Origin of the sequence: uncultured Desulfosarcina sp., from assembly GCF_963664155.2 — a bacterium.
In the GTDB taxonomy this organism is placed as follows: Bacteria; Desulfobacterota; Desulfobacteria; order Desulfobacterales; family Desulfosarcinaceae; genus Desulfosarcina.
Window position 1 is genome coordinate 2,825,238 of the sequence record NZ_CAXXXH010000001.1, and the last position, 57,671, is coordinate 2,882,908.

The 57,671-nt window shown below is 53.5% G+C and carries 50 protein-coding genes and 1 riboswitch (1 of these 51 only partly in view); of the genes, 21 read left to right on the forward strand and 29 right to left on the reverse strand.

The window, feature by feature from the left end; translation table 11 throughout:
- On the forward strand, nt 1-632 hold the end of the coding sequence (locus ACHZBS_RS12920; RefSeq protein WP_319406929.1) for an ATP-binding protein. It extends 793 nt beyond the left edge of the window; 632 of the gene's 1,425 nt are visible here — the last part of the coding sequence; its start codon lies beyond the left edge, outside the window; the stop codon is at nt 630-632.
- Nucleotides 632-2,014, forward strand: a complete 1,383-nt coding sequence (locus ACHZBS_RS12925; protein WP_319406930.1) for a sigma-54 dependent transcriptional regulator — start codon at nt 632-634, stop codon at nt 2,012-2,014. Before ACHZBS_RS12920 ends, ACHZBS_RS12925 begins: the two co-directional genes overlap by 1 nt.
- 140 nt (nt 2,015-2,154) lie before the next feature.
- Here ACHZBS_RS12925 and ACHZBS_RS12930 read toward each other — a convergent pair whose 3' ends face one another.
- From ACHZBS_RS12930 to fadR, 9 genes are all read right to left on the reverse strand, one after another.
- A complete protein-coding gene (locus ACHZBS_RS12930) occupies nt 2,155-2,802 on the reverse strand; it encodes a tetratricopeptide repeat protein (RefSeq protein WP_319406931.1) in 648 nt (215 codons plus the stop codon).
- 32 nt (nt 2,803-2,834) lie between these two features.
- Nucleotides 2,835-3,824: an adenosine kinase gene (locus ACHZBS_RS12935; RefSeq protein ID WP_319406932.1), complete on the reverse strand. Its 990-nt coding sequence runs from the start codon at nt 3,822-3,824 to the stop codon at nt 2,835-2,837.
- Nucleotides 3,825-3,849: 25 nt separating this feature from the next.
- On the reverse strand, nt 3,850-4,287 hold the full coding sequence (locus ACHZBS_RS12940) for an SH3 domain-containing protein (RefSeq protein WP_319406933.1): 438 nt from the start codon (nt 4,285-4,287) through the stop codon (nt 3,850-3,852).
- 82 nt (nt 4,288-4,369) lie between these two features.
- The gene (locus tag ACHZBS_RS12945; RefSeq protein ID WP_319406934.1) at nt 4,370-5,065 is read right to left on the reverse strand and encodes a transcriptional repressor; all 696 of its coding nucleotides are present in this window, start codon (nt 5,063-5,065) and stop codon (nt 4,370-4,372) included.
- Between the two features lie 59 nt (nt 5,066-5,124).
- Nucleotides 5,125-5,370, reverse strand: coding sequence for a zinc ribbon domain-containing protein (locus tag ACHZBS_RS12950; protein ID WP_319406935.1), 246 nt, complete (start codon nt 5,368-5,370; stop codon nt 5,125-5,127).
- Between the two features lie 74 nt (nt 5,371-5,444).
- Nucleotides 5,445-7,142, reverse strand: a complete 1,698-nt coding sequence (recN, locus tag ACHZBS_RS12955) for a DNA repair protein RecN (RefSeq protein ID WP_319406936.1) — start codon at nt 7,140-7,142, stop codon at nt 5,445-5,447.
- A 133-nt stretch (nt 7,143-7,275) separates the two neighbouring features.
- Complete coding sequence (locus ACHZBS_RS12960) at nt 7,276-8,835, reverse strand: FGGY-family carbohydrate kinase (RefSeq protein ID WP_319406937.1); 1,560 nt, start codon at nt 8,833-8,835, stop codon at nt 7,276-7,278.
- An 11-nt stretch (nt 8,836-8,846) separates the two neighbouring features.
- On the reverse strand, nt 8,847-10,469 hold the full coding sequence (locus ACHZBS_RS12965) for a glycerol-3-phosphate dehydrogenase/oxidase (RefSeq protein WP_319406938.1): 1,623 nt from the start codon (nt 10,467-10,469) through the stop codon (nt 8,847-8,849).
- A gap of 2 nt (nt 10,470-10,471) precedes the next feature.
- Nucleotides 10,472-11,173, reverse strand: a complete 702-nt coding sequence (fadR, locus tag ACHZBS_RS12970) for a fatty acid metabolism transcriptional regulator FadR (protein WP_319406939.1) — start codon at nt 11,171-11,173, stop codon at nt 10,472-10,474.
- 500 nt (nt 11,174-11,673) lie between these two features.
- On the opposite strand from fadR, the gene ACHZBS_RS12975 reads away from it, so the two are divergent.
- The 7 genes from ACHZBS_RS12975 (at nt 11,674) to ACHZBS_RS13005 (ending at nt 22,743) form a co-directional block, all read left to right on the forward strand.
- On the forward strand, nt 11,674-13,734 hold the full coding sequence (locus ACHZBS_RS12975) for a serine protein kinase PrkA (protein WP_319406940.1): 2,061 nt from the start codon (nt 11,674-11,676) through the stop codon (nt 13,732-13,734).
- A gap of 197 nt (nt 13,735-13,931) precedes the next feature.
- Nucleotides 13,932-14,096, forward strand: coding sequence for a hypothetical protein (locus ACHZBS_RS12980; protein ID WP_319406941.1), 165 nt, complete (start codon nt 13,932-13,934; stop codon nt 14,094-14,096).
- A 24-nt stretch (nt 14,097-14,120) separates the two neighbouring features.
- Complete coding sequence (locus ACHZBS_RS12985) at nt 14,121-15,515, forward strand: DUF444 family protein (protein ID WP_319406942.1); 1,395 nt, start codon at nt 14,121-14,123, stop codon at nt 15,513-15,515.
- Nucleotides 15,516-15,540: 25 nt separating this feature from the next.
- Nucleotides 15,541-17,193, forward strand: coding sequence for a SpoVR family protein (locus tag ACHZBS_RS12990; RefSeq protein WP_319406943.1), 1,653 nt, complete (start codon nt 15,541-15,543; stop codon nt 17,191-17,193).
- Nucleotides 17,194-17,240: 47 nt separating this feature from the next.
- Nucleotides 17,241-19,529, forward strand: coding sequence for a serine protein kinase PrkA (locus tag ACHZBS_RS12995; protein ID WP_319406944.1), 2,289 nt, complete (start codon nt 17,241-17,243; stop codon nt 19,527-19,529).
- A 212-nt stretch (nt 19,530-19,741) separates the two neighbouring features.
- A complete protein-coding gene (locus tag ACHZBS_RS13000) occupies nt 19,742-20,368 on the forward strand; it encodes an alpha/beta hydrolase (protein WP_319406945.1) in 627 nt (208 codons plus the stop codon).
- A 325-nt stretch (nt 20,369-20,693) separates the two neighbouring features.
- Nucleotides 20,694-20,783: riboswitch (cyclic di-GMP riboswitch) on the forward strand.
- Between the two features lie 64 nt (nt 20,784-20,847).
- Nucleotides 20,848-22,743, forward strand: a complete 1,896-nt coding sequence (locus tag ACHZBS_RS13005) for a choice-of-anchor U domain-containing protein (RefSeq protein ID WP_319406946.1) — start codon at nt 20,848-20,850, stop codon at nt 22,741-22,743.
- A gap of 238 nt (nt 22,744-22,981) precedes the next feature.
- On the opposite strand, the gene sat is transcribed toward ACHZBS_RS13005, so the two are convergent.
- Both sat and ACHZBS_RS13015 read right to left on the reverse strand, forming a co-directional pair.
- Nucleotides 22,982-24,253, reverse strand: a complete 1,272-nt coding sequence (gene sat, locus ACHZBS_RS13010) for a sulfate adenylyltransferase (RefSeq protein ID WP_319406947.1) — start codon at nt 24,251-24,253, stop codon at nt 22,982-22,984.
- A 194-nt stretch (nt 24,254-24,447) separates the two neighbouring features.
- The gene (locus ACHZBS_RS13015) at nt 24,448-25,245 is read right to left on the reverse strand and encodes a sulfite exporter TauE/SafE family protein (RefSeq protein WP_319406948.1); all 798 of its coding nucleotides are present in this window, start codon (nt 25,243-25,245) and stop codon (nt 24,448-24,450) included.
- A gap of 364 nt (nt 25,246-25,609) precedes the next feature.
- On the opposite strand from ACHZBS_RS13015, the gene ACHZBS_RS13020 reads away from it, so the two are divergent.
- The gene (locus tag ACHZBS_RS13020; RefSeq protein ID WP_319406949.1) at nt 25,610-27,202 is read left to right on the forward strand and encodes a PilT/PilU family type 4a pilus ATPase; all 1,593 of its coding nucleotides are present in this window, start codon (nt 25,610-25,612) and stop codon (nt 27,200-27,202) included.
- Nucleotides 27,203-27,204: 2 nt separating this feature from the next.
- On the opposite strand, the gene ACHZBS_RS13025 is transcribed toward ACHZBS_RS13020, so the two are convergent.
- The 3 genes from ACHZBS_RS13025 to ACHZBS_RS13035 are packed head-to-tail and all read right to left on the reverse strand — an operon-like array spanning nt 27,205 to nt 29,191.
- Entirely contained in the window at nt 27,205-28,038 is an 834-nt protein-coding gene (locus ACHZBS_RS13025; RefSeq protein ID WP_319406950.1) for a M48 family metallopeptidase, read from the reverse strand.
- The gene (locus ACHZBS_RS13030) at nt 28,039-28,488 is read right to left on the reverse strand and encodes a heavy metal-binding domain-containing protein (RefSeq protein WP_319406951.1); all 450 of its coding nucleotides are present in this window, start codon (nt 28,486-28,488) and stop codon (nt 28,039-28,041) included.
- A 10-nt stretch (nt 28,489-28,498) separates the two neighbouring features.
- Entirely contained in the window at nt 28,499-29,191 is a 693-nt protein-coding gene (locus tag ACHZBS_RS13035; RefSeq protein ID WP_319406952.1) for a YbjQ family protein, read from the reverse strand.
- A 119-nt stretch (nt 29,192-29,310) separates the two neighbouring features.
- On the opposite strand from ACHZBS_RS13035, the gene ACHZBS_RS13040 reads away from it, so the two are divergent.
- The gene (locus ACHZBS_RS13040; protein ID WP_319406953.1) at nt 29,311-30,081 is read left to right on the forward strand and encodes a hypothetical protein; all 771 of its coding nucleotides are present in this window, start codon (nt 29,311-29,313) and stop codon (nt 30,079-30,081) included.
- Between the two features lie 75 nt (nt 30,082-30,156).
- Here the strand turns inward: ACHZBS_RS13040 and cmoB are convergent, their stop codons facing one another.
- The 3 genes from cmoB to ACHZBS_RS13055 form a co-directional block, all read right to left on the reverse strand.
- Nucleotides 30,157-31,134: a tRNA 5-methoxyuridine(34)/uridine 5-oxyacetic acid(34) synthase CmoB gene (gene cmoB, locus ACHZBS_RS13045; protein ID WP_319406954.1), complete on the reverse strand. Its 978-nt coding sequence runs from the start codon at nt 31,132-31,134 to the stop codon at nt 30,157-30,159.
- Nucleotides 31,131-31,856, reverse strand: coding sequence for a carboxy-S-adenosyl-L-methionine synthase CmoA (cmoA, locus tag ACHZBS_RS13050; RefSeq protein ID WP_319406955.1), 726 nt, complete (start codon nt 31,854-31,856; stop codon nt 31,131-31,133). Before cmoA ends, cmoB begins: the two co-directional genes overlap by 4 nt.
- Nucleotides 31,857-31,984: 128 nt before the next feature.
- On the reverse strand, nt 31,985-33,304 hold the full coding sequence (locus tag ACHZBS_RS13055) for a uracil-xanthine permease family protein (protein WP_319406956.1): 1,320 nt from the start codon (nt 33,302-33,304) through the stop codon (nt 31,985-31,987).
- A gap of 226 nt (nt 33,305-33,530) precedes the next feature.
- Here ACHZBS_RS13055 and ACHZBS_RS13060 point away from each other — a divergent pair, with 226 nt between their 5' ends.
- The gene (locus ACHZBS_RS13060) at nt 33,531-34,130 is read left to right on the forward strand and encodes a lytic transglycosylase domain-containing protein (RefSeq protein ID WP_319406957.1); all 600 of its coding nucleotides are present in this window, start codon (nt 33,531-33,533) and stop codon (nt 34,128-34,130) included.
- A gap of 11 nt (nt 34,131-34,141) precedes the next feature.
- Here ACHZBS_RS13060 and ACHZBS_RS13065 read toward each other — a convergent pair whose 3' ends face one another.
- From ACHZBS_RS13065 to ACHZBS_RS13075, 3 genes are all read right to left on the reverse strand, one after another.
- On the reverse strand, nt 34,142-34,327 hold the full coding sequence (locus ACHZBS_RS13065; protein ID WP_319406958.1) for a DUF2065 domain-containing protein: 186 nt from the start codon (nt 34,325-34,327) through the stop codon (nt 34,142-34,144).
- A 76-nt stretch (nt 34,328-34,403) separates the two neighbouring features.
- Nucleotides 34,404-35,084, reverse strand: a complete 681-nt coding sequence (locus ACHZBS_RS13070; protein ID WP_319406959.1) for a response regulator transcription factor — start codon at nt 35,082-35,084, stop codon at nt 34,404-34,406.
- Nucleotides 35,081-37,294 (reverse strand): cache domain-containing protein, encoded by a 2,214-nt coding sequence (locus ACHZBS_RS13075; RefSeq protein ID WP_319406960.1) that lies wholly within the window; start codon nt 37,292-37,294, stop codon nt 35,081-35,083. Before ACHZBS_RS13075 ends, ACHZBS_RS13070 begins: the two co-directional genes overlap by 4 nt.
- 380 nt (nt 37,295-37,674) lie before the next feature.
- Between ACHZBS_RS13075 and ACHZBS_RS13080 the strand changes: the two genes are divergently transcribed.
- Both ACHZBS_RS13080 and recQ read left to right on the forward strand, forming a co-directional pair.
- A complete protein-coding gene (locus ACHZBS_RS13080) occupies nt 37,675-38,859 on the forward strand; it encodes a phospholipase A (protein ID WP_319406961.1) in 1,185 nt (394 codons plus the stop codon).
- Nucleotides 38,860-38,960: 101 nt separating this feature from the next.
- Nucleotides 38,961-41,027 carry a DNA helicase RecQ gene (gene recQ / locus ACHZBS_RS13085; RefSeq protein WP_319406962.1) on the forward strand — a complete coding sequence of 689 codons (2,067 nt, stop codon included), beginning with the start codon at nt 38,961-38,963 and terminating at the stop codon, nt 41,025-41,027.
- Nucleotides 41,028-41,041: 14 nt separating this feature from the next.
- Here the strand turns inward: recQ and ACHZBS_RS13090 are convergent, their stop codons facing one another.
- From ACHZBS_RS13090 to ACHZBS_RS13110, 5 genes are all read right to left on the reverse strand, one after another.
- On the reverse strand, nt 41,042-41,662 hold the full coding sequence (locus tag ACHZBS_RS13090) for a hypothetical protein (RefSeq protein ID WP_319406963.1): 621 nt from the start codon (nt 41,660-41,662) through the stop codon (nt 41,042-41,044).
- Nucleotides 41,663-41,676: 14 nt separating this feature from the next.
- The gene (locus tag ACHZBS_RS13095; RefSeq protein WP_319406964.1) at nt 41,677-42,783 is read right to left on the reverse strand and encodes a GGDEF domain-containing protein; all 1,107 of its coding nucleotides are present in this window, start codon (nt 42,781-42,783) and stop codon (nt 41,677-41,679) included.
- A 234-nt stretch (nt 42,784-43,017) separates the two neighbouring features.
- Entirely contained in the window at nt 43,018-43,824 is an 807-nt protein-coding gene (locus ACHZBS_RS13100; RefSeq protein ID WP_319406965.1) for a transporter substrate-binding domain-containing protein, read from the reverse strand.
- Nucleotides 43,825-43,925: 101 nt separating this feature from the next.
- Nucleotides 43,926-44,108 carry a twin-arginine translocase TatA/TatE family subunit gene (gene tatA / locus ACHZBS_RS13105; protein ID WP_319406966.1) on the reverse strand — a complete coding sequence of 61 codons (183 nt, stop codon included), beginning with the start codon at nt 44,106-44,108 and terminating at the stop codon, nt 43,926-43,928.
- Between the two features lie 78 nt (nt 44,109-44,186).
- The gene (locus ACHZBS_RS13110) at nt 44,187-44,585 is read right to left on the reverse strand and encodes a hypothetical protein (RefSeq protein ID WP_319406967.1); all 399 of its coding nucleotides are present in this window, start codon (nt 44,583-44,585) and stop codon (nt 44,187-44,189) included.
- A 298-nt stretch (nt 44,586-44,883) separates the two neighbouring features.
- Between ACHZBS_RS13110 and ACHZBS_RS13115 the strand changes: the two genes are divergently transcribed.
- The 3 genes from ACHZBS_RS13115 to ACHZBS_RS13125 are packed head-to-tail and all read left to right on the forward strand — an operon-like array spanning nt 44,884 to nt 48,034.
- Nucleotides 44,884-45,954, forward strand: a complete 1,071-nt coding sequence (locus ACHZBS_RS13115) for a hypothetical protein (protein WP_319406968.1) — start codon at nt 44,884-44,886, stop codon at nt 45,952-45,954.
- Nucleotides 45,955-45,986: 32 nt separating this feature from the next.
- Nucleotides 45,987-46,841, forward strand: coding sequence for a MoxR family ATPase (locus tag ACHZBS_RS13120; protein ID WP_319406969.1), 855 nt, complete (start codon nt 45,987-45,989; stop codon nt 46,839-46,841).
- 2 nt (nt 46,842-46,843) lie between these two features.
- Nucleotides 46,844-48,034 (forward strand): hypothetical protein, encoded by a 1,191-nt coding sequence (locus ACHZBS_RS13125; protein WP_319406970.1) that lies wholly within the window; start codon nt 46,844-46,846, stop codon nt 48,032-48,034.
- Nucleotides 48,035-48,127: 93 nt separating this feature from the next.
- On the opposite strand, the gene ACHZBS_RS13130 is transcribed toward ACHZBS_RS13125, so the two are convergent.
- The 3 genes from ACHZBS_RS13130 to ACHZBS_RS13140 form a co-directional block, all read right to left on the reverse strand.
- Nucleotides 48,128-48,913 carry a TatD family hydrolase gene (locus ACHZBS_RS13130; RefSeq protein ID WP_319406971.1) on the reverse strand — a complete coding sequence of 262 codons (786 nt, stop codon included), beginning with the start codon at nt 48,911-48,913 and terminating at the stop codon, nt 48,128-48,130.
- A gap of 238 nt (nt 48,914-49,151) precedes the next feature.
- Nucleotides 49,152-50,462, reverse strand: a complete 1,311-nt coding sequence (locus ACHZBS_RS13135; protein ID WP_319406972.1) for an FAD-dependent oxidoreductase — start codon at nt 50,460-50,462, stop codon at nt 49,152-49,154.
- A 42-nt stretch (nt 50,463-50,504) separates the two neighbouring features.
- Complete coding sequence (locus ACHZBS_RS13140; protein WP_319406973.1) at nt 50,505-51,521, reverse strand: proline racemase family protein; 1,017 nt, start codon at nt 51,519-51,521, stop codon at nt 50,505-50,507.
- Nucleotides 51,522-51,814: 293 nt separating this feature from the next.
- Between ACHZBS_RS13140 and ACHZBS_RS13145 the strand changes: the two genes are divergently transcribed.
- The gene (locus tag ACHZBS_RS13145) at nt 51,815-53,062 is read left to right on the forward strand and encodes a radical SAM protein (protein WP_319406974.1); all 1,248 of its coding nucleotides are present in this window, start codon (nt 51,815-51,817) and stop codon (nt 53,060-53,062) included.
- 319 nt (nt 53,063-53,381) lie between these two features.
- On the opposite strand, the gene ACHZBS_RS13150 is transcribed toward ACHZBS_RS13145, so the two are convergent.
- A protein-coding gene (locus ACHZBS_RS13150) for an IS3 family transposase (RefSeq protein WP_319405970.1) occupies nt 53,382-54,517 on the reverse strand; the annotation gives its coding sequence in 2 pieces (ribosomal slippage) (nt 53,382-54,238 and nt 54,238-54,517; 1,137 coding nt in all).
- 55 nt (nt 54,518-54,572) lie between these two features.
- Here ACHZBS_RS13150 and ACHZBS_RS13155 point away from each other — a divergent pair.
- The 3 genes from ACHZBS_RS13155 (at nt 54,573) to tnpC (ending at nt 57,050) form a co-directional block, all read left to right on the forward strand.
- Entirely contained in the window at nt 54,573-54,920 is a 348-nt protein-coding gene (locus tag ACHZBS_RS13155) for an SRPBCC family protein (protein WP_319406975.1), read from the forward strand.
- A gap of 20 nt (nt 54,921-54,940) precedes the next feature.
- The gene (locus ACHZBS_RS13160) at nt 54,941-55,393 is read left to right on the forward strand and encodes a thioesterase family protein (protein WP_319406976.1); all 453 of its coding nucleotides are present in this window, start codon (nt 54,941-54,943) and stop codon (nt 55,391-55,393) included.
- 265 nt (nt 55,394-55,658) lie between these two features.
- Complete coding sequence (gene tnpC / locus ACHZBS_RS13165; protein ID WP_319406977.1) at nt 55,659-57,050, forward strand: IS66 family transposase; 1,392 nt, start codon at nt 55,659-55,661, stop codon at nt 57,048-57,050.
- Nucleotides 57,051-57,671 lie beyond the last annotated feature (621 nt).

Sequence of the window (57,671 nt, forward strand, 5' to 3'; positions counted from 1 at the left end):
TTTCCCACGAGATCAGAAACCCATTGGGGATTATCAGCAGTTCCGCTGAATTGCTGAAAAAGAAAATGGCTCCCCAGGACAACCTCAATGCCATCGCTGATATCATCGTGGCGGAAGCGCGGCGCTTGAACGATATCATAACTGATTTTTTAAACTACGCACGTCCCAAAAAACCCAACCGAAGTCTATGCCGAATTGATGAAGTGGTTACAAAAAATATTCATTTTCTCGAACATCAGATTAAAGAAAACGGATATGTCATCAGGACATTTTTCGATGACGAGATCCCCGTTATCATGGCCGATGGAGACATGCTATACCAGGCGTTTCTCAACCTGCTTATCAATGGGATGCAGGCCATGCCCCATGGTGGTGAGATTGACGTGACCATTGAAACGGGTGATGGTTCCCTGTGGGTATACATCGAAGACGAAGGCGAGGGTGTCTCCGCATCGGTCATGGAAAAGATTTGGGATCCGTTTTTTACTACCAAAGAGAAGGGTACGGGTTTGGGGTTGGGGATCGTAAGAAACATTATTGAAGCCAATGATGGAATGATTCGGATTGATAACCGCAGTGAAAAAGGGGCCCGGGTTTCCGTCAAGTTTCCGTTAAGCCAGGAGTCGAAATAATGGAAACCATCCTCATTGTTGACGATGAGAAAAATTACACTCTCATCCTATCGGCGATCCTGGAAGATGAGGGATTTGAGACGCTTACAGCCAACAGCGGACCAGAGGCGCTGGAGACGCTTTCCCAATCCGACGTCGATCTGGTAGTTACGGATATGAAAATGCCGATTATGGACGGCATCGATCTTCTTGAGAATATAAAGGAAAAAGATGCGGATCTTCCGGTTATCATGATGACCGCCCACGGCACCGTTGAAAAGGCTGTGGAGGCCATGCAGAAAGGGGCCTATAACTATATCCTCAAGCCTTTCGATAATGAACGGCTTGTTCTTTATGTCAACAAGGCGATTTCCATGTATCGTGTGGTCAAGGAGAACCGCCAGCTCAGGCGTGCTGTAGAAGGCCGCTATAGCTTTCACAATATTATCGGCAAGAGCAAGGCCATGCAGGATGTCTTTCACCTCATCCGAAAAGTCGCACCGGCTATGGCAACGGTCCTTATCGAAGGGGCAAGCGGGACGGGAAAGGAACTGGTGGCGAATGCCCTGCACTTTAACAGCCCCAGAAAAAACAAACCTTTTGTGGCGGTCAATTGTTCCGCCTTGGCCGAGACACTTTTAGAGAGTGAGTTGTTCGGCCATGAAAAAGGGGCATTCACCGGTGCAGTCTCCATGAAAAAAGGGCGTTTCGAAATCGCAGACGGAGGGACCCTTTTTCTGGATGAAATCGGAGAACTTTCGTTGGCCCTGCAGGTGAAACTGCTTCGTGTCCTGCAAGAGCGGGTGATCGAACGGGTGGGAGGGGTAAAACCGATTCCCGTCAATATCCGTTTAATTGCTGCAACCAACAAATCCCTGAAAGAAGAGGTGGCCAAGGGTAATTTTCGGGAAGACCTGTTTTATCGGCTCAATGTGGTTTCTGTCACCCTGCCGTCGCTGCGTGAACGGCTTGAGGACGTCCGGCCCCTGGTGGGACATTTTATTGCCAAATACAGCGGTGAGCGTAACATGGGCTTGCCCGTGACCGGAATTGACCGGGACGTGGAGCGCCTGTTTTACGAATACGACTGGCCGGGAAATGTACGGGAGTTGGAAAATGTCATCGAACGGGCGGTGGTGATGAGTCCGGGGGAGATCATTCAGGTCTCTGACCTTCCTAAAGATTTCATTGATAATGCCCATAGCACCTTGCATATTGACGGCATTCCGATAGATGCTAATTTGTATGACACCCTGGTGCTTGTGGAAAAGAACATGATTCTCCGGGCATTGAAAAAAGCCAATTATGTACAGGCCCACGCGGCAGACTTGTTGGGCATCGGCAAAAGTGGGTTGAATCAAAAAATAAAAAAATACAAGCTGTTTGCAAAAGATAAATCCTAAAAACGACCTCTCATTAATTAATAGAAAAAGGGCAAACAAATCGTCGCCCTTTTCAATTTACTGATAATATTTGAATTCTCGGGAATCCGTCACCATCGACTCCTGTATCCAGAAATAGGGTGTTTGCTTCCCTTCAACCGCTAAACCTTCTCCCTCACCAAGTCGGCATACATGCTCTCCGGGAAATCGGTTAAAAGTTGTTTATACAGAGCGGTACTTTTCTCTTTCTTGCCGGTTGCCTCATAAAGCCATGCCAGATTGAAAAGTGCGCCGCTTTTCATGGTTTTTTCCCGGTCTGCCGAAATCGTTTCAAAATAGTGAATGGACTGAGGGTAATCTTTTTTCAGAACAAATGCATGCCCCAGTCCGCTCAGGATGAGGTTTTTCAATGCCGGAGACTGGTTAAAATCATCCAGCGCTTGGGTATACATGGCAATGGCGGTATCGGCGTCCCCGGCATTGTAACTGATATCTCCGTAAATGATTCGGGCGATTTTCACAGCGTTTTTTGAACTATATTTATCAAAAAGATCGGCAAAATCGGCCTTCACCCGATCATAAGCCGTTTTGGGATTCGTGTCCTGAAGGGCGGCTGAATACTTGGCCACGGCTTTTTCAACCAGCCCAGAGGCCCGGTTTTCATTCCGGTGGGAAATCTGTCGTACCGTTACAACAGCCAACAGCAGCGCAACAAGGATCCCCGCGCTGATCAGAATCGTTTTTAAATTGGACCGTCCGAAGGCGATCAGTTTCCCTGAAAAGGTAATGAACTGATCGGGTTCTTTCAAAAGTTGTTTTCTTGTTACTGCCCCTTTGGCCATTATTCCTCCAGTTTCTTTTTGATTCGTGTCCATCCATCGGCGGGGATATCGGCGCCGACCACCTGACATACTTCATATCCGCATGCCGAAGCAAGCGTGCCGCTTTTTTCGAGGGCAAAACCGCAAACCAGTCCATATAAAAACCCGGACGCCCAGAGATCTCCGGCGCCGGTTGTGTCAACGGCCGCTCCCGAGCCCTGTGCCGGAATCCGCCAAACACGATCTTCATGTTGGATGAAGCTTCCCCGTGCGCCGACTTTCAGGGCGGCAATACTGACATGACGGGCCAATCGGTCCAGTGCCTGCGCTTCGTCCTTCAAGCCGGTATAGGCCAAGGCTTCATCTTCATTGGCGATAAGAATGTCAACAGATTGTTCGATTATATCATCGAGCAGGGCTTTGGACTGCTCGACCACAGTAAAGCTGGATAGATCCAGAGAAACCAAGGCCCCTGCATTTTTGGCGGCTTTCAACGAGGCCGTCATTAAATCGGGATTGAACAGCAGGTAGCCCTCCATGTGGACCACCGCACTGTCCGTGAAGCATTCCGGCGTGATTTCTTCCGGCTGGGTGTCGGCCGATGCGCCTAAATAGGTGATCATAGTGCGTTGTGCATCGGGGGTAATGATGGAAAGTACCCGGCCGGTGGGCAGTGCCGATATCGTCAAAAAAGGGTCCACCCCCCGGTCAACAAGGGCATTTTGAAAAAATTGCCCGGTTTCGTCGTTTCCCCGTTTACCGACGAAGCGGGCTCGCCCGCCTAACCGTCCGATGCCCACGGCTGTGTTGCAGGCCGATCCGCCCGGTACAACGATGGGCCGGGTAGACGCCTGATTCAGAATTTTTTCCAACTCCGGCATATCCACCAGGGTCATGCCGCCTTTTTTAACACCGATGCGCCGGACAAAGTCATCGGTTTCGTTGACCAGGATGTCTACAAGGGCTGAACCGAGTCCAACGATCCGCGTTTTTCCATCCTGTCGTTTCAAACCGACTCCTTCGTTAGCGAGGTCCCTACCATACCAGAGATCGATGTATCCACCCTTGATCGCCATCCGCATGGACCACATGTAGCCAGTCCCCTTTTTCTTCCAGCACTTTAAAGGGCACGCCTTTGTCTACGGTAAACTGGATATCGTTAGTGGTTCCGGGTCCCGAACGAACGTTGCAATTATCGTTTTTAACAATCACGGTGCTAACGTTGGCGAGAAGGGAGTTGTGGATCCACCCGCGATCGCCTTCGAAATCCTCGAAGAGGTACCAGCTGCCTTGCTTCTGGACCACCTCCAGGGGATGATATTTCTCCACCTGCCAGATGACCACATCGCTGGTATCCGGTCCGGAGCGAATATTGGCGATATCAGCTTTCACGCTCAAGCGTTCCGCAATAGCGAGATCCGTGCCGGCAAAAATCAGTAGGAATGCCAGAATGATGGGAATGGATTTCTTCATTGTTGATAACTGTCTTCGGTGTAGCGTGCCCGTGGCCTCTATCTTAGGAGAAACATATTACAGGCAGGTTTGCAATGACGAACTACTCCGTGTTGGGCTTGACCTGAACCATCAGCTTTCGGGCCATGCCTCGTCCGAGTACGATTCGTTTGTAATCGACGCCAATCACCAACTGCCCCTGCCCTGAATTGGTGATCACGTCCACTTCATCGCCAATTCGAAGGCCCATGGCCATCAATCGTGCCCGCGCCATGGGGCCGCCGTCCAGCCGGACGATCACCAATCGCTCCCCCCGGGGTGCTTCGGAAAGCGGGAGCAGTTCCCGGCGTTGGGACATGCATTGTTCGCAGATGCCGTACATTTCCATTTTGTGCTGGAGCAGGTGGAAACCATAGCGTTCTGCTGCCTTGACCTGAATCGTCTCCAGCTGTGGGTCTTCAAATTCCACTATTTTTCGGCATTTGGTGCAGACCATGTGATCATGGTGCTGCCCCAGATGCAGATGTTCATACAGAATTTCTCCATTGTCGAACTGCTGTTTACTGGCGAACCCATACTGACACATCAGTTTTAGCGTGTCACGGACAAATTCAGGTTCCAGCCGGTATCCCAGTTCGATGAGCCGTTCGATCATCTGAGCAGAAGAAACATGACCATCGGTCTGCATAAAGGCTTCCATGACCGCAAACCGATCCTCGAAGTCTGTGAGCTGATCCTGTTTGAACAGCTTGCAGAACTGTTCTTTTTCCTGCTTATGCAGTGTATGTGTATGTGGCATGGGTTGACCTTAAATGAAACAATAGATCGAATATCAACGCCGGAATAAAAATATCGGTCTCATGCCGGCCCGGGGATGGTATAGGTGGTGCACGAGCCAGAGCTGCAGGTCCGTGTCTGGGAACCGGAATCGGCAGGCTGGCCGGAACCGCCGCCGGTGATCGTGTGGTTCGTGGTTGAGAGGATTCTTTCCAGGTTGCCGGAACCGCAATGGGTACAGGCCATTTCCACCTCCTCCTGTTTATTCATCACCAAAAGTTCCATGTATTGGTCACAGTCCAAGCATTTAAATTCAAAAATGGGCATTTCAATCTCCTTAACGCAAAAGTTTTTAAACACTGGTTATTATTTATAGATTGTCAAGCTCCGGGTATTCTCCGTCATGAGGTCATCAGGGTTCGTGCATGTTCCAAAGCGGTCCGCGTAATTTTTTCTCCGCCCAGCATGCGGGCGATCTCTTTGATCCGCTCTTCCTGGTCCATTGGCTTGATCGCAGTGGTCGTCCGGCCGTTTTTGACCTGTTTTTCTATATAATAATGATAGCCGCCGAAGCGGGCAATCTGAGGTAAATGGGTGATGCAGATGAGCTGATGTTTTTTGGAGAGGGTTTTTAATTTTCTGCCCACCACGTCGGCCACGGCACCACCGATACCGGCATCCACCTCGTCGAAGATCACCGTCCCCACTGCTTCGGTTTCCGCCAGTATCGCTTTTAGCGCCAGTACCACCCGGGAGAGCTCACCTCCTGAGGCAATGGATGCAAGGGGTTTTAACGATTCCCCTACATTGGGGGCGATCATGAACGCCGCCTGATCGATGCCGGTGGCGGTCAATAAATTGCCATCCACGCAAAGCCACGGTGATGTATTCGTGTTGCAGGGGGCACAGAAAAAGTGGACACCGAACCGGGTGCCGGCCATCTTCAGACTGTCAAGTTCCTTTTCAACGGATTCGGCAAAATTGGCGGCCACCCGTTTTCGTTCTTCGGACAAACGTCGGCCCAAGTCTGCCAGTTGATTGTAATCGTTCTGCAACTGCGCTTCGGCGCGCTTAATGTCATCATCGATAGTGGCGATGCCGGAAAGCTCGGCATCAATTGCATCACGCCTCATGAAAAGCGCTTCCAAGGAGCCGCCGTATTTGCGCTTCAATTTGTTGATCAGGTCCAAGCGGGCTTCCACCGAATCAAGCCGTTCGGTTTCGGTGTCCAGGGTCCCCAGGTAAGACCGCAAGGTTTCCGTTAAATCTTCCAGACCGAAAATGTGGTCGGAAAGCCCCTGCGCGCCGGTCATCAACCCATCGTCCAGATTGGCGGCTTTCTCCAGATTCTTGCGGACTTCACCCAGCTGTTCCAGAATGGCGCCATCGGCCCCGTGAAGGGCTTCGAGGGCGGAAAATACGGATTCGTGGAGGAATGCGGCGTGCTTGAGCCGCAGTCGTTCTTTTTCCAGAGAATCGTCTTCGCCAGGAAGAATATCGGCATGGGCAATCTCGGCAGTCTGGTACCGAAGCAGGTCCATTTCCTTTTCCTGATTGGCTTTTTTCTCTTTTAGGGCTTGAAGTTTTTGGGACAGCGGAGCCACTTTCCCATATAGCTCCGTCACTTGTCCAACCTGTGGTAAAAGACCGCCAAAACGGTCCAGGATGGCCAGATGGGTCTCTTCCCTGAGCAACCCCTGGTGGGCATGCTGGCCGGAAATACTGGCCAGATCCGCAGTGATGGTGGCCAGCATCTGCATGGTGGCCATGCGGTCGTTGATGTAGATGCGATGGCGGTCATTGCCGGCGATGATCCTGCGCACCAGCAGGCCGTCTTCTGGATCATAGCCGTTTTCTGCCATGATTGCAGCTGCAGCGGACGCTTTGGGGACATCGAAAAAAGCTGACAGTTCGGCGGTATCGTAGCCGTCCCTGATCATTTTAGCGCTGGCGCGGGATCCCAGCAGCAGATTCACTGCGTTGATGATAATGGATTTGCCTGCGCCGGTTTCGCCGCTTAAAATGGTCAGCCCATCCTCGAAGTGGATATTCAGGTCGTCGATAATGGCGAAATTCTTGATTAACAGCTCTTTTAACATAGTGAACGCCTCCACAGCGTCACCGTCGGCGATTGCACGACGAATCGCGGTTATCATAAAAAAGGCAACGGCGGGAATCAAGCATTATCGTAACCGATGATGTTTCAGAACGGGAGGACGGTGCGTCGGAAGTTTATTCAGGATAACCTGTAATTTCGCGTATTTTTTCGTAAAGTGGTCTGAGCTGCCGATACATCCGTTTGTACACCTTATGATAGAGTTCATTGTAAAGCTGGTGGTTTGAGGGGTCCGGTTCGAAACGATCACCGGGGCGGGTCATGGCACCCACGGCAGTTTCAAAGTCAGGATGAAACCCCAGTCCGACGGCCGTGTCAATGGCAGCCCCCAGACCCGATGTTTCGTAGAGGTGGGGCCGGGCCGTTGGCAGCCCGAATACGTCGGCCGTTAACTGCAGGGCTAGGTTGCTCTGGCTTCCTCCACCGGAGACCCGCAGGCTGGTTATGGGTTTGCGGCTGCGACTTTCGATGCGCTCCTTTCCTTCCCGCAGGGCATAGGCCAGTCCCTCCAGAATAGAGCGATACAGGTGGGCCCGGGTGTGGACATCCCCGAAACCGATGATGGCGCCTTTGGCCTCGGGGCCCGGCGTCCGGATACCCGGTGTCCAGAATGGTTGAAGCATGAGCCCCATGGATCCGGGGGGAATGTCCTTTATCAATGCTTCGAATAAAGCCTCGGCGGCCACACCGGTTTTTTCGGCTGCCTGCTGTTCCGGGAACCCGAACTCTTCCTTGAACCAATTGACCATCCAGAACCCCCGGTACACCTGGACTTCTACGTTATGGAAATCAGGAATGGCGCTGGGATATGCCGGCAGGAGCCGGATGGGTTCGATATACCGGCGATGCGTCACGTTGATGGTGGCCGTAGTGCCGTAACTCAGGCATCCCACCGATGGGTCGAGACTGCCGGAGCCGATGACCTCGCAGGCCTTGTCCGCAGCTGCGGCAAATACAGGCATGCCGGCAGGAATTCCGGTTTCCCTTGAGGCTTGTCGGCTCACGATCCCGAGAATCTGACCCGGGGCCACCAGTTGCGGAAGCTGATCCGGACTCACCGGCACACAACGCCACTTCCAGTCCCAGGAGCAAGCCCACCGCAACCGTTTGTAGTCAAAGGGCAGATACCCCACCTGACTACCGACGGAATCCTTATACTCGCCGGTGAGACGGAAATTCAGGTATCCGGACAGCAAAAGATATTTGTGGGTTTGCGCCCAAACCGCCGGTTGGTTTCTTAAGATCCAGTTCGCTTCGGTTTCTGACTGGAAGTAAGCCAGGGTGCCGGCAAGCCCGGTGACCCTGAACAACAGCCCCCATAGTCCTCCCAGTGGTGGCAGACCGTGGCATTTGCGCTGGTCCAGCCATAGGATGGCCGGTCGCAACGGGCTGCCATCCTTATCCACATTGATCACCGTGCCCCGTTGGGTGGTCAGGGAAACGCCGGCGATACGTGACTTGTCGATGTCAGGCCTTGCAAAAATTGCCTGGCATGCTTGGCAAAGGGCATCCCAGAAGACCTGGGGGTCCTGTTCGGCCCAACCGGGATGGTCTGCAAAATAAGCGGTGAACAGCACCTGTTCCCGGGCAACCAGATTGCCGCCGGTGTCAAAGACCAGCGCCTTGAGGCTTTGGGTACCGTTGTCGATGGAGAGCAGCAGATCCTGATCAGTCATTTTTCACAATTTCAGGCGAAGTGTTGGCGCAGGCGTTTACCCACATTGGAAAAAAAGGATTTTAGCGTTCCCCGAGACCTTGCATAATGACCCGGCATGCCGTGGGAGAAACGCCACATTTCCAAGTAGTTGCGGATCTCTCTTTTCCACCGATTCGAGTCCCAGCCCAATGCCGGTGCACACAGGTGTCGGATTCGACCCAAATGCCCTCGCCCTCCTTCTGCGGTCAATAATCCTATCCGGACGCGGCGGAGGAGAAGGTCGGACAGATGATGAATCCTTTCATGGGCGGCGGCGTGTAAGATTTCCGCCCACATCGTTTGTGTGCCCGGAATGATGGTAAACTCCGATAGAGAAGCGCCCATGACAATAGTTACAGCAGAGTGGCCGTATCGACCATAAAGCCTTTCCCAATGCAAATCGGCAAGGAGAGATGGCGCTACCGGTTGGCTTTTGAAGGGTTGAAACACCGGCGATTCTTCATCTGCTGTGGCGTCAGTCGGCAAAAACGGTTTGGCCGCCTTCAACGCATCGAATGCCAGTTTGCGAAAGGTGGTCAGCTTGCCCCCGGTGACGGTTACTAAACCGTTGTCAACCCACACCACATGCTCCCGCGATTCTTCCGACGGTTCGCATTTTCCCTCGCTGAGCACTGGTCTAACTCCGGCAATCGTGGCGATGCAGTCCCTTGCCGACACATCCAATGCAGGAAACAAGGCGTGCAGGCCATCCAGCAGATAGGCCACTTCGTCTTCCGTGATCCGGGGTTCGATCGACAGGCTGTTCTGATGATCCAGGTCAGTTGTGCCCGCAACCACGGCGCCCTCCCAGGGTGCGATAAAGAAGGCTCGTCCGTCGGCCGGATGAATGGTGCTGATGGCCTGATCCACCGGAAGCACATGGGCCGGGAAAATCAGGTGGCTTCCCCGCAGGGGTCGCAGATGCCGGTTTTTCTGCGGAGATGGGTGAAGGCGTTCCGCCCAGCAGCCGGTGGCGTTGATCACCGCTTTCGTTTTTAAAGAAAGGGTCTGGTGGGCGTGAACATCTTCGACGGTTACGCCATTTATCCGGCCTTCTTTATTCCGACCAACGGCAGCCGCCCGGACGTAATTCAAGGCGGTGCCGCCATTGGCCATTCCCTCAAAGATCAAACGAAGCACCAGCCGGGCATCGTCCACCTGAGCGTCGAAGAATTGAAATCCACCGACCAGCCCCTTCCGGTCGATGTTGGGTGCCTGTTTTACGAACGTCTCTGCATCCAGATAGTCGTGCTGGCGCCGTTTGGCGATCAGGTCGTAAATGGACAGGCCGGCTTCCAGAGTCCACCTTCCCGGTCCCCGATCTTTATAGACGGGCACCAAAAAACCGATGGGCGTTACCAACCCTCTGGCCTCGACGAGCAATCGTTCCCGTTCACGGACTGAATCCCGGGTCAGGAAGAACCGTCCTTCTTTGAGATAGCGCAGTCCGCCGTGAACCAGCTTGGATGACCGGCTGGAGGTTCCCCATGCAAAATCCTGCTGCTCCAGCAACAGCGATTTCAAGCCCATGCGGACCGCTTCCCGGAAAATGCCGGCACCGCTGATACCGCCACCGATGACAATCAGATCCCAGTTGTTGTCCAGATTCATCATGATCAGATCCCTTTGAGACTTTCCCACAGGGCGATGCTTTGATCCATGGCGTCCATCACCACCGATTCCACCCGGTGGCCGCCGGCTCGGATGGCCGCAAGAAGATCCCGGTAAAAGCGTCGGGATGCCGCCCGTCCCTCGGGAAGGGAAAAATAGGCGGTCGCAAGGGTTTCGAACATGAGGGAAAAATCGTTGAGGATCAGTTTATATATAGGATTGCGAGATTGGGTGGCCAAGAAAAGCTGAAGCCGCCAGTCAAAATCAACAAATGCATTGACGTCGTCATCGAGCTTTCCTGCATTTTCTAAAAATGCGTGCACTTGATCGGGTGCCTGATCGACAGCCAGCCCGGCAATAATGGGCAGGAGGCGGCTTCTGACCTCCATCAGATGGGTGACGAATTGTGGTGGAAGGGCATCGATATACTTGGCCAGGGTGCTGAGCAGCCCCATGCCGCCTTTTTCCCAATAGTCGTTTACCTGCGTGGGTTTTCCATGGGCAATGGTCAGCCATCCTTCGGTAGCCAGCCGGTGGAGGGTTTCACGAAGGGGGGGCCTGGCCACGCCAATGGTTTCTGCCAACTGCCGTTCGTTGGGAAGTGGTGTACCTGGGGGATAGGTGCCATCCAGGATGCCGGTGATGATGCGGTGCTCAACTATCTGGGCCGGTCGGACGGGAGGAGATGCCGATAATATCACCTTCATGGAAGGCCTCCTTGGGTTAACTGGTAAGAGGTCATACCAGTTGTGCCCGAGTTTTGTCAAGCCTGTCCCCCGGCCATTTGAATCTGTGTGTTTTTCTGTTTAAAAACTTGCCGATGGTCCTGCTAACCGTCTGTTGTCAGCCGTTTGTCTGGTTTTTTCGGGTTGAAGTTTGGCAATGAAGTGCTATACTTCGAATTAAGGCAATGGAATTCTCATCCTGATGAACCCACGGCGACAGCCGGCGATTCCTTCGTACTTACCTTTGATTGTGATCCTTTCCATTGCATCCGAGCCAGTTGCCGGCAGCGCACCCGGTTCCGGGTCATGCCGATTGCCGTCAGAAGCGCTTCTTGCATCCTATTCTTCCCTGACGGTGGACCTGGAGGTTGACGTATAGGTCTTATTGTCATTTTCCTGTTTCGGCTGAAACAACTGGGGCCGCACCATTAACCAGTTTCAACATCTCCTGCACCGGTCATTAAAAAATTTAGGGGGACACCATGGTAAAGAAGAACGCATCGGCGCTGCACCATCATCTTGTCGAGGTCAAGGAGGGAAAACGCTGTTTCGAAAACGCCTTTCAGGGTGTGGCCAGGATGATTCTGGACAGCGACATCGAAAAGGTGGTGGTCAACGGCAAGACCACTTACGATTTCAGTATTTTCAGGACCGGTAAAAAGCACATCATCGGCATGTATGATGAAATCAACAGTTTTGTCTCCTACGTCAAGGATGCCGCGGAAAATGGGTCATCCAAGGAAATGGCTTTTGTCCTGGTAGGCGAACCGGGAAACGGAAAAACCTTTCTGGTGGATTATGTCTGCAATAAATACAGGGATTTTTTATCCCAGCAGGCCAATCGCAAATATTCCTTCCGATTTACCGGCCTGGACAAAATCGGGGGGTACGGGAAAATCACGACCATCGAATCCCAGACCTATGAGGATCCCATGATTCTGGGGATGAACATCACCGACGACCCGGACAAGAACCATGAGTTTTTGGCCCAGGAGATTGGATTCTCGGACAACGAGATAGAAACCCTGTGGAGGGATTATCGCCCGCTGGGTGCCTGCAGTGCCTTCATATGGGACAGCATCAGAAACCACACCAACGGCGATCTGGCCCAGATGCTGGAATTCATCCAGATCATTCCTGTCCCAATGACCGAGAGCCTGGGCACCGTCACCGGTAAGTACGCGGCAAAAGACAAGATAACCTCATCGGCGGTCGATCTTTTAGGTGAAGAATCCATTCAGCGGCTGCTGCACATTACGGAAACCAACAACCCGTACCGCTTCGATCTGCGGCGAGGGGCCTTGGCGCGGGTTGCCGGGGGGGGCGTCCATTTTTCCGATGAAATTTTCAAGAACAAAAAGGACCTGGTTCAGGTTTATCTGGGCGTCATTCAGAACCGAAACATCGAAATCGACGGTTATAAGTGGCCCATCGATACTCTGATCATCGCCACCAGCAACAATTCCGAGTTCAACCGATTCCTCGCGGAAAAGGAGGAAGCGCCCATCGTCGACCGCTGCCGCATCTGCTATGTCTCTCACAACACCAACTACAAGCTGCAAAAAGACCTGACCATTTACGCCATCGGAAACGAGATCCGTACTACCCTCGACCGGGAATATCTGCATCAGGATCCCAATCTGAACCATGCCGCCTCGGTGACGGTGGTGCTCACCCGGCTGGCTCGTTCGGAAAAGCTTACTCCCATCGAGACCATGAAGCTCGCCGCCGGCGAGGTGGCCGGAGAAAAGAGCATCAAGACCCTGGCCGAGGTCATCGACACCCTCAACCAGGACCCGGACATCACCAAGCGGTTCGGCCAGAAAGGGTTGGGGCAGCGGAACCTGGGGCGGGCCATCCAACTGCTCAACGAAAGCTCGGAGACCAACGAGGGCCGGTGCATGTTCGCCTACGACATCTTCAAGGCCCTGGAACGAATTATCCTCGATTACGTGACCGACGCCAACGACCGTGCCAAATACCTGGAGGACCTGAAGACGGCCAAGGGGCTCTATCGGGAGCGGATCATGACGGAGATGTTCAACGCCTACATGGACGAACCCTTGGCCATCCGCAAGGATGTCATGAGCTACGTGAACATGATTATCGGCATCGACGCCGAAAATCTGGGGCCGGACAAGATGTGGAAGTACAAAGACCCCCAGAGCGGCGAACTGAGAGCCCTGAAGATAGACGAACGCTACATCAACAGTGTGGAAGATCGCCTGGGATTGAAGACGACCGAGCAGCGGGAGACCTTCCGGACCTCCATCCGCAAGATATACGGCCAGAAGATCTCCGTGGATCCGGACTACGATTTCATGGACAACCTGGAACTGGTCAAGGCGGTCACCGACGTGCGGCTGAAATCGGACATCGCCGGTGCCGGCAGCCTCATCGGCGCCCTGGCCAACCGGACCAACGAGGAGAACCAGAAGCTCTACGACCGCATGGTCGACACCATGCTCAACAAGCTGGGGTACTGCAAGACATGCGCGCAGAAGACGATCGAGTATTTTTGCACGCAGGAAGACGAAAATTAAAATGTACGTCCACAAACGGCATCTTTCGGCCCAGGCCGGCGTTCTCGCTCGGCTGAAATCCTCGACGTAGCGCTGCTACGCCTGCGGTTTCAACCTCGCTGCGGCCTTGGCCTGAACCAAAATCTACCATTTGTGGACGAACATTTGCAGTGCAACCCTGATATTGTTAGCAACCCCTATCAAGGATGAAAACAAAATTGAAAAAAGAAAGACTTATCATCGTTGGGAGTATTTGTTTGTTGGAAATCATTGCTTTCAGTTGGGGTACGGTGACAGGAGATTGGCATGCTCTGGAAAAAGTTCACACAGGATTTTTAGTATTGACATCGCTTTATGTCGGCAAATTCATCCAACTGGGTTAAAACAAACGATGAGCCGGTTATAACATGCTAATTAAATTGAAAAAGATTTATGCTAATCTCAAACATCAAGGTCTGACACCCGAGCAGGAAGAGAAGATCCTTCTGGAGCTCAACGACGACCGGAACCACAACATGCCGATCATTGGCGGGGGCATGGCGGTGGTCACCACCGATAAAGGTGAGATCCGTCTGCTCAACCTGTACGATTACCATGACCTGATGACCCTGCAGGCCATGGCCCAGCCCAAGGGTTCCTATGTCAGCCACATCCGCTCCATCGACGAGTTGCTTGAAAAGGACCGCCAGCGGGAAAAGGACGGCTTTCCCCGTAAAATCCGCGTGGGCAAGATGATCAAGCCCGGCAAGGCCGGCAAGGGCAAGGTGGTGGTGGTGCCCACCACCGTGGAAGAGAAGTTCATCCACGACCCCAACTTTGCCGAACAGGAAGAGGGGCAGGGTCAGGGCGGCAGCGGCGATGGTGAAGAGGGCGAAGTCATCGGCGAACAGCCGGTCCGGGATCCGGATCAGGCGGGTGCGGGGGGGCCGGGCCAGGGAGAAGGCGGCCAGCACGAGATGGAGTCGTCGGCCTACGACCTGGGGAAAATCCTCACCGAGCAGTTCGAACTGCCCAATCTGCAGGACAAGGGAAAAAAGCGCTCACTGACCCGTTACACCTACGATATGACCGACCGGAACCGCGGTTCCGGTCAGGTGCTGGACAAAAAGGCCACCCTGAGGGAAATCGTCGAAACCAACATTCATCTGGGCAACATCCCCGACCTTGACGACATCGACCCGTCCGGGTTCATCATTTCTCCCAGAGACAGGATCTACCGGATCCTGTCCAAAGAAAAGGACTTCGAATCCCAGGCGGTCGTTTTCTTTCTTAGGGACTATTCCGGCTCCATGGCCGGAAAAGCCACCGAACTGGTGGTTACCCAGCATGTGCTTATATACAGCTGGCTGATCTATCAATACGCCAACCAGGTGGAGTCGCGATTTATCCTCCATGACACCGAAGCCAAGGAGGTCGAGGATTTTTATACCTACTACAACTCCAGGGTGGCCGGCGGAACTCAGGTATTTTCTGCCTACGAGTTAGTAAACCGGATCGTTAAAGCGGAGAATCTGGCTGCGGACTACAATATTTACGTGTTTCACGGTACCGATGGCGACGACTGGGACACGGAGGGCAAAAAGGCCATACCGGCATTGGAGGAGATGATGGGCTATGCCAGCCGTGTAGGCGTGACCATCGCGGAGCATGCCGGTAGTTCCCAGAATAACTCGGAGGTGGAGCGGTACCTGAAAAAATCAGGACTGCTTGAAAAATTTCCCAAGCTCGTCCGACTGGACGTGATTAATGAAAGCACGGACGAACCCCGGCTGATAGAGGGGATCAAGCGGCTGATATCCTAGCTAAAAGACGGAAACGGCAAAACCCATGGAACTGATCAACCAGCATACGAAAACGATCATGGAGGGCTGCAAACTGCGGGCCCGCGACGCCGGTCTGCGTTTTGAAGACGAAAGCCTGGAATACATCGTCACCAATCGTGATCTTATCGAGCTTTCCCCCAAGGTGATGATTCCAACCCTTTACGATTACTGGGTACACGATGTGGAGGTGCTCAAAGAAAAGGGTAAATACGAATTATACCCGGGCAACCCATACGAAACGGTTATCAACACCCGCCCGGCGATATCCTTTTATAACGACAACAATCCGGACTGGCTCAATGTGATGATTTTTTATCACGTCATCGGCCATATCGACTTTTTCCAGAACAACCTCTATTTCAGGCATACGTGGGATTACGACTTTAACGGCGAAGCGCTGTCTGACAAGCGAGCCCTTGCCAAGCTTCGTTCCGAACGGGGCCGCTGGGTGGACTATGTGATCGAGTTTGCCCGGGGCATTGATAACCTGGTGGGATATTACGGACTCTTGTCAAAAATTTTTTCAGCGCCGGATTCAGGGCTTTCCGGAAAAATGGATTTTTATTTCGACATCTACCTGCAGGACATCGCCAAAGCCAATATCAATAAATACATCAAGGAGCTGGAACGGTACAATGCAAGCATGAAGGACGATCCGGTAATGGGTGAACAAGGTTTTTTCTCGTTGGTCGACCAGCGTCATCCGGAGTTTGGAAGCCTGTTCAAAAAGCATCAGGAAGCCAAAAAACAAAAGTCCAGGGATCTGCTGGAATTCATCATGGAAAATTCCAAAATGCTTCGCCGGGAAGAGAATCAATGGATGCTGATGGTGATCCAGATTATTCGAAAAACAGCGCTATTTTTTCAGCCCCAGATTCGCACCAAGATCATGAACGAAGGCTGGGCCTCCTACTGGCATGAGACTTTGTATATGAATGATGACCGCATCAAAGGGCATGAGGTGGACTTTGCCCGGGTCAATGCCGGCGTGACGGCCATGCCCCGGGTGGGGCTGAATCCATACGCCCTGGGGATGCGGCTGTTCTACTTCCTGGAGGAAATGGCCGAGAAGGGCAAGGTGTCCTGGGAATTTCAGCATATGACGGATACCGGGCGGCGAAAAGATTACGACGCTAAAACCGGGAAAGGGAAGGATTTCATTTTCAACGTGCGAGAAAATTTTTCAGATTTTACCTTTATTCATAGCTTCGTGGACCAGGACTTTGTCACCGGCAACAAGCTTTTTGTCGCCGGCAAGCGGTTGAACCAACAAAAAATGGTCTGGGAGTATTTCGTGAAAAGCCGGAGCGCGGATGATTACCGGGAAATGCTCATGGCCTCTCTGTACCACCCGCCGTGCATCGAGGTTGATCAGGAGAAAACCAAGGATAATGCCTTATACCTGCACCACCGGTTTGAGGGCAAACCGCTGGTGGCCGAATACATTCCCAATACCATGCTGGGCATTGAATACCTGTGGGGCAATCCGGTTCAGTTGGAAACCATGGAGGTGGCAGCGACGCCACCGGCGCCAAGAATGCCCACCCTACCCGGGATCCCCATGCCTCAGACCGATGCACCCCAGCCGCGGGAACTGAAATGGCAGCGGGTGCTGTATACCATGAAAGATCGAAAACTGAGCAGAAATGTCCTTTAACTAACACGACCGGTGCCGTACCATCCGCCGGTCGGATAAGGCAGTATATGGACAACATCAAAAAAGCCATGCAGCATATCGATAGGGTCGGTGGTGGGTCAAACCATCGCAACCCCATCCCCTTTGAGGAGTTTCTCCAAGTGGTCCTGGCTAACCCCATCGGCACCATCCGCAACGTGTTCCAGGTCTTTCACGATCTGTTTAAAGCATATGTGGGCGAAGGCTTCGATGAATATCCAAATGACCCGGAATCGATCCAATACGTGAGCTATGATTGCAGCCGATTGTTCGTCGAAGGCGCGGACCACCCTTTTTTTGCGGACCGTCTTTTTGCCAACCGGCTGGTCAACCATGTTGAGGCCCTGCGAAGCGGCGCTCAGCAAAACAAGATATATATTTTTGATGGTCCCCACGGCTGCGGCAAGAGCACCTTTTTAAACAATTTGCTGAAGCGTTTCGAAGAGTACGCCAATACGGAAGCGGGAACCCGTTACGAGACGGTGTGGCGCCTGGATCGCAGGCAACTGACCCAGGAAGGCACCAACGAGACCGCTTCCATTATCGAGAGCCTTTTCCGAATGCAGAAAAATCCGAACAAGGAACAGTTTGAAACTGTTCGGAACATGGCCCTGCCCGACACGGATAACTATATGGTGGAGGTTCCCTGTCCCTGCCACGACAATCCGCTGCTCATGATCCCCAAATCGCGGCGGCGCCAATTTCTCGATGATCTCTTCGAAAACAACGAATTTAAATACACCTTGTTTACCGACAAGGCCTTCGAATGGATTTTTCACGAGGTTCCCTGCACGATTTGCGGGTCGCTTTACGAAGCGCTCCTCACCCGGCTGAAGAGTCCGGCAAAGGTATTCGATATGGTCCATGCTGTTCCATACAGCTTCAATCGCCGGCTGGGCAGGGGGATCAGCGTTTTTTCCCCCGGTGATCGCCCGGTCAAGGAGATCATTCAAACCAACGAATATCTTCAGCGGTTAATCAACCGGCTTTTTTCCGACAGCAATCAGGTCCGTTACATATATTCGCGTTTCGCCAAAACCAACAACGGCATTTATGCCCTGATGGACATTAAATCCCACAATATTGAGCGCCTTATCGAACTCCATAACATCATCAGCGAAGGGCTGCACAAGGTGGAGGATATCGAGGAAAACGTCAATTCCCTGTTCCTGGCATTGATGAACCCGGAAGACAAGAAGAACATCAAGGATTTTCAGTCTTTTTCCGACCGTATTGTATACATCAATATCCCGTATGTCCTGGACCTGAACACGGAGGTCGAGATCTACCGCAACATCTTCGGGTCTCACATCGATGACAGTTTTCTACCCCGGGTGTTGCACAATTTTGCCCGGGTCATCATCTCTTCCCGGTTGAGCCTTCGCTCCGAAGCCATGCTCGAGTGGATTTCCGAACCTGAGAAATACCGCCGGTACTGTGACAAAAATCTTCAGTTGCTCAAGATGGAAATCTACACCGGGCATATCCCCGAGTGGTTGTCCGAAGAAGACCGCAAAGCGCTTACTGCCAAACGCCGGCGTCGGATTATCGGTGAATCCGATAAAGAAGGTCGACAGGGAATCTCCGGACGCGATTCCATTAAAATATTCAATGAATTTTACACCACTTACGCCAAATCGGGCGAATTGATCGACATGTCCATGCTGTGCAAATTTTTCCACGGGCAGAAAGACCTGAAAGCCTCCATTCCGGAGGGTTTTTTAGATTCACTGCTCTTGCTGTACGATTTCACTATTTTGCAGGAGGTCAAAGAGTCCCTGTACTATTTTAACGAGGAGCAGATCCACCGGGAAATCCTTCACTATATGTTTGCCGTCAATTTCGAACCGGGAACCATTGAAACCTGCCAGTTTACCGGAGAGAAAGTCCGCATCACCGAAGAGCTGCTGGACGGGTTTGAACGGCGTATGCTGGGCCAAAAGGTGGAAAAGATCAAGCTCTTGCATTTCAGGAAGGAAACCCAGAAAGAGTACACCTCCAGAACCCTCACCCAGGAGATCATGGTGACCGGCACTCCTCCAACGGCAACCCACCTGTTTCAATCGTTGAAAGAACGCTATGTTTTTAACCTGAAGGAAAAGGTGCTGGATCCCTTTCTGGAAAATGAAAATTTCCGGCGGGCGATCAAGGATTATGGCGAGGAGGATTTCAAGACCTACGACAAAAAAATCCGTGGTGATGTCACCTTTCTTCTGGACAACATCATGAAGCGTTACCGGTACACCGAATACGGAGCCAGGGCGGTTTGCATTTACGTTATCGACAATGATCTCGCCAGGAAATTCACCAAACCGTGACAACAATCCCTTCTATTGACCATGTTGGCTACCGGGCTTGCTTGAACCGGGCCGAAATGGGAAGGCCGTCTATATTCTCCATCGGCGGCAAGGGGCCAACAGGTCTAGTGGCAGGTCTATCATGATGTCGCGGGAGCTGATGGGAGAACTGGTGTCGGATGGACTGCGTCGGGTCAACCCGAACCAGCATCTTTGCGAAAAGGGTTTGCCTTATGGAAAAGAAGGTCTATTTCCCGTCGCGGTGTAGTGATTTGGAAGGCCTTTACCACTCCGGAATTTCAGATAAGGGTGTTGTCATCACCCAGCCCCATCCGCAATACGGCGGGGATATGTACAATCCGGTCGTGGAGGCCATCGTTGCAGCGTATCGCCAAATAGGCTTCACTACCTTGAGATTCAATTTCCGGGGTGCCGGCAATAGTGCCGGCCAATTCGATCAGGGGGTCGGGGAGCAGGATGATTTAAGATCTGCCGTCTCATTTCTGTGCGACCGGGGATTGAAAGCGATTCACCTTTCCGGATATTCTTTCGGTGCCTGGGTCAACGCCATGGCCCTTAATAATGGTTTGGCGGTGCAGGGGATGACCATGGTCGCCCCACCGGTGGCCTTCATCGATTTCGAGGAGGGGATTCATCTGCCTATGCTCTCGGCGGTGGTTGCGGGCAGCCGGGATGAAATCGCCCCACCGGTCCTGATCCGTCCGTTGGTGGGGCAATGGAATCCCGATGCGCGCATCGACATCATCGACGGCGCCGACCACTTTTTCTCCGGATTTCTCGACAACGTGACCCGGAGCTTGATTCGGTGTTTCTCGTGTCGCCTGACCGGCCCGGCATAACGGTTGTTGATCCACCGAATCGACAGGATACTTGACCTCAAGTCCGCAGTTGAAACAGCGGAATAATGAAGCCCGCGCCCATGAGTGTGCCCACATGGCTTCCGGGGTGGGGCTGGTTCAGGGAAGTGCCCGTTACTTCAGAGTGCAATAATCGAAACATCCTTCAATGGGATGTTGCTATTTTTTGCACATCTCCATGAAGCTTCCTCAATTCAATATGACATCCCCCGTTGTTGATTTGTTAAAAAAACCATTAATATTGGTGCGATAAACACAATTTTGGGCGCTATTTGGTTTTTTGGCACTACAGTTGCTTTGACTATCTGCTCGACAAAGGCAAACCAGCCGAAAGGCTGGGACGCAAAGCCGCTTGCCTAAACCCATTACATCCGGGAATGGCAGAAGGGTTGCCGAGCGAAGACAGCATCTCTCAAGTTCGCTGCTGATCGCAAGGCGAATGCAAACTTGGGAGATGAACCTTGAACCTTTTTACTCGATCTTTTCTGAAAACGCTCTTCGCGTCAATCATAATCACTGCAATCAGCGCAACGGTTGCTTTCAGTGCAAATGTAACCCTGATGTGGGATGCCAACGATCCGGCACCGGAAGGATACCGGGTTTTCGCCCGTGAAGGCAGCCAGAGCTACAACTACGATTATCCTCTCTGGGAAGACAACCTTACCACCTGCACCCTGACCGGTCTTACTGAAGGGGTCACCTATCATTTCGTCGTTCGTGCATTCGATGGCGATCTGGAAAGCGCCGACTCTGAAGAAGTTTCCTACACCCCCGCCGCTGTTGTACTCAACCAGGCCCCCATGGCCGTTGCCGGACAGAATCAATCCGTCGATGAAGGCACATCGGTAACCCTGGATGGCTCCGGTTCCAACGACACGGATGGTACGATTGTCGGTTATCAATGGGTGCAGACCGGTGGAGCGGGAATATCCATTAATAATGCCGCCAGTGCGCAGGCATCGTTTACCGCACCGGTTGTCGGCATCGATGGCGACACGTTGACTTTCAGCCTGACGGTTACCGATGACGACGGAAGCAGCTCGGTTTCAACCACGACTGTCAGCGTGCTCAAGTCCTCGAGTACCGATGTCGATGGAGACAATGTGCCTGATGTTCTGGACCGGTTCCCCAACGACCCCAATGAATGGGCGGACAACGATAGCGACGGAACGGGCGACAATCAGGATCCGGACGATGATAATGACGGGATGACCGATGTCTGGGAAATCACCTATGGGCTGGATCCGCTCATCAATGATTCCGCACTGGATGCGGATGGCGATGGCGTGACCAATCTGGCTGAGTTTCAGGCGGATAGCAATCCGACGACCGCTCCGGCCAACACGGCTCCGGATGCACCGGTTATTGATGGGGTTGCCCAGATCGAGCGTGTTGGGCTTACGCCCGTGCTTGTTTCCGGGGCTTACTTTGACGTGGACAATGATGACCACTATCAATCGCAGTGGCAGATCAGTACGGATTCAGATTTTTCGACGCTCATTTTGGATGAAACCAGCGAGACGCAGCTGACGGCTTATACCGTCGGTGAAATGGTGCTGGATGCCGATACCGTTTACTCTTGGCGGGTAAAATTCATCGACGCCCGCAATGGTGTATCGGATTGGTCCCAAACCTCAACTTTTACGACTATCGCTGCCGACACTGCGGGTGATGCGAATATCGATGGTATCCCGGACGCTCAGGAGGTCGATGGGTCGACGGATGTTAACGAAAACGGAACTCCCGATTCCCTTGAAGACAACATCATGAGTGTTAATACGATAGAGGGTCAAACCATCGTCGGTGTCGAAACCGTTTCCGATAATGTCACTCTGGTTTCGATTAAATCGCTGTCTACTGAAGCGATTCCCGACAAATCGGTGAAGATGGGATTCGGCCTGATTGGTTTCAAACTATATCTGCAAAATGGGGCAAAGACCGCGACGGTGAAAATTCATTTTTCAACCAGGGTCCCCAAAGATGCGCAGTTGTACAAATACGTCACCGACAGCGGATGGCAGGTATATGAGAATGCGGCTTTTGCCAAAAACGGAAAAAGTGTAACCGTATTGCTCGAAGATGGCGGCATGGGCGATGAGGATGGAATCGAAAATGGGGTGATTGTGGACCCTGCCGGCATTGCTTACACTGATTCCGAAACTTCCGACAGCGCCTCTTTAACAACAGGGGGGACGACTTCCGCTGGCGGAGGCGGTGGCGGGTGTTTCATCGGAACAGGTCTGGACGATAATTTAGAGAAAGGGATCGGTTCCAATCCAGCGCTGTGGACCGCCATGATCCTTATGCTGACGGGTGCCGTCTTTGCCATTGCATCGCTTCGCATCGATAACAGGTAGAGCCGGATAGTAAATGCAGTCGTCCCAATTTTAAAGTGGACATCCTAAACGTCAACGATCCCCCCTGAGCCAGCAAGCACAGGGGGGATCGTTTTTTGGGGATCTCTATTTGTATCTGCCCGGTGATTGGCACAGTATGACGGCGAATGAATTTATCCACCGCATATCCTCGCGGCGGGAAAAAACGGGACGCACCAGAATGCGTCCCGTTTTTGAGTTGTCAGCAGAGATCGGCGGATTAGTTGCCAGTGGCTGCCTTATGGGTTTTGATTTCCACTTTTTCGGTCAGGCCTTCATAGTACGTCCGCAGGATGGCGACAACTTCGTCGCGGCCAAAATGGTCGGGCAAATCGCCGCCTTCGGAGAGCATCTTGCGCAGCATGGTACCGGAGAGCAGCACGCGGTCTTCCTTGCCGTGGGGGCAGGTTCTCAGGGAAGCCATGCCGTCGCACTTGTAGCAGTAGAAGGTCCAGTCGATCTTCAGGGGCTGGCAGAGCAAACCTTTACCGTCTCCCGGAGTCGGGATCTTGTTGAAGATGGTCTGGGCTTCGAACATGCCATAGAAGTCGCCCACGCCGGCGTGGTCGCGGCCGATAATCATCTTGGAGCAGCCATAGTTCTGGCGGAACACGGCGTGCAGGAGGCCTTCCCGGGGACCGGCGTAGCGCATATCCAGCGGGTAGCCGCCCTGAACCACGTTCTTGTCTACAAAGTAGTTTTTCACCAGAGCATCGATGCATTTGACGCGCACGGATGCGGGGATGTCACCCGGTTTCAGGTTGCCCACCAGCGAATGGATGTAAACGCCGTCGCACACTTCCACAGCGATCTTGCACAGGTATTCGTGGGAACGGTGCATGGGGTTGCGCAGCTGCAAGGCGGCCACGTCGCTCCAACCCTTTTCCTCGAAAATCTTACGGGATTCGGCAGGGCGATGGTAAACGCCTTTGTAGCGGGTGGGATACTCGCCTTCGCTGAGGACCTTGACCGGGCCGGCCAGGTTGAAGGCCTTCTGGTTCATGACCATCTGGACGCCGGGGTGATCCTCTTTGGCGATCTTCCAGAACTCTTCAGCCGTCGGGGTGCCTTCACCCATGAAGACTTTTTCGCACTCCCATTCCTTGTTGGCTTCGGTCAGTTCGTACTTTTCGGTGACCTTCATGGTGGCCATGATCTCTTTTCCCTCGGGATCGAACAGGGCGATCTCTTCGCCGACCTTAATGGCGTCGGCATCGGTGCTGCTGACATCTAGGGTGACTGGAACCGGCCAAAAGGTGCCGTCGGCGGTTAGAAACTTTTCGCAAACGCCTTTCCAGTCCGCCTTGGTCATAAAACCGGTGAGGGGGCTGAAGCCGCCGATACCGAGCATGATCAAGTCACCTTTGACACGGGGGGAAATTTCGACCTGCTTGAGGCCGGCGGCCTTCTTCAACTCGGCGGCTCTCTCAGCGCCTTCGAGCAGACAGATGGTAAGACCTTTGCCGCCATGGGGGGGAATAAGATTGGACATGTGTTCTTTCTCCTTTCGATAATGTGATTTTCGCAATCTGTATACACAGATGAATAGCCGGGAAGGATTTAAAATACCAAGTTGAAATAACTATGCGGGAACAGCTTTTTTGTCAAGAATATTTCGGAGTATGTCGTCTGATCCATGCAGAAATATGGTCCGGAGTCACGGTTATACGCGAATGTTCGAAACCCTTACAGGATCCCGATGAGCATACGGGTGCCTACCACCAGCAGCAGTAAGGCAAATACACGTTTGAGCCGGTCCACGGGAAGGCTGTGGGCCAGGCGAACTCCCAGGGGAGCTGTCAGGACGCTGGTGACAACGATTCCAAAAAGTGCCGGCAAATAGATATATCCGATTGAAAAATCGGGCAAATTATGAACCTCCAGACCATTGACGAGGTAACCCAGGGTGCCGGCAATGGCAATGGGGAAGCCGATGGCTGCAGAGGTGCCGATGGCGTGGTGAACGGACATGTTGCACCAGATCATGAAAGGCACGGAAAGGGTCCCGCCACCGATCCCTACCAGGCTGGAAACCATGCCGATCACGTTGCCGACGCCAAACATGGCCACATGGCCGGGAATCTGACGGGATGGTTTGGGTTTCTTGCTGGTCAGCATCTGAAGCGCCACGTAGTAAAGAAAAACGACAAAGAAACCTTTGAGAAACCGGGTGGAGAGGTGGGCGGCGATGGTGCTGCCAAGGAAGGTGCCGGTAAAGATACCGATGACAATTTTTTTTACCACATCCCAATGGACGGCACCGTGTTTGTGGTGGGCACGGAAACTGGCCACGGCGGTAAACATGATGCTGGCTAAGGATGTGCCCAGCGCCAGGTGCATGATTATGGTATCGGGGATTCCCTGCCGGACAAAACAGAACACCAGCATGGGCACGATGATCAGTCCACCGCCGATGCCCAGCAAGCCGGCCAGGATACCGGCCACGGCTCCTACCAGAATATACATGAATAAGATTGCCGTCATGCTGGCGCCTCGCTGATTGACTAAAGTCATGTCCGTTAAATCAGTTGAAGAATCGACAGGACCCGTTATCATATTTGCCCGCGACCCACAAGGCAGATCCAACTTCATCACTTCGTCCGGATGGCCCAAGGGAGCGTCGTATGAAGGCTTGGACAGCATTGCCGGCTGCTCGGTTATTTTTCCAAGCCACAAAAAACGAATCACGGCCGGATTAAATGATAATGGTCGCTTTCAACCTAGGGCCCTATGGTCATTTTTGCTTTGACATCAAAATATTATCCTTTTATATGGTTGCCCGATGCGGCCGATCGGTATCGGTCCCTTTTTCTATCACGGTCAATGCGCTAACAGGAGAATATGGCTTATGACGGAACATCAACCCCCCAAGGACTTCAACGCCTCGAGAAAGCGGCGAATTGGCGAACAGCTGATGGACGACGGCCTCATCAATGCAGAGCAGCTTCAACAGGTGCTTAAACGGCAGGCCCAGGCCGGAGGACAGCTAGGATCGATTCTCATCGAAATGGGGTTTGTGGCCATGGACGACCTGCTGGACCTGTTGAGCCGGAAGTTCGGCGTCCCGGGGATGAATCTTTACCAACGAAACATTAAGGAAGAGGTGCTCCAGTTGCTGCCGGTGGAAAAGATGACCGCCATGCAGGTGCTGCCCGTAGCCATGGAAGACCAGGCGCTGGTGCTGGCCATGGTGAACCCCCAGGATTTCGCCACCATCAGTGAAATCGAGTTTTCCCTGGGAAAAAAGATTCGACCGGTGGTGATGCCCGCCTTCATGATAGAGAGCGCCATCAGGAGCATTGCTGCCAATCCTGGTACGGGCCTGCGCGGAGAGGTGCTGTCCGAGCTTGTCGAGATGGAAAAAGGGGAAAAGTCTCCCCAGCTTATGCCCCTGCTGCGCTACTTGAAAAAGACCGGCGCCAACGACATGGTCTTTATGGCCGGGTCACCCCCGTCCATCAAAATTGCCAATACGCTCAAACGGCTGGCCATACCCGCCCTTACCCCGGACGATTGTATGAACTACGCCCGGGAAATGCTGTCCGATGAAGGCTGGCAGGCGTTTTCAAATCAGACGGATTATGAATTTTCCGCCACTTATTCGGGAATCGGACGATTTCGGGTGGCCTTATACCGCCAGCGCAGCTCCATTGCCATTGCCTTGCGGCCCATCATGGACGATGTGCCGGAACTGACCAGCCTGAATTTGCCGGATTGGATCGTTAATTTTGCCCTGCGTCCGCAGGGGCTGATTCTGGTTTCCAGCCCGGCGGGCCATGGAAAGACTACCACCATGGCCGCTCTGGTGGATATCATCAACACGCGCCGGGGATGCAATATCGTTACCATGGAAGATCCGGTGGAGTATTTGTATCAGAACAAAAGGAGCAACATCAGCCAGCGTGAAGTTGGGCGGGATGTGGGATCTTTTGCCCAGGGCATGCGCCACGTGTTGCGCCACTCCCCGGATGTCATCGTGGTGGGTGAAATGCGCGACAAAGAAACCTTTCGTATCGCGCTTCAGGCGGCTAACTCGGGGCATCTGGTTCTCTCTACCGTGCATTCGGACAATTCCACCTCCATCATCGAGCGTATCGTCAACATGTTCGAGCCCTATGAGCAGAACCTCATCCGCATGACTCTGGCCGAGTCCCTGCTGCTTTCCCTCGCCCAGCGGCTGGTTACCCAGAAGGATGGCAAGGGCCGGATTCTGGCTCTCGAGTACTTTATCAACAGCCACCGCATGAAAGGCTTCATCAGGGACGGCAAAACTCACCAGATTCGCACTCAGATGCAGACGGGCAGCGATGATTTTTCCAGCATCGACATCTCTTTGGCCAAGCTGGCCAAAAAAGGGCTGATTCGTGTGGAAGACGGATTGAACCAATCGGAAGACGAAATGTTCTACCGCGGATTGATTCAGGCGCCGGACAAAAAGTAGATTCAGGAAGACTTGTTTTTGGAGACCAGATCGGCAGGCAGGGGAAGTGGGGTTCCTGTGGGGTATCCCCGCTCCCGGGCCAGATCTTCCAGGTGGCCGATGCGGCGGCGATTTTCCGGGTGGGATGCGAAATAGTGGCCGAAGCGGCCCGGATCGCCGTCTTTGGGGATTTTGCTGAAAAAGGAGGTGGCGTCCGCCACGTGTCCGTAATGGCAGAACAGCGTTTCCAGAGCATATTCGTCGGCCTGGGTTTCCTGTTTGCGTGAAAAGCTCAGCTCGGTGAGTACCATGCCCTGCCCGATCATGTTGTTGACGCTGTTGTCGGCCCCCAGCAGCACGGTGGACGCCGTCATCAGCACCAGTGACCGCCCCAAGCCCCGAAGGTGGTCCCGGTGGGCATAATGCCCCAGTTCGTGTGCAAGGACAAAGGCCAGTTCGTTTTCCGACGCCATTTCTGCCAGCAAACCGGTAAAGACCATCATGTGGCCTCCGGGCAAGGCCGCCGCATTGACGGCGTCGGATTCCTTGACATGGACGGTAATGGTGTAGGGCAACGGGGCGCATCGGTCCTGGAGATTGTCCACCAGGGTTTGGAGGGACCGGGTGGTCTCGGTGACCGGTTCCGTTTCCACGATCTTCCCGATGAACGCGCCGGCCAGCTTTTTCTCCAAATTCATGGAGATTCGTGGGACTATCAGGTCGACCGCCAGGCCGAGGGCCAGATAGACGCCTACCACAACGGCCAGCAGGCCGCCGGCCAGAATGGCCAACTCCTTGAGTGGATGGGTTGGCGTGACGTTGACGTTGATGCCGGGCTGCCGGGCCGTGAACTTCACTTACTTCTCCACGGTCAGCGCCGTCCCGTAGGCCATGGCTTCCAGACAGCCGATGTTCTTCCGTCCGGACTGCTTGCCGATGGCCGCCGTTTCGATGCGCACGTTGACAATGACCGTGGCATCTCCGGCCATTTCTTTCATGCGCAGCAGGGCTTCCCGCCGTGCCCGATCGAGGAGGCTCTCGTAGGATTTCACATCCCCGCCGAAAATATTGCGCAGGCTGGCCAGGATTCTCTTAAAATAATCCACAGAAATCACGGCACTGCCATGGACCAATTGGGCCGACCGGATTTTGTGCTCGGGAATATCGACGGATTTCAAGGTGACGGCTGCCAGGTTTATCGTTGTATTTTCCCGCTCGGCAATAGAACGATAGTGCCGTTTTTCGGCCCAGGTCCCCGCACCGTATCCCAGCGCCAGCAATGACAAAAAGACGATCAGATCAACCATCGGCAGTCTCCTATTCCACCCGGACAGCGGTCCCGTAGGCGTAAAGTTCCGCCGCCCCCTGAGCTACGGAAGAGGTGGAAAAACGGACGTTGACAATGGCATTGGCGCCCATCAGGCGAGCCTCTTCGGTCATCCTGTCCATGGCCTGCTGTCGGGATTCCTGGAGCAGCTGCGTGTAGCCTTTGAGTTCCCCGCCAACGAGATTTTTAAGGCTGGCCATGAGGTCCCGCCCGATGTGCTTGGCCCTGATCGTGCTGCCGGAAACTAGTCCGAAATGCTCCAGCATGGTTTTTCCGGGAACCGTTTCGATGTTGGTGATTATCATTTTCCCTCCATCTGATGTCGTGATATAATGAACCTTGATAGGCGAAGCGGGTGGCTGTGGCGGAGCAGGCGATTGTGATTCCTTGAAAGCGTCGGCAACCGATGCCGAATCGCCGGAGGGTGGCTCCGGTGCCTGGCTTTCGGCTGCACCGTCCTTGCGGATATCGCAGAATGCGCCGGCGGCGGCAAACACCTGTTTGTACTTTTCGGCGGTCGCCAGGTCCGTGTTCCTGCGGACGGCTACGGGCGTTCCGATGAACAATTTAGCGATCCCCTGGTCATCGGTCTTGAGGGCGGACTTCAATCGATCCTTGACCATTCCCGCGCTTTTCCCTGGCATGATTCTGCCTTCGAAGATGACGGTATATCGGTCACTCATGGTGCGCTTTCTCCTTGTCAGGGTGTTGATGGTTAGAAGCCGGATACATCAGCGAATGGGTCTTCATTCACATGCATCGAATGGCTTATACGTCATCGATGATTATCGGACAACCCCCGATGAAACATGAGAGAAAAAAACCGATAAAGACCGCTTCGGCCCTCCGGTTGCTTCTGTACGCATTGATTCTATGGCTGACAGGGGGGTGCGCGGCGACCTATTCGCCAACCTTTTCCAGCCCGCCCCAGCCGGTGACCCATGCACCCGCGCCGGAGGGCTACGGGTGGTGGTTCGTTCGGTTCAGAATGGAGCGCCCGGCAGGGGAAACCCGCTGGGAGAGAGATTTTCTGCTCGCCCACCGGGTCGTCGCTCCGCTGCTCAGAGCCAATGAAGGGGTTATCGACCTGTGGCGCTTTCACCGTCGTGCAGCGGAAGATAAAACCGGCCACCAGTTCAGCTTCCTCTTTTATACCTCCGCGGCTGCGGCTGACCGGATCAATCAGATGGTTTTGAATGATCGCCTGGTAAAGCAAATGCTTTCCGACGGAGTCGTCCGGGAAGTGGTCACCGATGCCGTTGATCATAACGATCACCCGAATGTGGGGGACACCAGCGACCCCAAATGGTCACCGGTCATGCAGAATACCTGGCCCCATTATATCATGGGGGTGAGCCGCATGTGGCTGGGAATGATCGAGCAGGTTTCTCAGGAAATCGGTATCGTGGATGACCCCACCTTGGGTCAGCTGCTGGAGCATTACGAACGGGTCAACAACGAGGTCACCCACATATGGCAACAGGAGGGCTACCATGCCTTACTCCACCACCTGAATGCAATCTTCGGGTATGAGGCCATGGTATACTGGGAAAAGCGATGGAAATCTTTCTGATGTGATCTTTTCCGATTCTCCGAAGGCGCCCGTTTAACGACCGGCGAACGGAAGCCTTATTCGGACGATTGGGTTTTACTGGCGCCGGGCCGTGGCCAGAAGCATGGCACGAACCGGTGCGGGGTAGCCTTCCACGGTTTTTTGGGGATCTCCGGGATCCAGAAAATCCGCCAGGCTTTCCGTGTCGATCCAGTCCGTCTTGCGCTGTTCCTGCGAGGTGGTCCGGGAGACGTCCACGCATTGGATGTCGTCGAAGCCGGACCGCGTCAGCCAGTGGTTCAGGCAGGCGACTGTCGGGATGAAAAAGATATTGTTCATCTTGGCATAGCGCTTTTCCGGAAACAGCGCCATCTCGTCATCCCCCTCCACGACCAGTGTTTCCAGCACCAACTGCCCGCCGGGCACCATCCGTCCATGAATCTGAAGCAGGGTATCCAGCGGCGAACGCCGGTGGTACAAGATGCCCATGCACATCACCATATCGAAACAGCGCCGCATGGCCGGAATCTCTTCCAGTGTTAAGGGCAGGCAGTGAACCTGGGGAAAGGCCAGATAGCGGGAGAGGGCCAGAAACTGGAAGTAAAAATTCAGGTACGGCTCGATCCCCAAAACGAGGGCCGGCTGCTTTACGGCCAGCCGGAACATGTAGTAGCCGCAGCTGGAACCGATATCCAGGACCCGTTTTCCCGCCAGTGAACCCAGGTGTCCGGCCAGCCGGTTCCATTTGATGGAACTGTCCCATTCGCTGTCTATTCGAATACCGAAAATTTCGAAGGGACCCTTCCTCCAGGGTTTCAGGTCGTTCAGCGATTGATAAAGGGAGGCGAGTTGCCTGTCGTCAAGATCCTCGGTCGTGCCGATGCGAATGCGGGCCTGGTCCGCATCGGTTGAAGAGGGTTTGACGTCCGGCAGCTTTTCCAGGGCACGGGCCAGCGCGATTCCCTTTTTGTTGCCGTTCAGGATGTCGTTGCTTCGTTGAGTGACCTTGTCGTTCAATTCAGCCAGATATGATCCGATCAGCGGATCGTGGGTCAGCGTGGTCAGTCGATTCATCGGGTGCAGATCCAGGAACAGAAGTTGAACCATTTCAGCCAGACGTCAATGCCGGAGAATCCACAGCGGATCAACCGGTCCTGGTGGGACTCCATCGTTTCCGGGACCAGCACATTCTCGAGGGCTTCGCGCTTCTGGCTGATTTCCAGTTCGGAATAGCCATTTTCCTTTTTGAGCCGGTAGTAAAAGTCGACTTGCAGGTCCGATAATTCCTGATCTGCATGGATGGTCTTTTCCGAGAAAAGAAGCATCCCGCCGGGCATCAGGGCATCGTAGACTTTCTGTAACAGCTCGTCCCTGTCCGCCGGTGGAATGAACTGCAGGGTAAAGTTTACGACCACCGCGCCTGCCCGGTCGAGCGTTACCTGGCGAATATCCTTGCCCATCAGTGTGATGTCATCGAACCGGCCAGCATCCTTCAGGCGCTTTCTGCATATGTCCAGCATGGGTCGGGAGCTGTCTACAGCCACCATCTCGAACGAACCGGCCGGCATCAGCCGGCACAGGGCCATAGCCAGGTTGCCGGTGGAGCATCCCAGGTCGTACACCCGGGTTCCCGGGCGGCAGCATCGCTGCACCAGCTGGGCCTGCCGGCGGATGATTTCGCCGTACATGGGTACCGACCGGTGGATCATGTCGTCAAACACGCTCGCCACCGCCGCGTTGAATTCAAAGGGTGGCACTGAGGTTCTCGGTGTGCTGTAGATGGTGTCTCTGTCCATGGGGTGTTCCAACTCCTCCAAATATCCAGTGCCAGCCAGCTGTCAAGACCCCGATTAACGATGAAAACGCCCCTACCGGGTCAATTCGGAAGGGGCGTCCGGTGAACATCCTTAAAAGGAATTGTGGATCAGCTTGGCTTCTTACCCGGCAGTATCAGGTTAAGGACGACCCCCAAAATTCCGGAAAGGCCGATGCCGCCCAATGTGAAGTTGCCGAACGGAAGCACCATGCCGCCGATGCCGCAGACCAGGATCAGGGCCACGATCGACAGATTGCGGGGTTCCGTGAGGTCCTCGCCGGCCTTTACCAGGGTGTTGAGGCCGATAACGGTGATGGCGCCGAAAAGCAGCAGCATGATTCCGCCCATCACCGGTACCGGGATGGTCTGGAGCAGGGCGCCCATCTTGCCGATAAAGGCCAGGGCAATGGCGAAAATGGCCGCCCAGGTCATGATGCCGGGATTGTACATCCGGGTCAGGGTCACCGCACCGGTGACTTCACTGTAAGTGGTGTTGGGCGGTCCCCCCAATAAGGACGCAAACGAGGTGGCGATGCCGTCGCCCATCATGGTGCGGTGGATGCCCGGTTCCTTGACGAAATCCTTTCCGGTGACGCTGCCGATGGCCAGGATGTCGCCGAAATGCTCGATGGCAGGTGCAATGGCCACCGGAACGATGAAAATAATGGCCTGAAGGTTCCACTCGGGCAGCACAAAAGCGGGCACGGCAAACCAGGGCGCTTCTGTCAGCGGCTTAAAGCTGACCAGGGCGGGGCCGGTAAAATTCTTCAAGGCGCCCGGATCGAAACCGGCCTGGATGGAGCCGGAAACCCCGAAAAAATCGAGACCCAGGGCCGCCACGTAGCCGGCTGCGACGCCGATGAGAATCGGGATCAGGCGAAACCAGCCTTTTCCTAGCAGCGAGGTGACGATGGTGACTAAAAGGGCAATGCCGGCCACAATCATGGCCGTGTTCTGGGGCACCAGCCAAGCCGACCCGTCGCCGGTGCGGCCCATGGCCATGTGAACGGCCACCGGTGCCAGCACCAGCCCGATGACCATGATCACCGGTCCCACCACCACCGGCGGCAGAAGCTTGTGCAGAAAACCGGCACCGAATGCCTTGATGCACAGGCTCAGCACCACGTAAAGCAGTCCGGCCGCCACGAGGCCGCACATGGTGCCGGGAATGCCCCAAGTGTTCACCCCATAAATGATCGGTGCGATAAATGCAAAAGACGATGCCAGAAAAATAGGAACCATACGTTTGGTGATGAACTGGAAAATCAGGGTGCCCGTACCGGCGGTGAACAGGGCAACGTTGGGATCCAGACCGGTAAGCAGGGGAACCAGGACCAGGGCGCCGAAGGCGACAAACAGCATCTGGGCGCCCACCAGGCTGTCTTTCGGGCTGAACACGTAATCGGTGGCAGACTTCTGCGCGGACATAACACCTCCTTTGGGAAATTGGTATACCGTGGGGTAGACGAGAAAGTTGAGCCGGTCTATATGCGGAAACCAAAGATGTGTCAAGCACCATGCCACAGACGCAACGATATCTTTTTTTTCTTGCCATAAAGAAAAAAAAACTTTACAAATCCATAAGTTGTGCCGATACCACCGTAGACGGAACGAGAGTGAATGAATTTGTGTTCCCTTTGACGGCAAAATAACTATGCACCCATTGATTCGACCCAACCTGATCCGGAAGCACACTCTATGGATCGCCGGCTGTCTGATTCTGCTGCTGGCGATGCCGGCTGCGGCCGATATCTATATGTATATCGACAGCCAAGGGGTCATGCACTTCACCAATGTCCCCACCTCCAGCGACTACCAAGTCTATATCAAAGAGCGCCCCAGACGCCAGGGAACCCAGATGGACGCCAACCGGTTCGATCGGTACATTGATGAGGCCGCCAGTCTTCACGGGGTGGACTTTCCCCTGCTCAAGGCCGTGATCCGCGCCGAATCGGCCTTTGACCCCAAGGCCGTTTCCAAAAAGGGGGCGCTGGGACTCATGCAGATCATGCCTGAGAACCTGAATGCTTTCCGGGTCTACGACCCGTTCGATCCCTGGCAGAACATCATGGGCGGCGCCCGTTACCTAAAGGCGCTGATCCAGCGATTTGACGGCCAGGTACCGTTGGCCCTGGCCGCTTACAATGCCGGCCCCCAGGCGGTGGATTCCCACCGTGGTATCCCGCCGATTGCGGAAACTCAGGCGTACGTTAAAAAAGTGATGAAATTCTTCTACCTTTACAAGAAGGGATGAACAGATACCGCTTATCGCCGCCCCATATAAACCAGCGCCAACCCCGCCACCATCATCACCAACCCGAACCGACGAAGAGATGCCGGTTCCATTTGCATGATTTTTGCCATCCACCCCTTCATCTGACTCGGTGCCGCAAAATAGGGAACCCCTTCGATAATCATCACCATGCCAATAACGCAGAGAAAATAATCCATTGTTGTCTACTTTTCCGATTGTTGGAGGGGATATCCGAAAGCCGATCCGAGGGTAACGGCGGTATTGCCCGAAGGGTCACGGTGATGATGCGCCGGTGGGATGCTTACCGGTTTTCTCCCAGTGAACGGCGTAGCGCACCAGTTCGTTGGCATGCTTCAGGTTGAATTTCTCTTTGATACGTTCGCGGTAGGTGCCGATGGTTTTGATGCTCAGGTTCAGTTTGGAGGCAATTTCGCGGGTGGAGAATCCTTTTCCAATCATTCGGAATACCTCCAGCTCCCGATCCGTGAGCCGGTCCATGGGAAACCGGCCGCCCCCGGCAGGGCGGTCGGTCAGGTTGAAAAGGATCCGATCCTTGACCGTTTCGTTCAGATAAATCTTGCCTGCCAGCACCTGGCGGATGGCGGTGACCACCGATTCCATGGCCTCCTGCTTCATGATATACCCCCTCGCGCCGGCGTGCAGGGCCCGTTCGGCGTAGAGGAACTGGTCGTGCATGGAGAGAATCAGGACCGGGATGTTTTTGTTGCGGCGGTTGACTTCTTTGGTCAGGTCGATGCCGTCGCTGTTTTCCAGGGTGATGTCGGCGATGATCAGGTCCGGGTCCAACCGTTGGATGGCCTTCCAGGCACCGGAAACATCGGTGGCGTCACCACACACGATCATGTCCGGCTCCTGATTGATCAGTTCGCTCAATCCCCATCTGAAAATAGGGTGGTCCTCGACGATAAGAATCTTTTTTTTGGTCTCTGTCATGGGTCAACGGGGGCCGCTGGATTGCCGCTGAGGGAAACCTGCACCACGGTTCCGCCATCTTCGGGGGTGCGGATGTCCAGCGCGGCGTGAATCATATTGGCACGAAAACCCATGATGCGCAAGCCCATGCCATCGGTTTCCACGTCTGCCGGAATGCCACGGCCATCGTCCTTTACCGACAATTGGAGGCGGTCTTTTTTGCCGTTCAGCGTGATGGTGATCGCCGTGGCCTGCCCGTGGCGGACCGCGTTGTGAACGGCCTCTTGAACGATATGAAACAGATGAGTGGCTACTAGCGGGTCGCGGATGAGCACGGGTGCCTGGCAGAGGAAAAGACAGGCCACGCCGAACACCGATTCGGTATTGGCGGCCAATTCCCGCAGGGAAGACTCCAGACCGCGGTCGACCAGGAATACCGGGCACAACCCCCGGGCCATCCGCCGGGTCTTGGTAATGGCATCCTTGACCAATCCGGTGATTTTTTCCGCAAGCACCGCCTCTTCCGGCGCTTTTTCAGAAAGTCTGCGCACCAGGACCTTGCCCAGCCCTTCGACGCCGATCAGGTGAGGACACAGGTCGTCGTGGAGGTCCTGGCCGATTTTCTGCCGCTCACGATCGCCGATATCCATCACCTGTTTTTCCAGCCGTTTGAGATCGGACACATCGCGGTGGATGATGACGCTGCCCACCTGGCGTCCCGTCGGGTCCCGGTAGACGGCCCCGCGTATGCTTACGTCCAGAACCTGGCCACTTTGGGTCAGGCGCCGGGTTTCCACACTGGACAATGGTTTTCCCGATGTAATGGTGCTTAGCCCCTTGCAGGTCTCTTCCCAGTTTTCCCCCGGAACGAAATGGTCCAGCTTCCTGCCCATGCACGCGTCGGCGGTCCAGCCAAACACATCCGTAAAGGCAGGGTTCAGGTAGGTGACCCGTCCTTCCATATCGTAAACCACCATGGGATCGGGCATGGCTTCAATCACCGAGCGATAGCGATTTTCACTGAACCGCAGGGCTACTTCTGCCTCCTTGCGCTCCTGGACCTCCGCCTCCAGGTTCCTGCTGTATTCCTCCAACCGATCCATAAAACAGTTGAAGTACCCGGCCAGGCGCCCTACCTCATTCTCGGAATGCCGATTCAGCCTCACGGACAGGTCCCCTCTGGCCCCCTGCTCCAGGCGGTTGACCAGTTCGGCCAGCGGCGTGGTAATGGAGGCGCTGATCAGCGCGGTGATGGGCAGCACCAGCAGAATGCATCCCAACACGGTAAGGATGAAAATATTGCGCACATGGTCCAGCGGGGCATAAAATTCGTCCAGATAACTGGAGGAGGCCACGATCCACTCGTATTCGGGCAGGGTGTTGAAAAGGACGAGCTTTTCGCGCATGCGCGGTTCCCCCGGATTCTTCCAGGAGTAGACGATCTTGCCGCTTTTTTCTTTCAGCATGGTGTCCAGGGGGTGATTGGGGAACTCCCTGGCCGCAATTACATTGACGCCCTGCAGGCTCGGGTGAATGATCACGTTGCCTTTGCTGTCGGTAACAAAGGCATATCCGCTCCGGCTGAAGTGCAGGGAGAGAATGCTGTCCCTGAAATCGTCGATGTTCACCAGGGTGCGAAACTCCTTGCGGTAGGAGGAAACGGCAATGATCCAGTCCCAGGGTTCGAAATAGGCCATGTACATGGCTTTGGGGCGGGCATCGGTTTCGCCGGGATTCTTCCAGTCGTATTCGATATAGCCTTGCCGCTTCTCGCGCATCTGCCGGACAAAGTCGTAGCGGTTGATGTCCTGGCCGAGCCATTCGGCTTCAGGATGGACCACCATGATCCCGCTGCTGGATACGCAGGCAATGTAGCCGGTAGTTCCGATGCGCTGACTCAACAGGAGGGATTCAGCCAGTCGTCTGGCCTGTATTTCGGTGAGTTGATGTGTCTGGACCAGCGAATACAGGTGAGTTACCATCTCCAGGTTTTTTTCTGCCACGGCCCGCAGGTGGTTTTTAATGGATACCGAGACCGAGGTCCGCACCATGTTCAACATGGCATCGGTGGAATTTTTCAGCTCGCTTTCAATGTTGCTTTCTATGGTGTTGCGCACGATGGCGTAAATAACCATGGCACCCATAGCGATGATTACGCAAAAGGTGACCAGGTAGCTGAAGAGCAATTTGTAGCGGATCTGAATGTTTTCGAGAAAGCGGACGGACATCATGATCCATGCCTTTCATCGGAATCGTCGGTTCATCGGAGGCCTGCCGGCCGAAACAGGTCACTCCTGGCCCGGAAAGCAGAGCATCGATTTGCATTATACTGCCTCCTCAACGAGATGCCCGGCGGATATCGGCGCCGCTTCTGCCGGGAGAGAGGCAAGGCTCCGGTCATAGTACATCCCCCAACAAAATATCAACCGCCTCCGGGCACAATTCCGTGAAAAACGTCTTCCGTTATGTTAAGAAGGATGTTCAGTCAACCTGCAATACCATTTGGCCATCACCGATCAGTATTCCCAAACCCGTTAACCATCGGCGACCGTATTGGACTACCCGTTCACCGGCCGTAATTTACCAGGCCGATGGTCATAAGGAGGCAACGATGAAAGGACATGTTGGGTGCGCAGTCCTATTGCTGACGATTCTGATGGCCCCCCTCGTGCGGGCAGCCGATCCGGCCATGGTGCTGGCACCGCCGCAAGGTCCGGTTCAGGGTGGGGATACGGTGATTGTCGACCTCTATTTGCACAACAACACAGACACGGCCATTACCCGAGAACTGCCGCGGTCATTGCCGTGTCGAATCGTCACCGGCCAGTCTACGCTAATCGTCAAGGCAGACTCGGCAGATCCGGAAGCGGATTTATTGCTGAGTATTCCCGGCCGGGGTTTTGCCAAGCGGCAATATGCCGTCACCCTTCCCGTCTATGCCACGGGGGCGGTCCGCATCATTCTCGAGACGATAGACACGAACCCGATCATCATCCAGGTTGAAAAAGCGCCCTCCGAAGCGTGGGAGGGCCAACAGGTGCCTCTGGATGAAGGACCCACCATGCTTCAATCCTTTCTTGAGGACCTGTCCGTTCATGAACCCATGTATTTTCTGCTGGGTGTGGATCCGGGGCTGGACCAGAGCAAATTCCAGTTCAGTTTCAAGTACCGTCTCTTCAATTCCGAGGGGTACCTGGCGGAAATAGCCCCCTGGGTGACCGGTTTTCACTTGGGATATACCCAGCGATCGATCTGGGACCTTAAAGGCGACTCCAAACCCTTTGACGACACCAGCTACATGCCGGAAGCCTTCTATCTGCTGCCGAAGCTCGATCTGAACCTTGCGCGCATCTCCGCTTTCGGCGTCCAGGGCGGCTTTCAGCACGAATCCAACGGAAGGGCAGGCACGGCCTCCCGCAGCACCAACTACCTTTATGTGAAGCCCATCCTGGGCGTTCACCTGTCCGGCCCGTTCCATATGAAAATAGCCCCTAAAATTTATACCTATGTGGAAAACGAAGATGAAAACAACGGGGATCTGGCGGAATATCGGGGATATGTCGATCTGGAAGTCGGCATCATGGACCCGGAAGGGGTCGCCTTGAACTCGCACCTCTGGTGGGCCAGGAAAGGGGCATCGGTGCAACTGGACCTGACCTATCCCATGACCCGGCTGCTGGGCAAAAGCCTTAATTTCTACCTGCAGGCCCAATACTTCAGCGGCTACGCTGAAACCCTGATCCACTATAACGAACGCCATGATGCCTTCCGACTGGGGTTTTCCATCGTTCGTTGAAGCCGTTTCCGGGTAAAACCAGCCTCCGGTCGGCAATCATTAAGTCGGGAATCGATGATTTGAATTTCCTCAATTTGTAATTCCGCCATTGGATTTTTCGGATGAATATCAGCTGCCCCAAATGCCGATCCACCTTCTCCTTCAGCCCCGATGGAACCGACCCTGAACGTGCCGAGGTTCGGTGCATGGCCTGCGGTCATACATACCTGTTGGCCATTTCAGCCTTGGAGGAAGAAGGGCTGCCTGAATGGGATCCCGGGGAAGACGAGCCGCCCGAACCGTGGGTTGAAGACGGGGACGATCGGCCGCCGGACCGATTCATACCACAACGGGAAACCAATCCCGAATCCATCCTCAACCGGGTGTTCGGCTACCCCTCTTTTCGGGAGAACCAAAAAGCGATCATCGACACCCTGGTTGCCGGCCGCGACGTTTTCGCCCTCATGCCCACGGGCAGCGGCAAGTCCCTTTGTTTCCAGATTCCCGCCATCATCCGGTCAGGTGTCGGCGTGGTGGTCTCTCCGTTGATTGCCCTGATGCAGGACCAGGTGACCGATCTGCGCCAATATGGGGTCCGGGCACATTTTCTCAATTCCAGCCTCTCCGCCGAGGAGGCCGCGCGGGTGGAAGGCATCGCCGCCGCCGGCGATTGCGACATACTCTATGTGGCCCCCGAACGCCTGCTCGCCGATCGGTTCCGGCGGCTGCTGGCCACCATGAACCTGGCATTGTTCGCCATCGACGAGGCGCATTGTGTTTCCCAGTGGGGGCACGATTTCAGGCCCGAATACCTGCAGATCGCCGAAGTTACCCGACGGTTCCCGGGGGTGCCGAGAATTGCCCTGACCGCCACTGCCGATCCGACCACCCGGCGGGAAATCGTAGACAAACTTTACCTGGCCGATGCGGTCCGGTTTGTGGCCAGTTTCGACCGCCCCAACATCTTCTACCGCGTCCAGATCAAGCAGAACGACAAACACCAGCTGCTCGCGGTTCTGCGGGAGCGACACGACGGGCACGCGGGGATCGTATATGTGCGAACCCGCAAGCGGGCCGACACCATCGCCCGATGGATAGCGGATAAAGGGATTTCGGCTTTGCCCTACCATGCCGGACTGGATGCCGAGGTACGCCGTCGGAATCAGCAACGGTTTTTAATGGAGGACGGACTGGTGATGGTGGCCACCGTCGCCTTTGGCATGGGGATCGACAAGCCCGATATACGCGTCGTGGCTCACCTGGACCTGCCGTCAAGCATGGAGGCCTACTATCAGGAGACGGGACGGGCCGGCCGCGACGGCCAGCCGGCCGAAGCGTGGCTGTTCTATTCACTGGCCGATGTGGTGGCCATGCGCAGCCTTCAGAGTCTCTCCAATGGAAGCGAGGCCTTCAAATCGGTCCAGCAGCGTAAGCTCGGCGCTTTTCTGGGCTTTTGCGAAAGCCCCGAATGCCGGCGGAAAGGGCTGTTGGCATATTTCGGCGAGCCATACGCCCCCCCGTGCAACTGCTGCGACAACTGTACCGAGCCGGTAGATACCTGGGACGGCACCATTGCCGCCCAGAAGGCTATGTCCTGCGTTTACCGAACCGGCCAGCGTTTCGGTGCGGTCTACCTCATCGATGTTCTGACGGGTCGCACCACCGAGCGGATGGAACGGTTTGGCCACCATCGCATCAAAACCTTCGGCGCGGGGCGGGAGCTGGAACCGAATCAGTGGCACTCGGTGTATCGTCAATTGCTTGCCGCGGGCTATCTGGATACGGATCTGGCCGCCAGAAGCGGGCTTCGCCTGAACGAAAACAGCTGGAAAATTCTCAAGGACGGCCAGACGGTCTTATTCCGAAAAGACCCTTTACCGGTAAGGCCGGCGTCCCGTAAACAAAAGTCGGCCAAGATCTCCATCCAATTTGAAGATGCGGAGTCCACCGCGTTGTGGGAAGCGTTGCGGCAGTTGCGGCTCGATCTTTCAAAGGAACTGAACGTTCCGCCCTATGTCATCTTTCACGACAAAACCTTGAAAGAGATGGTGGCCCGCCGCCCCGTCACCCGGGATGACCTGCTCGGCATTTCAGGAATCGGCCAAAGCAAAATGGAACGGTTCGGCGATGATTTTTTAAAGGTCATTGCGCAGTCGATGGAAGGTGCGGCATTACCGGCAGACGATTGACGGGGGCCCGCCAGTCAAAGTTCGATCAGGATCTCCGGTTCGAGCAGCCCCATCAGCAGCGGCAGGTGCCCGGTGGATGCGAAATCCTTGGGCATGTAGGCGTTGACCGCGCGGTCAGAGGACAGCAGTCCCATCTTCAGGTAGCTGTCGGCCACCAGTTCGCTGCAGAAAAACGTGTCCAGCCTCGACGGTATATTGAACAGCCGGCCTTCGACCACCTCAACAATCATGTTCCACTCGCTGGGGTTGGGAAGGCCGTGATCCTGGGTGAACATTTTCGTCAATCGACGGATCATGGCGTCGGTGCGCGTCACATCGAGCTTGCGGTAGGCGAATCGGGCGGGCACATAGGGTTTCAGATCACGCCCGTACTGTTTCATCCGCTGGTAAAGGTTGACGACTTTCGGCCCTTGCAGATGATCGTGAAAGATTTCATCGGTCAGGTTCGTCAGCGTGGTGGATTCCCAGAAAAGCGGTTGTTCCCCCTCCGGCAGTTTTACCACCATACCCACATGAGACCAGGGGTTGCGTTCGAGTTTCTCGATGAGTTTGCTCTCTTCATAGCGGCCGCTGAAAAGGACCAGATCGCCGGTTTTCATCTCCGGTGCCAGTTCGGAAAACGGCTTTGTCTCCATTGGGCTTTTGCTCCCTATACTTCAATTCGGTTTCGACCCGATGCCTTGGCGCGATAGAGCAATTGGTCCGCCATTTCCACCAGCGTGTTGGCGCCTTCGCCGTCTCTCTGCACAATCCCGCAACTGATGGTCACCGATGGCACCTGATCATTGAGGCCGCCAAGGTTTTTCTGCAGGCGCTCAATAATCCGGCGGGCGTTTTTCACGCTGCAATCGGGAAAGATAATCAAAAACTCATCGCCGCCATAGCGGCCGGTGATATCCATTTCCCGCACAGACCGCCGGATGGTGTCCGCAACGCCTTTCACGACGATGTCGCCGGTCTGGTGGCCATAGGTGTCATTGACGCATTTGAAGTGGTCGATATCGATCAGCGCGATGGACAGATCCTGCCGGTTGCCGGCGGCAAAAGAGAGGGCGTTGTCCAGGTGCCCGTGAATAGCCTGGTGGTTGAAAAGTCCGGTCAGCCCGTCTCGTTGGGCTTTGTCGAAAAGTTCTTTGTTTTTCTGCCCGATGATAATCTTGTCTTTGTAGATTTCCAGCCGGTACTGGTACATCATCCTGGAGATCAGCCAGGCGATCACATTCAATATTCCGCCATTGATGACATGCCAGGTCACAATCCGGGGATTGTTCTGGACCATCGGGACGACAGCAATGAAAATCAGATAAAACAGGCAGTAGATTACCATGGCATGACGCGGGGGCATTTGAACCACCGCAGCGATGCCGAACAGGACGAGGACATAAACGGTGATATCTCCCGTGATCATTTGGGCCACCGCCGTGTTGGCTACGGCCCAGGACAGGGCGAGCACAATAATGGCATAAATGATTTTCAGGTTACGGGAATATTTCGAGGGGTCATTGCCGATTCGGATGTGGTGGAACTGACAGATGGAAAAGATGCTGAGAAACACCGCCACGAGCTTTAGCGCCATGGCGGCGATCATGACCGGGGTCCATTCATATAAGAGAAATTCGAAGATGAAAATGATTGCTTCCACCACCATGACGGTGGTGAAAATCGGTCTCATCCGCTGGCAGTTTTCGATCAGGATGGCATGAAGAAATTCTGGATTGTGCTGAAAATTGTTCGTTCTGCGGTCAAATGGGGGCATGGGCCGGTCTCGCGTCTCAGAGCTTTTTCAGGGCAAAAGGCGTTCAGCGTCTTCCGATATGGGGTGTTGACCGAATTAAAGTCTCATTGCAGCAAACCGTGTGTACTTACTTTCGCTTTATACCAGCGGGCACCTGAATAAATCCAGGACAAGAAATATCGCCCCCCTCCCGTTAAGGCTGGCCGGCCAGCAATGAAATTTCTCCTGAAAGTTGTCAATCGCGATTGACATGCGCTAACGCGTATACCGCATCAGAAGTGTTTTGTACTCATCGCTTTTCTTGATCTTTGCAATCGTATCCCATATTTTTTCAGAAAGATCAGGCTGCTGCGAAACAAAGGCGTGGGAGAGCATCAGATAATATGCCTTTTCCGCTACCGGCGGAAAGATCTTCTGAATGTCCTGGTAACGACTCGGCGACTGCACGATATACGCATCGATCACCGTGTCCAGACAGACCACCCCGGCAATGCCGCCTTTTCTCAGAATGATTAAAAGATCTACGGGCCTTGGTTTCTCCAGAAGATCGACCCCCATTTGGCGGAGGTCCGTGACGATGGACCAGTCCAACGGCACACCGATAGTTTTTCGATCCATCAGGCCCATGTTGACGAAGGAACGTCCGTCCCATCCCAAAGGCGACGCCCTTCTCGTGTAGAGGAAATAGGCGCTGTCGCGGCTTTTCCGGGTCGGATCGATCCTGCCGTTTTTTGTTGGGAATCGGCCCAGGGACAATCGTTCGGGTTTGAAGCTGGCGGGAAAAACACCATCTACCCGGCCATGCTCCAACTCGGAGAGGCAGCGTTTCCATGGCAGCCGAACTACTTTCAGTTGCAGATTCAACTTCTCGGCCATAAGCCGGTAGAGTTCGATCTCCAACCCGGGCGATTTTTTTTGAAAGTGCGAACCACCGCCCATGATCCACGGGTTGCCTGGGGTATCATCAGTGGCCAGGACGAGTGAGGCTGCCAAAGCGGGAAGAAGCCGCAGGCAGGAAAGGCCAACTACGATGGCTATCGATGCGATGAATGCCTTAGCCACTTTTCCTCCAGTCGGGGCCATAAAAAAGCCGGCCCGGCAGGGTGATCGGGCTCCTGCCGGGCCGGCTTGAACGGTATACCAGTCCTTTCAGAGATCAACGGTTAAACTTTTTTATCCTCTTCAATCTTTTCCGGCGACTCCTTCTCCGCTTCCTTGGAGGCATTTTTGAAATTACGGATGGCTTTTCCCATACCGCCTCCGATTTCCGGAAGTTTACCTACGCCAAAGATGATAAGGATGATGACCAGGATAATGATTAATTCCGGCATTCCGATTCCAAACATATGTTCCTCCTGTGGTAAACCGCATTCAAGCGTAATTATCCCGGTCCGGCCTGCCGTTGTGCTGGGGATTGTGTCCCCTCAGGTCTGGTTCGGTTTCAATTCGTCGAGGAGCCGCTCAAACTCTTTTGACTTCAAATAGCTGTCAACGGCGCCCTGGTGCTCGATCCAAGAGGACCATAATTTCATCCAGGCATCGTTGTGCCAGTAAAAGTCTTCGTTTGGCTTGCCTTTGAGCGTTTCGATGTACTCGACGTACTCTTCTGAACAGCTGTCGCAAAAATTGTAGGGGACCCTGAACCCCGGTACTTCCGGATTGTTTTCCGCGGTAATCTGGACCCCGCACTTTTCGCATTTGGAAACACAGTGCGTGCACCGGAAAGTTTTCCTGACGGCCAGAAGCTTTCTTTTTCGGATGATGGCGTCTTGTTTTTCCCGGGTGCATTTAAGTTTTTCGTCAAGGGAGATGAGGTTTCCCATGGCCTGCCCGCCGTGACCGCATGAAGTGTCCAAGGTAAGAACATTCAATATCATTGTGTCCCATGGGTGTCAATCCGCGCCTTAGGAAAAGGTGTCGATAGAATTGATCTGAACGGTGGGCACCCTTGATGGCCCATGGCTCCCGCATTTGGCGATTTTGCCTGCAAGCGCCGGGATGGCCGGGAATGGGGAAAACAACGGTGGCAAAACCTTGATAAGACATCTTCCCCCTCCTTGTTAAACCGCCGCCACCATGGTAACAAACGGGGTATCCCAAAGCCAGTGAAAGGAATTACCGATGTTTCAACCGTTGAAACCCGACTGCCTGCCACTGCTCATCGGCAGTCTTCCCCTGGACGATCACCCGGCGGCCTCCCGCCTGATCATGGACTATACGCCAGCCATTCCGCTATGGATCCAGCTGCCGGTTTTCCCGGAAGAGGGCATGGTTCCGCAATTTCTGCCGGGAATGCCGGGCGTGGTCAAAAAGGGTGGCAAAGCCTTTATCGATACCGCCGCTGAGTCCTTCGACGACGACCTGCTCTCATTTTTCGAGGATTACATGACGGCCACTGAGGATCCAGACCGGCTGCCCGCTTCCCGTTTTGCCTTAAGCGAGGCCACCGGCAAGGGCGTGGCGGCCCTGCTGGACACATTGGGCCGGTTAGAGAAGCCTCCCGTGGCGGTCAAGGGGCAGGTGACCGGTCCCGTTACTTTCTGTACGGGCGTTAAAGATCAGGATGGCCGGGCGATTTTCTACAACGAAACCCTGCGTGATGCGGCGGTCAAGCGTTTGGCCCTCAACGCCCGCTGGCAGATCCGCACCCTGTCCGGACCGGGATGCCCCGTGATCATCTTTATCGATGAGCCGGCCCTGGCCGGATTCGGTTCATCGGAATTGATCAGCATTTCGAAGGAAGAGATCCTCGGCTGTCTCCAGGAGGTGGTGGATGCCATCCACGCCGATGGGGGACTGGCCGGCATCCATGTATGCGCCAATACGGACTGGTCGCTGGTGCTGGAATCCGGTGCGGATATCGTCAATTTCGACGCCTACGCCTATTTCGATCGATTCATCCTGTACGGTCCCCAGATCAGGGACTTTCTGGCCTCGGGCCGGTTTCTCGCCTGGGGCATCGTTCCCACATTGAAAACCGAAGAGATCGAACGGGAAACCGTCGACACGCTGCATGCCGGCTGGCAGGAGCGATTCCGCCAGGTCGAAGCCCTCGGCATCGCCCCGGCGGCCATCCGATCCCAGTCCTTTATCACTCCCAGTTGTGGTGTCGGATCCCTGACTCTGGACCTGGCCATGCGCGTACTGACGCTGACCCGGGATCTCTCGGCCGCCATTCGTAATGCGATTTAATTGATTTCCCATATTCATTATAAGAGGTGTTCATGACCAATCAACCATCAGATGCGTCCTTTGCCGGGGCGACCCGATACGTGCTGGATGAAGAACTGGCCCAGATTGTCAATATCTCCATGGCCCTGGAAATGCCCCTGCTGCTCAAGGGCGAGCCGGGAACGGGAAAAACCATGCTGGCCCACGCCATTGCCGAGAGCCTCAACATGCCCCTGATCGTTCTCAACGTCAAATCCAGCATGAAACTGGTGGAGGCGTTGTACCAGTACGACACCCTGACTCGGCTCAACGACAGCCGTTTCGGCGACAGCCGGCGGGATGTCAGCAACATCGAAGAGTATATCAAAATGGGCAAGATCGGTCAGGCCTTCGTGGCCGACAAGCGGACGGTGCTGCTCATTGACGAAATCGATAAGGCGGACACCGATTTCCAGGACGATATGCTGGACGTTCTGGACCAGATGGAGTTTGATATCATCGAGATCGACAAAACCATGTCGGCCCGGCACCGGCCGGTGATCATCATCACCTCCAACGCCAAAAAGGATCTTTCCGATCCCTTTCTGGGCCGCTGCAACTTCCACCACATCGCCTTCCCGGACCCCAAGATGATGCGTAAAATCATCGGCGTGCATTTTCCCGACATCCACGATGATCTGGTGGACAACGCCATTGCCGCTTTTTACCACATGCGGGAGCTGGAAGCTGTGGAAAAACGACCGGCCACCCGGGAGCTGATCAACTGGATCCGGGCCCTTAACGCCGATCCCGATTTCAAACCCAAACGGCTGGCCAAGGGCGACGTGCCCTTTCTGGGCGTATTGTTTAAAAAAAGCGGCGATTATGAACGGGCCAGCGCCTTCGTCAATCGCCGGAAGATGTTCTGATTATGTTCCTGGCCTTTTTTTACAAGCTGAAGGAGATGGGGGTGCCGGTCAGCCCCACGGCCTTTTTGACCCTGCACCGGGCACTCGCCGGCCACCTCATTGCCAGCCTGGACGAGTTCTATACCGCCTCGCGGACCATCCTGGTGAAAAGCGAACGCTATTTCGATCTTTTCGATCAGGTGTTTGCCCACCATTTCGAGGGAGCCGAACTGCCCGACGTGGAGGGCTTGGAGATCGACGAAATGGCACGGGCCATGCTGGAGCAGTGGCTAAAGGACCCCAAAGCCATGGCGGACGCCCTGGGCATGGATAAAGACCAGCTCAACCGGATGACGCCGGAAGAACTGATCGACTATTTCAAAAAACGACTCCAGGATCAGGAGGGACGCCACGACGGAGGCAGCAAGTGGATCGGCACCGGCGGTACGTCCCCGGTGGGGCATTCAGGCACCCACCCCGGAGGAATGCGCGTGGGGGGCGTGTCGCGCAACAAGTCCGCCGTCAAGGTGGCCCTGGAGCGTCGCTACAAGGACTATTCCCTTTCCGGCCCCCTGACCCAGGCCATGGTTGGAGAAGCGCTCAAGCGTCTGCGAAACATGGTGCCCACCGGCCCCAGGGACCAGGTGAATATCGACGAGAGCATCTACCGCACCATGAAAAACGGCGGGGAGATTGAAATCGCCTTCGACCGGCGCATGAAGGACCGGCTGAAGGTGGTCCTGGCCATCGACAACGGCGGGTGGTCCATGGACCCATACGTATCCGTGGTTCAGACCCTGTTCGACTACGCCCGGGCTCAGTTTAAAGAGGTCAAGACCTTTTTCTTTCACAACACCATTTACGACACGATCTGGCAGGATGCGGCCCGCTACCGCAAGCCCATCCGGATGGCCGAACTAATCCGCATGGACCCGGAAACCCGGCTCATCGTGGTGGGAGACGCCAGCATGGCACCCTATGAACTGATGTCCCGGGACGGCTCCATTTATGTGCAGGACCGCAGCGGTCAGCCCAGCATCGAGTGCCTGCGCATGCTGGTGAACACCTTTCCTCACAGCGTCTGGTTTAACCCGGTATCCGCCGCCATGTGGGATTTCACCCGCACGATCATCATGATCCGGCAGATCTTTCCCATGTTCGAATTGTCCATCGACGGATTGGAAAAGGCCGTACAGCACCTTATGGCGAAATAGTCAGTACCCTTGCGGAGATGCAATCCGGCCGCCGGGTTCCGGGCCGCCGCCTGCCATTTTTCAAGGGTTGCCCGTATGGGGCCGGGTAAGGCGTCAGCTTTCTGAAGGATCGATGCGAAACAGGGAACAGGTGTTGAACCAGATCTGTTCCGCCAGGGGCTCCGGATCTTCCTTGCGAACCTCGGCTACTTTCAGCAGGACCTCACGAACGAACGCCGGCTCGTTGCGCCGAAACTGGTTTCGCTGGGGGGTGGGCGTCAGGTAAGGCGCATCGGTTTCGATCAACAGCCGATTGACCGGAATGGATGGAACCATTTGTCTGAGTGCCGCCCCCCGTTTGCTCACCGTGACGATCCCCGTGATCCCGATATAAAACCCCATTTCCAGGTATCGGTCCAACTCCGCTTCCGTTCCGCTGAAACAGTGGATTACGGCGGGTCGACAGGTGGTGGCTTTGAGGATTTCCAGCAGGCGGCCCTGGCTGTCCCGTTCATGGAAGATCAACGGCAGGTCCAGCGTTTCGGCGACTTCCAACTGGCGGATCAGCCACCGTTCCTGGTCCTTTCGGGGAGAGTGCATCCGGTTGAAATCCAGGCCCGTTTCTCCCCAGGCGACCACCTTCGGGTCGGAAGCCAGGGTCGCCAGATGGGCCAGGGTCTCTTCCGTGCAGGACCGGGCATCGTGAGGATGAACCCCTACCGATGCAAAAAGATTGGCATGCCCCTTGGCCAGCGCCACCGCCCGGTCCGAGGTCTTGCGGTCAATGCCGACAATCAGCATTCGACAGACCTCCGCTGCGGCGGCACGATGCAGCACGTCCTGAAAATCCGATTCAAAGGATGGATCGTCCAAGTGGCAGTGACTGTCAAAAATGTTCATCGGTTTTTCCTAAAGTCATCAACCATTAAAATATGTATCGGTAATTGCCGGATAGAGAAGTGCTTAAAACTATCCGACAGCACTCGACGCCGACCAGTTCGCCAAGTTCTTCATACCCATTTTCAAGGGCAGCAAACCATAATGGCAAGCCATAAAAAACCGGTTAGTTTATCTGTAAAAACTTTAACCGCTCAATTTGGATTCAATCAAGACCAAGCCAAACCTGCTGCTAGACTGGCTAACCCAGTACAGAAAAGCTGCTGTCACCGACAATGTCACGATTTCGCGAAAAGAAACCCGTATTCAAATTGAAATTTATATGCTTCAGCATTAGGGTCACCGGTTCATGGTCATGGTCTTGCCCGTTTTCACAGGCTTCGATGATCCGGGCCATGATCTGTCCGATGACCGGTCCGTTTTTGTACTGGTTGCCGCTGGTGCCGATGGCCAGATAAAACCCATCGAGATCTGATTTGTCATAAATCGGAATCCAGTCGTCAGACACGTCGTAGAGATCGGCAAATCCTTTGGGACGGTTCGGTATGGGCAGGTCGGGGATACGGAGCGCCAGACGGTAAACCTGTGCCCGCCATTGGGCGTTGGTGACGTTGCGGTTGAAATGGTCCGGGTCATCGACCCAGTCAAGCTTATCGCAGTCCGGGTCTTCACTGCCCACCAGAATAAGGTTTCCGACTTCGGGCCTGTGATACCCTGCCAGATCCCCGTCTCCTACCGTTATCCCCTCATCTTCATAGGAAAACCGCTCAGGAGAAGGAACAAAATGCACTTCGTGCCGGAGCGCCCTTGTTTTTATCTTCATTTTTTTATCAATGCCGGCGAGTCGGTTGACAATAAAGGAATGCGGCCCCGAGGCATTGACGACCACGGGAGCATCAAATGTCTGCCCGCTTTTTAATGTTATGCCGGCAGCCCGGTTGGTATGCGTCCGGATTTCTGCCACTTCGGCATTGAACATGAAGGTCGCACCGTTTGATTCACTTGCCTGCTGGATATTTTCAACCGAAAGCTGGGGATCATTAATGTAGCCGTTGTTGGGAAAAAACAATACCACCGGATTGATCTTTTCCACAGGAGGACTAAAAAAATCGGGGTCATCGGGCCGCTTGGGCGGGAAATATGAATCGTCTACAAAATGAGGCATGCGCTTGATCAACTGCTCCGGAGTCCATATTTCATAAGGAATTTTCAATGCGTCATGATGTTTGATATATTTGCTCCAGTCAAAATCCTTTTTATTTAAGACGACAGCTCCTGTCTGGATAAATCTGGCAAGGTCTTTTGAAGTCTTTTTATTGAGATATGCCGCCCAATTTTTCCAATAGAACGAACTCTCATAGGCCACCGCCGTTCCTTCGAGAGTGGAATAATGCGTTCTTATGATGGCGCAGGTCGAACTGGTGGAGCCGAGTCCGGCAGCCGAAAGTTTGTCAACAACTAATGTCCGGTATCCTTTTTTAGACAGCTCAAAGGCAATAGAAGCTCCGGTGATACCGGCACCGATGATAATCTGGTCATAGTGTTTCGTCATTTTGTCCCCGTCATGTCAGATGGTTTCTTCTGAAAAGGCGTGTCACCCCAGTTGAAACCCGAACTTCATGGGATCTTCCCGGTGTGATATTAATTGATTGATTCCCGTAATATAGGCTTGGGATGAAATCCTTGGGATGACTTTGACAAATCCGTCTTCTTTATAGGCCCGGACTACTCTTCCCCTGAAACGCGTCCCTGTGATGCTTTCATTGATAAAGACCTCATCAATGGCTAATTCCCCTCTGGCATAAAGGGCCGCCATCTTGGCGGATGTGCCCGTCCCGCAGGGGGACCGGTCTACTTGACCCGCACCAAACACCACAACATTCCTGCAGTGTGCATCCGGATGATCGGGCTCTTCATATAGCTCTACAACATCAACCGTTTTAAAGTAAGACTTCTCCTTAAAATCAAGCCGGATGGTTTCATTGACCGCATCACGGAGTTTCAGGCATTGTTTTGATAATCGGGCCGCTTGCTCAGGGACAAGGGTTAAACCCAGTGCCTTTGCCGGGCAAAGAATAAAAAATCCGGCATTAAAAGCAATGTCCACCGTTACTTCACCCATTCCGTCTATTTTAACCTGTAAATCCTTCTGGTACAGGAAGGCGGGCACGTTTTCAATTTCCACCTCAACAACATGGTCATTTGTGACCGTCGCCCATCCGGTCACCAACCCATCAGGGGTATCCAACAACACCTTTGTCAGCGGTTCCGTTCTTTTGACCATTCCCAATTCGACAGCGGCCGAAATAAGTCCAATGGTGCCATGCCCGCACATATACGGGTAGGCTCTCGGATAGTCTCCCGTGCTCAAAAAAATAACGCCCAGATCTGCATCCGGGTTCACGGGTTCAACCAGCGCGGCCCCGAACATATCATTATGCCCTCTGGGTTCCCGCAGGATCATGGTGCGGATTGGGTCATGATTTTTTTCAAAATAATCGCGTTTTTCAAGCATGGAATCCCCTCGGATCCTTGGTAATCCACCGACAATGATCCGGGTTGGTTCTCCTGCGGTATGGGTATCGATAACACTTATCACCCGATCAATCATAATCCCTCCGTGGCTTATTCCACTGGCCCATTTATGATCACCGATGCGAGCCCTGGTTCATCATTTGACATCGAAACGGCCCATGGGAAAAAATCATTAAATTAAAAAAAATCAGCATAACCATCACAATCATTGGTGAGCAACCATAAATAAAGTTTGTAGATTAATCGATACGTTGCCCCCTTAATTAAATGAATAATATAATCCTGTTATCTTACTATTTTTTTTGATAATTAGATTTGGTTATACAGGCAGTCATCAATTTATTTCGCTGCATTTAAAAAGAGTATGCCATGCGCAAACATAATGGAACTCAGCTATATGGGATTAAGAAAGTCCTTACAACCCTGAAAATGGGCATGAACAAGGAGCTTAAGCATTTATCCCTCAAACAAAAACTGGCCATGAACTATGTATCCAGGGAAAGCAAGCTCACGAAAATTAATGATAAAATATATACGAATACCTTTACGCCATACTTCCCTTCTTTAGCGTATGACCGTTTTCTCAAGGGTGTTGTTTCCGTAACCTCCGGAAAACCCGTGCCTGTGGTTACAAACTTTGCCATAACACCTAAATGTCCATGCAATTGCTGGCACTGTTCTTTTTCAGATCGCTCCAAGCAAAATGTCCTGTCTTTCGATCAGCTACGGAAAACAATTTCAGAGGTACAGGATTTGGGCACAAGCGTCATTGGCCTTACAGGAGGGGAGCCTTTGTTGCGCGATGACCTGGAAGATATCATTGCATCTATCGATAAAAGATCCATGCCTCTCATTTTTACCACCGGGTACAAACTCACCCGAAAACGGATAAAAAGCCTAAAAAAGGCGGGGCTGGAAATTCCGGTAATCAGCCTTGACCATTATAAACCTGAAATCCATGACAAAGGCCGCCGCAAGGAGGGAATTTTCGATTATGCCCTGAAAGCCATAGAGATGTTTCAGGATGAAGGCTTTTACGTTGCTGTTTCTTTCGTGCCCGATAAGTCGCTTGTCAGTGACAGGCAGGAAATCTTCAAGGTGATAGAATTTTTCAAGGACATCGGCATTAATGATATGCGGCTGACATCGCCCATTTTAAGCGGGAAATTGATCAGTAAACCCGAAGAAAAACTGTCTGACGAAAATGTGAAAACTATCTTCGACATTCAAAAAAAGTGCACTAAAACCAAAGGCTACCCCGGTGTTTTTGCCTACGATTTTTTTGAAAGCGAAAAATACTATGGTTGCGGTGCGGGCTTCAACTACATGTTTATAGATTCCCAGGGCAATGTCTGCCCCTGTGATTTTACCATGCTTTCCTTTGGCAATATTCTTGATCGATCTGTTCGGGAGATCTGGGAAGAGACAAGTCAACATTTTTGTACCCCGGGGCCGGAATGCTATGCCAATGTCAGCAATGATGTGATTTTTTCGAAAAGGACCCAAGAATGGCCTTTGAAAAAACAGGCTACGCTTGAAATTTTGAAGGAATGCCCCTCGTATAATCGGGAAAGAGTCCCTGAATTTTACAAAAGAATGGGACTGAAAGGGTGTTGAAAAACGTCATGAACCGCAGGCCGGACAAGGCAAAATTTGGTGAAAAACTCAGTCTATGAGTGATAAATGAGCATTTTTAACCGAATTCTAACGCCGTATGGTAATGCGCAATAGTTTTTCAGCAGATGCTAAGTCAGGAGCGCATGGTGACAACCGTCAGCCTTACAAGAGAATCGAAAATCCCCTTGGACAAAATATGGTCTTTGTTGAGCGATTTCACCGGATCGCCAAGCCCGGCCGGAGGTGGACCCCATCGGCTGGACAGCCTGAGGGGTAGAATAAGCTATGAGCCGAGAGCTTTTTAAAAGATAAAAAGGCATCAGGCAGCCTCGGCGAAAGGATGGGGCAGACCGTAATAAACCTCATCCGGGGTTCTGTCGTCAAGGGCCGAATGGCCCCGTTCGTGATTGTAATAATCGAGCCACCGGCCCAGACCCTGCCGCAGCGCCTTACCGGTGTCGAATGCGTGCAAGTAAATGTATTGGTGTTTGAGGGTCCACCACAGCCGCTCGACGAATATATTGTCCTGGCAACGACCCCGACCATCCATACTGATGGCGACCTTGTTATCGATGAGAACCTTGGTGAACGCGTTGCTGGTAAATTGAGCCCCTTGGTCGGTATTGAAGATTTCCGGTGGCTCATAGCGGCTCAACGCCTCTTTAAGGGCATCGATACAAAAGGCGCTGTCCAGGGTGTTGGATATCCGCCAGGCGAGCACCTTGCGGCTGTGCCAGTCCATGATCGCCACCAGATACATGTACCCACTGGCCATGGGGATGAAAGTGATGTCGCTGGCCCAAACCTGATTGGTGCGACTGATGGTCATACCCCTTAGCAGATAAGGATATACCTTATGCTGGGGATGGGGGCGGCTGGTCCGCGGTTTGGGATACACCGCCTCGATACCCATTAATCGCATCAGCCGCTGAACCCGTTTGCGATTGGCTGTTATGCCCTGACGATCCAGCTGGCGGCTGATCGTTCGGCTGCCCGAGGATGGATTGGTAAGATACAGTTCGTCGATCTTGCGCATCAGTTCCAGCTCTTCTTGGCTTATGGGTATGGGTTGGTAGTAATAGGATGACCGGCTAAGATCGATTAGTTCACACTGCCGGGAAACGCTCAGCTGCCGATCCAACGGATCGATCATGGATTTACGCTGTTTGCGATTCAGCTGCTGAGCTTGCGTGCTAAAAAATCGTTTTCCACCTTGAGTTGACCGATCTGGCGGTACAGTTCGGCGGTTTGGGCATCGGCCTGTTTTCTGGATCGGTGGCTTTTATCGAAGATATCGGCTGCACCGTCGAGCATCTGCCGCTTCCAGGTGGAAATCATGGTGGGGTGAACACCAAATCGACTGGCCAACTGTGCTGCGGTTTCTTCGTTCTGAATGGCAGCCAGAGCGACCTTGGCTTTGAACTGTGGACTGTGTGATTTGCGCTTGTTACCCATCGTCAGATCCTCCTCATTTTTGGTCTGACTCATAGCTTAGCACATTGTCCAGTTTTTGGGGTCCACCGCCGCCTTCCCGGTTGTTGTTCATGAAAAGGGAGACCCCAGGTATAATGGTGTCGGTACCATCAGGACCCTCACCATTGGTAAAATTACCGTCATGGAACGCCTTGAGGCCGTTACGCCATCCGACTTTTTCATGTACAGCATTCTGTCAGACTCTCTAGTAAAACAATACCTTGGTAAATGGGAGTTTAGCAAAGAGAAGGATTTGACAGTCGTTCGATGGAGTGCTGACTTCCAGCCAAAATTTCCATTGATCGGGTGGCTCATCGCCAAGGTGACGAAGAGAGTTATCCATCAAATTATCGATCAAATTGAAGCCGATGATATGGACGGGTGAATGAAAAAACTGGAGGATAAATGCAGGACCTACTAAAAAATTATCCGGTGGTAATCGAAATACCAATAGCATGGGGTGACATGGATGCCTTCCAGCATGTTAACAATATAATGTATTTCAAATACTTTGAAAGCGCTCGCATTTCATATTTTGAAAAACTTAATTTTCACGACCAAATGATAAAAACCGGTATTGGACCCATTCTTGCCAACACGCAGTGCAAATTCAAAATTCCCTTAACTTATCCCGATCGGGTAAGCGTCGGAGCAAAAATTGATATGATAGAAAAAGACCGCTTCTTAATGAAGTACTTGGTGGTTAGCCATAAACACAAGAGTATTGCTGCGTTAGGGGAAGGCATGCTTGTTTCGTTTAACTATCACGAAAATAAAAAAGCACCCCTTTCTGATGAAATAAGAGCGAGGATTACCGATCTTGAAAAGAATGTTAATCAAGATTTTCAAGTGAGATAATGATGATATTATACAGAAAAAATGTTGATCGAAATGGCTCATAAAAACATCGAGCCTGGAAAAATAGGAAACCTTAGTGGGAATCCCCGTTAGGATATAAGAAATAATTAACTTCCAAAAATTGGTAAGCATTCACGGGGTACTTTGAGGATCCAACTGGTCTCGCAACCCCCCGAAATCAAAGCACAAAAAATAGATCATAACTAACCGAAATAATACAAAATAAATCTAGATTTTTCTTTTTGACTATGGTAGAGTGCTTTTCATGGCACTCAAAAGACCCTTTTCGGAACTCGATTGGCAACTGACACCAGAGCCGGTGCGACAGTATATCATGGCTCTGGAACGGATGCTTTTCGATATGGAACAGCGGATTGTAGCCCACGAAAAGCGGCTGGAGAAGCTTGAGGTTCGGTCCAGCAAAAATTCTCATAACTCCAGTAAGCCGCCGTCATCCGATCCGCCCTTTAGCAGGCAAAAGAGAAAACAGAAAAAGAGTACACGTGCAAAAGGCGGTCAGAAAGGCCACAAGCCGCATCAGCGGCAGATGCTGGATCCGACCGAGAGCCATTGGTTGATGCCGACGCGCTGCGCATGCGGGCATGCGCAGTTCGATCCGCAAAAGATGCAGCCGTTTTATGCGCATCAGCATATCGAGCTACCCGAAATCGAAATGCAAATCAGCCACTATATTCTCCAGCAATGTGACTGTCCCAACTGCGGCAGGACGGTCAAGGCCGCGCTACCTTCTGACGTATCCACCGGTTATGGGCCGCGCTTTACCGCGCTTATCGGAGAATTGAGTGGGATCAAGGCCATGAGCCGCAACGACGTCAAGCAGTTGTGTGAGTCGGTTCTGGGCATCGGGATTGCCACCGGAACCATCCAGAAGCTTGTCGACCGCACGTCAAATGCGCTATTGCCGGCCTACGAACGCATCGGCCGGGTCGCCCGACGCTTTTGGTGCAACTACATCGACGAAACTTCCTGGTTTAAGGAAAACGACCTGCACTGGTTGTGGGCCATGGCCAACGAACGGGTGGCGTTTTATCGCATCGACCCGCATCGCTCCAAGGAAGCTTTCGAAAAACTGGTCCGGGATTGGGACGGGATTCTGGTCAGCGATGGTTACGGCCTATATCGAAAATGGGTTAACCGCCAAACCTGCCTGGCCCATCTGATCCGCAAAGCCGATGCCCTGGCGGAACGAAAGAAAACCGATCTTTGCCGCTTCGGAGAAATCGTCGCCGCCTGGCTGAGGCAACTGGTATCGTTTGCCAAAGAACCTCCCGACCCGGAAATGTGGTCGGATTTTTATACGTTCTTTTTGTTTACCGTCTCCGTTTGGGAGAAGGACAAGACCGACGCCGGAAAACTCGCCCGGCAGATTGTTCGCGAAATGGACAGTCTGTGGACCTTTCTCGATCACCATGGCATTGAACCGACCAACAACCGTGCCGAACGGGCACTGCGCTTTGGGGTGCTATGGCGAAAGCGCAGCCTGGGCACCCAAAGCGAAAAGGGAAACCGGTGGGTCGAAAGGATATTATCCCTGAAAGAAACCTGCCGTCTAAATGCAAAACCGACGTTCCCGTTCCTCGTGGAATGTATTACTTCCAATTTTCGAAGGTCGACGCCCAATCTCTCCTGGATTTAATTCAAACTGGAATATCCCGTGAACGCGTACAAAAATTGTAAACAAAAAGTGGTGGAGGCGGCGGGAGTCGAACCCGCGTCCACCCATGAAACAAGCGCGTTTGCAAGGAATTCCCAAAACATTCCCAAAACATCACTAAATGAAACATTAATTATTACAGCCTGAAAATCAAGAGGGCAAAGCTATGCTCGAGTTATGGATAGAGAATATGATCGATCAAAGCGGCTGGCCGCTCGCGAATCGGGCAATTGAGGCGTGGTCGTTGTGTGACTACGCCACGGTTGCGTAGCGTAAGTGGTGGGAGCCGTTTTAAAACCACAAAGATGCCAAAGCACCTTAAACCGGGGGAATACGGACCCTATCTGTTCAGTATTTGACAGTGTTCTTTTTCTTATCTCAATCAATCTGCAATCAAGCAAATGTTTAGATTAGGTATTGTAACCTGCAGTTTCTGGCAGGATGAAAATCTACAGGATAGTTATGGAAACCTGTCGCTTTTGAGTCAACCATTTCTTTGGGATAAACTTTGATAATCTGTTGGGCTATCAATTTCCACCAAAATTGGTGGAGACCGTTTATCACAACTTTTCCGATTTGCCCTGTCTTTGAAAATTGCGATGG

Coding starts and splice junctions, on each gene's coding strand:
- ACHZBS_RS12925 (WP_319406930.1), top strand. CDS start 632: ATGGAAACCATCCTCATTGTTGACGATGAGAAAAATTACACTCTCATC.
- ACHZBS_RS12940 (WP_319406933.1), bottom strand. CDS start 4,287: ATGAAGAAATCCATTCCCATCATTCTGGCATTCCTACTGATTTTTGCC.
- ACHZBS_RS12945 (WP_319406934.1), bottom strand. CDS start 5,065: ATGCCACATACACATACACTGCATAAGCAGGAAAAAGAACAGTTCTGC.
- ACHZBS_RS12950 (WP_319406935.1), bottom strand. CDS start 5,370: ATGCCCATTTTTGAATTTAAATGCTTGGACTGTGACCAATACATGGAA.
- recN (WP_319406936.1), bottom strand. CDS start 7,142: ATGTTAAAAGAGCTGTTAATCAAGAATTTCGCCATTATCGACGACCTG.
- ACHZBS_RS12960 (WP_319406937.1), bottom strand. CDS start 8,835: ATGACTGATCAGGATCTGCTGCTCTCCATCGACAACGGTACCCAAAGC.
- ACHZBS_RS12965 (WP_319406938.1), bottom strand. CDS start 10,469: ATGATGAATCTGGACAACAACTGGGATCTGATTGTCATCGGTGGCGGT.
- fadR (WP_319406939.1), bottom strand. CDS start 11,173: ATGAAGGTGATATTATCGGCATCTCCTCCCGTCCGACCGGCCCAGATA.
- ACHZBS_RS12975 (WP_319406940.1), top strand. CDS start 11,674: ATGGTAAAGAAGAACGCATCGGCGCTGCACCATCATCTTGTCGAGGTC.
- ACHZBS_RS12985 (WP_319406942.1), top strand. CDS start 14,121: ATGCTAATTAAATTGAAAAAGATTTATGCTAATCTCAAACATCAAGGT.
- ACHZBS_RS12990 (WP_319406943.1), top strand. CDS start 15,541: ATGGAACTGATCAACCAGCATACGAAAACGATCATGGAGGGCTGCAAA.
- ACHZBS_RS12995 (WP_319406944.1), top strand. CDS start 17,241: ATGGACAACATCAAAAAAGCCATGCAGCATATCGATAGGGTCGGTGGT.
- ACHZBS_RS13000 (WP_319406945.1), top strand. CDS start 19,742: ATGGAAAAGAAGGTCTATTTCCCGTCGCGGTGTAGTGATTTGGAAGGC.
- sat (WP_319406947.1), bottom strand. CDS start 24,253: ATGTCCAATCTTATTCCCCCCCATGGCGGCAAAGGTCTTACCATCTGT.
- ACHZBS_RS13015 (WP_319406948.1), bottom strand. CDS start 25,245: ATGACGGCAATCTTATTCATGTATATTCTGGTAGGAGCCGTGGCCGGT.
- ACHZBS_RS13020 (WP_319406949.1), top strand. CDS start 25,610: ATGACGGAACATCAACCCCCCAAGGACTTCAACGCCTCGAGAAAGCGG.
- ACHZBS_RS13030 (WP_319406951.1), bottom strand. CDS start 28,488: ATGGTTGATCTGATCGTCTTTTTGTCATTGCTGGCGCTGGGATACGGT.
- ACHZBS_RS13035 (WP_319406952.1), bottom strand. CDS start 29,191: ATGAGTGACCGATATACCGTCATCTTCGAAGGCAGAATCATGCCAGGG.
- ACHZBS_RS13040 (WP_319406953.1), top strand. CDS start 29,311: ATGAAACATGAGAGAAAAAAACCGATAAAGACCGCTTCGGCCCTCCGG.
- cmoB (WP_319406954.1), bottom strand. CDS start 31,134: ATGAATCGACTGACCACGCTGACCCACGATCCGCTGATCGGATCATAT.
- cmoA (WP_319406955.1), bottom strand. CDS start 31,856: ATGGACAGAGACACCATCTACAGCACACCGAGAACCTCAGTGCCACCC.
- ACHZBS_RS13055 (WP_319406956.1), bottom strand. CDS start 33,304: ATGTCCGCGCAGAAGTCTGCCACCGATTACGTGTTCAGCCCGAAAGAC.
- ACHZBS_RS13060 (WP_319406957.1), top strand. CDS start 33,531: ATGCACCCATTGATTCGACCCAACCTGATCCGGAAGCACACTCTATGG.
- ACHZBS_RS13065 (WP_319406958.1), bottom strand. CDS start 34,327: ATGGATTATTTTCTCTGCGTTATTGGCATGGTGATGATTATCGAAGGG.
- ACHZBS_RS13070 (WP_319406959.1), bottom strand. CDS start 35,084: ATGACAGAGACCAAAAAAAAGATTCTTATCGTCGAGGACCACCCTATT.
- ACHZBS_RS13075 (WP_319406960.1), bottom strand. CDS start 37,294: ATGATGTCCGTCCGCTTTCTCGAAAACATTCAGATCCGCTACAAATTG.
- ACHZBS_RS13080 (WP_319406961.1), top strand. CDS start 37,675: ATGAAAGGACATGTTGGGTGCGCAGTCCTATTGCTGACGATTCTGATG.
- recQ (WP_319406962.1), top strand. CDS start 38,961: ATGAATATCAGCTGCCCCAAATGCCGATCCACCTTCTCCTTCAGCCCC.
- ACHZBS_RS13090 (WP_319406963.1), bottom strand. CDS start 41,662: ATGGAGACAAAGCCGTTTTCCGAACTGGCACCGGAGATGAAAACCGGC.
- ACHZBS_RS13095 (WP_319406964.1), bottom strand. CDS start 42,783: ATGCCCCCATTTGACCGCAGAACGAACAATTTTCAGCACAATCCAGAA.
- tatA (WP_319406966.1), bottom strand. CDS start 44,108: ATGTTTGGAATCGGAATGCCGGAATTAATCATTATCCTGGTCATCATC.
- ACHZBS_RS13110 (WP_319406967.1), bottom strand. CDS start 44,585: ATGGGAAACCTCATCTCCCTTGACGAAAAACTTAAATGCACCCGGGAA.
- ACHZBS_RS13115 (WP_319406968.1), top strand. CDS start 44,884: ATGTTTCAACCGTTGAAACCCGACTGCCTGCCACTGCTCATCGGCAGT.
- ACHZBS_RS13120 (WP_319406969.1), top strand. CDS start 45,987: ATGACCAATCAACCATCAGATGCGTCCTTTGCCGGGGCGACCCGATAC.
- ACHZBS_RS13125 (WP_319406970.1), top strand. CDS start 46,844: ATGTTCCTGGCCTTTTTTTACAAGCTGAAGGAGATGGGGGTGCCGGTC.
- ACHZBS_RS13130 (WP_319406971.1), bottom strand. CDS start 48,913: ATGAACATTTTTGACAGTCACTGCCACTTGGACGATCCATCCTTTGAA.
- ACHZBS_RS13135 (WP_319406972.1), bottom strand. CDS start 50,462: ATGACGAAACACTATGACCAGATTATCATCGGTGCCGGTATCACCGGA.
- ACHZBS_RS13140 (WP_319406973.1), bottom strand. CDS start 51,521: ATGATTGATCGGGTGATAAGTGTTATCGATACCCATACCGCAGGAGAA.
- ACHZBS_RS13145 (WP_319406974.1), top strand. CDS start 51,815: ATGCGCAAACATAATGGAACTCAGCTATATGGGATTAAGAAAGTCCTT.
- ACHZBS_RS13160 (WP_319406976.1), top strand. CDS start 54,941: ATGCAGGACCTACTAAAAAATTATCCGGTGGTAATCGAAATACCAATA.
- tnpC (WP_319406977.1), top strand. CDS start 55,659: ATGGCACTCAAAAGACCCTTTTCGGAACTCGATTGGCAACTGACACCA.